Genomic DNA, 47,609 nt, shown 5'->3' on the forward strand with positions numbered 1-47,609 from the left:
AGTGACAAGCACAAAATACAAAAAACTTTTCGTTCGCTCACTTTTCAAACTTAACGCTTATTTAAGTCGCGAATCGCCCGTTAAATGTGCGATTTCCCGCGCAAAACTGGCTACCTGCGACCAGTCGGTATAAACCACTTCTTTACGCGTATCGGTTTCTCCCCCCGTCATCTTCATAATTAGACGGATCATAAAGCGGTCATACCAGCGGTAGCGAGGGTAGCGCAGCGCGCCGGCAAAAACGGCGCACAGGTCTGGCTGCCACGGCGAGCTGAGTAAAAACTTGCGCGTGTAGCTGTTGGTCTGTGGCGTGCGCTTCTCCGCTTTACGCGCAACCAGATTGACCGAGTAAAACGCGCCTGGCATTTTGTTGAGTACTGCCGTGTGCTTTTTCACAAAGCGATCCAGCGCCGGATGGAAATGCCCGTAACGAATAGATGCACCAATCACCACGCGGTCGTAATCCTGCCAGGCAATCTGTTCCGCACGGTTCAGGTTCACCACATCCGAGTAAATACCCAACTCTTTTAATTCCGATGCAAGGTATGCGGCAATCTCACGCGTTTGTCCGTCTCGCGTAGAAAAAAGAATCAGTGTTTTCATCAACGGCTCCTTACTCGCGCCAGAATGTAGGGGTGAACAGCACCAGCAGCGTAAAGACCTCAAGACGACCAAACAGCATATTGGCGATGAGGATCCATTTCGCGACCGGGTTCATACTGGCAAAGTTATCCGCCACCACGCCCAGGCCAGGCCCGAGGTTATTCAATGTTGCGACGACGGACGCAAAGGCGGAGAAATCATCCACTCCCGTCGCGATAATCGCCAGCATACTGACGATAAAGACCAGCGCATACGCCGAGAAGAATCCCCACACCGCTTCGAGGATACGTTCCGGCAGCGCGCGGTTCCCCAGCTTAATGCTGTAGACTGCATTGGGGTGGACCAGACGCTTCAGCTCACGGTTGCCCTGCTTGAACAGCAGCAGAATACGGATCACCTTCAGACCACCGCCCGTCGACCCCGCACAGCCGCCGATAAACGCGGAACAGAGCAGAAGCACCGGCAGGAACAGCGGCCAACGGGCGATGCTGTCCGTGGTAAACCCGGCGGTCGTCGCCATCGACACCACCTGGAAGAAGGCCTGGTTTAGCGTGGTCAACGCGGAGTTATAGACATCATGGAACCACAGCACCAGCGTACAGATGATCACCAGCGTCAGCTGGACCCCAATGAACATGCGGAACTCAGGGTCACGCCAGTACACCTTCAGGCTGCGCCCGCTCAGTAAAGAGAAATGCAGGCCGTAGTTACAGCCGGAGATCAGCAGGAAAATGGCGATGATAGTGTTAATCGTTGGGCTGTCGAAATAGCCCACGCTGGCATCGTGGGTGGAGAACCCGCCGATGGCTATCGTCGCAAAACTGTGTCCGATAGCGTCAAACGCAGGCATCCCGGCAAACCATAGCGCCAGCGCACAGGCTACCGTCAGCAAGACATAAATCAGCCACAGGGTTTTCGCCGTCTCGGCAATACGCGGCCGCATCTTGTTATCTTTCAGCGGTCCCGGCATTTCGGCGCGATAGAGCTGCATCCCCCCGACGCCCAGAATCGGCAGGATGGCCACCGCCAGGACGATGATCCCCATACCGCCGAACCACTGCAGCATCTGGCGATAAAAGAGAATCGCGTGCGGCAGCGAATCCAGCCCCACCAGCGTCGTGGCCCCGGTCGTCGTTAAGCCGGAGAAGGATTCAAAGAAGGCATCCGTGATGCTCAGGTTAGGCTGTTCAGAGAAGATAAAGGGCAGCGAACCGACGCTCCCCAGCACCGTCCAGAACAGGACCACAATCAGAAAGCCTTCGCGAGATTTCAGCTCACCTTTCTGACGACGGTTCGGCCACCACAGCAGGGAGCCGATCGCCAGCGCGACAAAGAAGGTCTGGGTAAATGCCCGCCCCGCCCCGTCCCGGTAGATAAGCGCCACCAGTCCAGGGATAATCATCGTCCCGGAAAAGAGTATGACCAGCAGTCCAACGATTCGGGTTATGGCACGAAAATGCATCTCTGCCGCTTCCTTTGGTATTCAAAAGTGAGGTGGGGATTATTCTTCAATCGGCAGCAATTGCAACGAACCACGACTAAAATCAGCCAGTTTTGCTGAAAAAGCAGCCAGTTCCGCCTGAGGAAGCGCCACGCGTAATTGCACCATCGCCTGATATTCACTGTGTGCGATGACACCGTTAAACTGCCTCAGCAGCGCTTCAATACCCGAGAGCTGGGCGTAATCGCATAACAAAGTATATTCGGTGAGAGGCGTTTTGCGGGTGGTCTTCAGGATATTCAGTGCCTGCTGAACGCCGCCGCCATACGCTTTTACCAGCCCACCCGTACCTAACAGGATGCCGCCGTAGTAGCGCACCACCACGGCGGTAATTTCACCCACGCCGCTACCCATCAGCTGCGAGAGCATGGGTTTACCGGCCGTGCCCGCCGGTTCACCGTCATCGGAAAACCCCAGCTGCTGCGAATCGTCCGGCGGCCCTGCTACCCACGCCACGCAGTGGTGACGGGCGTCAGGATGCTCAGCCCGGACGGACTCGACAAACGCTTTTGCCGCCTCTACGCCGTCGGTATGCGCCAGCAGCGTAATAAAGCGGCTTTTCTTGATTTCCTCAACAAAGGTGACCGGTTCAGCCGGTATCAGCCAGCTTTCCATCAGGCCAGCTTCAGGTCTCGCGTCATATTCTCGATACCGTTTTCGTGAATCACCACGTTATCTTCGATACGAATGCCGCCAAACGGCTTCAGCGCGTCAATTTTTGCCCAGTTGAAGTGCTTGCTGAACTGGCCTTCACGCCACGGCGCCAGCAGGGATTCGATAAAGTAGATCCCCGGTTCAATCGTCAACACCATGCGCGGCTCCAGAATACGGGTGCAGCGCAGGTAAGGATATTTAGACGGTGCCGCCAGGTGCGTACCGGTATCATCCTGCATAAAGCCCGCAACGTCGTGCACCTGCAGGCCCAGCGGGTGGCCGATACCGTGCGGCATAAATGGCCCGGTCAGATCGTTCTCGACCATCGCCTCTTCGCTCATGTCTTTCACAATCTGATGCTTACGCAGCAGTTTAGCAATGCGCTGATGGAACTGGATGTGGTAGTCCACATAGCTGGTTCCCGCCTTCATGGTGCCAATCAGCGCCAGCTGTTCATCGTTCACGTCTTTGATCAGCTGTGCAAAATCGGTATCCGCATTTGCCGCCCAGGTACGGGTCAGATCGGCCGCGTAGCCGTTGTACTCGGCCCCTGCGTCCAGCAGGAAGCTGCGCATTTCTGAAGGAACCTGGTGATCCAGTTTGGTGTAGTGCAGGACGGACGCGTGCTCGTTGAGCGCGACAATGTTGCTGTACGGCACGTCGGTATCGCGATGACCGGTGGCGGTCAGGTACGCCTGGTTGATATCGAACTCGCTCATGCCGGACTGGAAGGCTTCATGCGCCGCACGGTGACCGTTTACCGCGGTCTTTTGCGCTTCACGCATGCAGTAAAGTTCGTAGTCAGTTTTATACGCGCGGTAATAGTGGAGGTAATCCAGCACCCCTTTCGGGTTGAGCTTGTCTGCCGCAATATCCAGGCTTAATGCACGCTCCGGAACAGGGCCAATATAAGCGATGTTGCCACGCGCGGCAGGCAGCTGGCCGCCAATGCCGTCCGCTTTTGGCAGCGCAATGACCTCAATTTCCTCCGTCCAGAAAGAGGTCGGCAGCGGCTCAACGTTGTGCCAGTAATCGACCGGCAGGTAGAACCACAGTTTCGGCTTGTTCACACCATCCACCAGCAGCCAGCAGTTGGGAACCTGCGTCACTGGTACCCAGGCCTTAAACTGTGGGTTCACCTTAAACGGATAAGCGTGGTCATCCAGAAAGGTATTCATCAGCTCGCCGGAGTGGATCAGCAGCGCATCCAGCTTAAAGCGGGCCAGTACATCGCGGGTACGTTCCTGTAGGGTAACGATATGATTTTTATAAAGCGAAGCCAGTGAGTCCATCATTATTCCTTTCGTTTTTTGACCTCAAGTCATCGCATCTTAGCACACCTCACTCCGCCTGCGTGATTTCCACCGACCGTGATCAATGCAGCAATTTCTTAATGAGTAATTTGCATTTTATTAACATAAATCCCACACTCCGACTCATCTGGTATGACCAGATCCACTTGCTGGATTCAGGAGACTGACATGCTCTACAAAGGCGACACCCTGTACCTCAACTGGCTGGAAGATGGCATTGCCGAACTCGTGTTCGATGCCCCCGGCTCAGTCAATAAGCTCGATACCGCGACGGTGGCCAGTCTTGGCCAGGCGCTGGATGTTCTGGAAAAACAAACTGAATTAAAAGGGCTGCTGCTGCGCTCGAACAAAGCGGCCTTTATCGTCGGTGCCGATATCACCGAATTCCTTTCGCTCTTCCTGGTGCCGGAAGAACAGCTGAGCCAGTGGCTGCACTTTGCCAATAGCGTCTTTAATCGTCTGGAAGATCTGCCTGTCCCGACCATTTCCGCCGTTAACGGCTACGCGCTGGGCGGCGGCTGTGAGTGCGTGCTGGCGACCGACTACCGCCTGGCGACGCCGGATCTGCGCATCGGCCTGCCGGAAACCAAGCTGGGCATTATGCCGGGCTTTGGCGGCTCCGTCCGTATGCCGCGCATGCTGGGCGCCGACAGCGCGCTGGAGATCATTGCCGCGGGTAAAGACGTCAGCGCAGAACAGGCGCAGAAAATTGGCCTGGTCGACGGCGTTGTAAAACATGAGAAGCTTGTTGAAGGCGCACTCGCCATTCTGCGTCAGGCCATTAACGGCGAGCTCGACTGGAAGGCCAAACGCCAGCCGAAGCTGGAGCCGTTAAAACTCAGCAAGATTGAAGCCACCATGAGCTTCACCATCGCCAAAGGCATGGTGATGCAGACGGCGGGTAAACACTACCCGGCGCCGATCACGGCGGTGAAAACCATTGAAGCGGCTGCCCGTTTCGGGCGCGATGAAGCGCTGAAGCTCGAAAATCAGAGCTTTGTCCCGCTGGCGCACACCAATGAAGCGCGCGCGCTGGTCGGTATCTTCCTCAACGATCAGTTCGTGAAGGGTAAAGCCAAACAGCTGACCAAAAACGTTGAGACGCCAAAACATGCGGCGGTACTCGGCGCGGGCATTATGGGTGGCGGCATCGCCTACCAGTCTGCCTGGAAAGGCGTGCCGGTGGTGATGAAAGACATCAACGAGAAATCCCTGACGCTGGGCATGACCGAAGCGGCCAAGCTGCTGAATAAACAGCTTGAGCGCGGCAAAATTGACGGGCTGAAGCTCGCAGGCGTGATCTCCACCATTCAGCCCGTGCTGGAATACAGCGGTTTCGACCGTGTCGACGTGGTGGTCGAAGCCGTCGTCGAGAATCCGAAAGTGAAAAAAGCAGTGCTGGCGGAAACGGAAGACAAGGTTCGCCCGGATACCGTTCTGGCCTCTAACACCTCCACCATTCCCATCAGCGAACTGGCGAGCGTGCTGAAGCGTCCGGAAAACTTCTGCGGTATGCACTTCTTCAACCCGGTACACCGTATGCCGCTGGTCGAAGTGATCCGCGGGGAAAAAACCTCTGACGACACCATCGCTAAAGTGGTGGCATGGGCCAGCAAGATGGGCAAAACGCCGATCGTCGTTAACGACTGCCCGGGCTTCTTCGTCAACCGCGTGCTGTTCCCTTACTTCGCCGGTTTTAGCCAGCTGCTGCGCGACGGCGCTGACTTCCGCAAAATCGACAAAGTAATGGAAAAACAGTTCGGCTGGCCGATGGGCCCGGCGTATCTGCTGGACGTTGTGGGCATTGATACCGCCCACCACGCCCAGGCGGTGATGGCGGCAGGTTTCCCGCAGCGCATGCAGAAAGACTATCGCGACGCGATTGACGCGCTGTTCGACGCTAACCGCTTCGGTCAGAAAAACGGCCTGGGCTTCTGGCGCTATAAAGAAGACAGCAAAGGCAAACCGAAGAAAGAAGAAGATCCGGCGGTGGATGGCCTGCTGGCCGACGTCAGTCAGCCAAAACGCGACTTCACCGACGATGAAATCATCGCCCGGATGATGATCCCGATGATTAACGAAGTGGTGCGTTGCCTCGAAGAAGGCATTATCGCCAGCCCGGCAGAAGCCGACATGGCGCTGGTGTATGGCCTCGGCTTCCCTCCGTTCCACGGCGGTGCGTTCCGCTGGCTGGACACGCTCGGCAGCGCCCGCTATCTCGATATGGCTCAGCAGTATCAGCACCTCGGCCCGCTGTACGAAGTGCCGGAAGGGCTGCGTAACAAAGCGCGCCATAACGAACCCTACTATCCCGCAGTTGAGCCAGCCCGTCCGGTTGGCGAGCTGAAAACGGCTTAAGGAGTCACAATGGAAAAGGTTGTCATTGTTGATGCGATTCGCACCCCGATGGGCCGTTCAAAAGGCGGCGCGTTCCGTAACGTGCGTGCGGAAGACCTCTCCGCGCACCTGATGCGTAGCCTGCTGGCGCGTAACCCGGCGCTGGATCCGGCTGCGCTGGACGATATCTACTGGGGCTGCGTGCAGCAGACCCTGGAGCAAGGCTTCAACATCGCCCGTAACGCGTCGCTGCTGGCGGAGATCCCGCATTCGGTTCCGGCCGTCACCGTCAACCGCCTGTGCGGTTCGTCAATGCAGGCGCTGCACGACGCGGCGCGTATGATCATGACCGGCGATGCGCAGGCTTGCATGGTGGGCGGCGTCGAGCACATGGGTCACGTGCCGATGAGCCACGGGGTCGACTTCCATCCCGGCATGAGCCGCAACGTGGCGAAAGCTGCGGGGATGATGGGCCTGACCGCCGAGATGCTCTCCCGCCTGCACGGCATCAGCCGCGAAATGCAGGATGCCTTTGCCGCGCGCTCTCACGCTCGCGCCTGGGCCGCCACGCAGTCCGGTGCCTTTAAGAACGAGATCATCCCGACCGGCGGCCACGATGCAGACGGCGTTCTGAAGCAGTTCAGCTACGATGAAGTCATTCGCCCGGAAACCACCGTCGAAGCGCTTTCCAACCTGCGTCCGGCGTTTGACCCCGTCACCGGTACGGTCACGGCAGGGACCTCGTCGGCGTTGTCCGACGGCGCCGCCGCGATGCTGGTGATGAGCGAAAGTCGCGCCCGCGAGCTGGGGTTAACGCCTCGCGCCCGCGTGCGTTCGATGGCGGTCGTGGGCTGCGATCCGTCGATCATGGGCTACGGCCCGGTTCCGGCTTCAAAGCTGGCGCTGAAAAAAGCGGGCTTAACCGCCAGCGACATCGATCTGTTTGAGATGAACGAAGCGTTCGCCGCGCAGATCCTGCCGTGCATTAAAGATCTGGGGCTGATGGAGCAGATCGACGAGAAGATTAACCTCAACGGCGGCGCGATCGCCCTCGGACACCCGCTGGGCTGTTCCGGGGCGCGTATCAGCACGACGCTGATCAACCTGATGGAACGCAAAGATGCCCAGTTTGGTCTGGCAACGATGTGTATCGGTCTGGGTCAGGGTATCGCGACGGTGTTTGAGAGAGTGTAAGGCTATAACGTAGGCCCGATAAGCATCGCGCCATCGGGCTTTTGCCGGGAGGCGCTGCGCTTTCCCGGCCTACGAGAGGTACCTCGCCGCCGGTCGTGTCACTGGCGAAGAGAAACAGTTTAGTTGCCGTTCTTCCCGCCTGTCAGGGGCGGGTTTTTTTATTTAAATGAAGGCAAACGCATCGCCAAACAGGCGGTCTTCACGCGCATCACGTTCGTTACAGAACAGATCGCGGGCGATTTTCGCCATCTCGAAACGCCCTGCAATATAGATGTCATGTCCTGCCAGCGTACCGTGATCCTGCAGCACTGCCGTCAGTACCGTACCGCTACGCCCGCGCCAGCCCTCTTCCGGCTGCTCAACCACCGGCTCAATGCGCAGGTTAGGATGGGTGACGCTCAGCGCTTCGAGTTCGGACAGGTCATACAGGTGCTTCTCTTCGCGGCCGCCCCAGTAGATGGTGATATCACGTTCCGGGTTACGCGCCAGTGCGGTCAACAGAATAGAGCGCACGTAGGAGAAGCCTGTACCACCGGCAATCAGGATCAGCGGACGGTCTTCATCATCGCGCAGCCACGCATCACCGTGCGGAATATCCACCACGATCTCGCGCTCTTTCAGAATGCGGTCCATGACGGCCATCGCATACAGGTTAAGCTCTGACGCACCAATATGAAGCTCAATAAATTCCTGCTCCGCTGGCGTTGAGGCCATAGAGAAAGGACGCTTATCACGCTCATCCATCACGACCATCAGATACTGACCCGCGCGGAAAGAGAATGGCGCTTCTGGCACTAAACGGACGCGATATACGGTGTCGGTGATGGCATCTACCGAGGTCACTTTACAGCTTAAGGTTGTCATTCGCTCTCTCTGTCGGGAAGTCTATAGGGCTTAACGGTCAGTTCAGGGTTTACCGTTATTCATTATGGCCAGTTCGTCCCAGATCGCATCAATGCGCGCGGTCACAGCAGGATCTTTTTTGATCGGGCGACCCCATTCACGATCGGTTTCGCCAGGCCATTTATTTGTGGCATCCAGTCCCATTTTTGAGCCAAGGCCGGAAACCGGCGAGGCAAAATCCAGGTAATCTATCGGCGTGTTTTCGACTAACACCGTATCGCGCGCCGGGTCCATTCGCGTGGTAATAGCCCAGATTACGTCATTCCAGTCGCGGGCGTTAACGTCATCATCGCAGACAATAACAAATTTGGTATACATAAACTGGCGCAGGAAAGACCACACGCCCATCATCACGCGTTTCGCGTGACCAGGATACTGCTTCTTCATCGTGACCACTGCCAGGCGATACGAGCATCCTTCAGGCGGCAGGTAAAAATCAACAATTTCCGGGAACTGCTTTTGCAGGATCGGCACAAACACTTCATTTAGCGCCACGCCCAGTACTGCCGGTTCATCCGGTGGACGCCCGGTATACGTGGAGTGATAAATCGCATCTTCACGCTGCGTAATGTGCGTCACGGTAAACACCGGGAAGTTATCCACTTCGTTGTAATAGCCGGTGTGGTCGCCGTAAGGGCCTTCTGGCGCCAGTTCACCCTGCTCAATGTAACCTTCCAGCACAATTTCTGCACTGGCCGGAACTTCGAGATCGTTTGAGATACACTTCACGACTTCCGTTTTCGTTCCGCGCAGCAGGCCTGCAAAGGCATATTCCGAGAGCGTATCCGGTACGGGCGTGACGGCCCCGAGAATGGTGGCCGGATCGGCGCCGAGCGCGACAGACACCGGGAAACGTTCACCCGGACGCGCAGCACACCACTCCTGGAAATCGAGCGCGCCGCCGCGATGCGACAGCCAGCGCATGATGAGCTTATTCTTGCCAATCAACTGCTGGCGGTAAATACCAAGATTCTGGCGCTCTTTGTGCGGACCGCGCGTGACGGTCAGTCCCCAGGTGATCAGCGGCGCGGCATCTTCCGGCCAGCACTGCATGATAGGGATTTTAGTCAAATCAACCGCATCGCCTTCCAGCACCTTCTGCTGGCAGGGCGCGCCGCGCAGGCGTTTGGTGGGCATGTTTAGCACCTGCTTAAACTGCGGCAGCTTGTCGAACAGATCGCGGAAGCCTTTCGGCGGCTCCGGCTCTTTCAGGAAGGCCAGCAGCTTACCGACTTCGCGCAGGGCCGTGACGTCTTCCTGCCCCATCCCCAGTGCGACGCGACGCGGTGTACCAAACAGGTTGCACAGCACCGGCATGGCGTACCCTTTCGGATTTTCAAACAGTAATGCGGGGCCACCGGCACGCAGGGTGCGGTCAGCAATTTCTGTCATCTCCAGATAAGGATCGACAGGAAGGGTAATACGTTTGAGTTCACCCTGCTTTTCCAGCAGCGTCAGGAAGTCGCGGAGATCGTGGTATTTCATGCAGTTAATCATGGCCTCTCTGTAAGCGCTTCATTATACGGCGTAAGACTGCTTGATGCTGTAATTTTGTTAAATTAGCGTGAAGTTATGCGTTCTGTCCCATTTTCGCCCATTATAATCAACTTAGCGATCCCGCCAGGGTTTTGATATGCTTGCGCCCCGAACTAAGGGAAAGAGTGATTATGCAGGCCTGGTATTTACTGTATTGCAAACGCGGGCAACTTCAGCGCGCGCAGGAACATCTTGAACGTCAGTCAGTTAATTGCCTGACGCCCGTGATCACGCTTGAAAAAATGCAGCGCGGGAAGCGCACAACCGTTAGCGAGCCGTTGTTCCCAAACTACCTGTTCGTGGAGTTTGATCCGGAGGTCATCCACACCACCACCATCAGCGCCACGCGCGGCGTCAGCCATTTTGTTCGCTTTGGCGCCCACCCCGCGACGGTTCCCCCATCGGTCATCCACCAGCTGTCGATTTATCAGCAGCCCGAAGACCTTACCGACCCGGAAACGCCCTACACGGGCGATAGCGTCGTGATTACCGAAGGGGCTTTCGAAGGCCTTCAGGCGATTTTTGCCGAGCCGGACGGAGAAGCGCGCTCTATGCTGTTGCTTAATCTGCTGAACAAGCAGGTGCTGCAGAGCGTTAAAAACACCGACTTCCGCAAACTTTAAACGTTTATCCCAAACAGATTACGCACGTTGTCATCCGTCTGTGCGGAAAGCCAGTGCGGATCCTCTCCGCGCCACGTCGCGACGCGCTCAACTATGTGCCCCAGATAAGCGGGCTCATTGCGTCGCGATGCCGGTTTGGGTTGCATATCGCGCGGGAGCAGATAGGGCGCATCCGTTTCAAGGAGCAACCGGTCAGCCGGGATCGCGGGTAGCAGCTCCCGAAGCTCAAGCCCGCGGCGCTCATCGCAAACCCAGCCGGTAATCCCCAGATAAAGCCCGCGCTCCAGGCACTCCAGCGCCTCCTGCCGTGAGCCGGTAAAACAGTGCAGCACCGCGCCGGGCAGTTTCTCGAGCCACGGATCCAGCAGAGTCAGGAAACGCTCATGCGCGTCGCGGCAGTGCATAAATACGGGCATTTCAAGCTCTGCCGCCACCGCAAGCTGAGCAGTGAACGCCTTTTCCTGCTCTTCAGGCGTGGAAAAGTTACGGTTGAAATCGAGGCCGCATTCGCCAATCGCTACCACTTCTGGTGTCTTCGCCAGCCTGCGCAGGGTTTCCCCGCTTTCCGGGGTCCACTGGCTGCTGTCGTGAGGATGCACGCCAGCGGTAGACCAACAGCGTTCATAGCGTTGCGCCAGCTGCTGCGCCTGCTCGCTCTCATGCAGGTTGGTGCCCGTCAGCAGCAGTCCTTTCACCCCGGCGGCAAACGCGCGCGCAACCACCTCATCGCGATCTTTCGCAAACTGCGAGCTGGTCAGGTTGAGTCCGATATCAAACATGCGAATCCCCATATAACAACCGCCCTGACGGGCGGCTGGTTTTACTCTTCAGTGGTCTTATCGGACGTATCGTCTTCGTCATCCGACCGACGCCCTTTACCCACGTAGAACCGTGAGAAGAAGACGCCGACCTCAAACAGGCAGTACATCGGTATGGCCAGCAGCGTCTGGGAGAATACATCCGGCGGGGTCAACAGCATGCCGACAACGAAGGCGCCGACCAGGATATACGGACGCTTCTTACGCAGGTCATCCGGTGTGGTTACCCCTACCCAGCAGAGCAGCACAATGGCCACCGGCACTTCGAATGCCACCCCAAACGCCATAAACAGCGCCATCACAAAGCTAAGATAGCTGGCGATATCCGTCGACACCTGGACGCCTTCCGGCGCGGTATGCGTCAGGAAGCCGAAGGCCAGCGGGAAGACAACGAAATAGGCAAACGCCATGCCGATATAGAACAGCAGCGAACTGGATACCAGCAGCGGAATGACCAGCTTGCGTTCGTGCTTATACAGTGCCGGCGCCACAAAGGCCCACACCTGGTACAGAATGACGGGCGCAGAGGCAATCAACGACACCCAAAAGGTCAACTTGATGGGGGTAAAGAACGGAGAAGCAACGTCTGTTGCAATCATCGTTGCGCCCAGCGGCATTTGCTTGATCAGCGGCGCAGAAACCACCTGGTAGATATCGTTGGCGAAATAGACCAGGCATAGAAAAATAACGAGAACCGCAATAATGCAGTTTAACAGACGCTTACGCAGCTCTATGAGGTGCGTAATCAGCGGTTGAGTATCATCTACAGCCATGTTTACGCTTTATCACTCGACGAGGGGGATGATTCGGAAACGGGCGCGGCGGGCTTTGCCTCGGCAGCGTTAACCACGGGCTTTTCCGGCTGCACCTGTTTTTTCACTTTGGTTTCCTGCGGCGTCTGTTCAGGCGCAGCAGCCTGATGTTCAGCGCTGGCAGGCGTGACGCCCTCACGCTGTTCTTCGCTGCCCTTCACCACCGGGTTATGGATGGTGTTCGCTTCGTCGCTCGCTTTTTCAGGATCGTTGATGCTATAGGAGCGCTTCATGGATTCCGCCGCTTCGCGCAGCTCATCCATTGACGCTTTCAGTTCCGGCGTCAGGTTATCCATGCTCGCCTTCTCAACCTTTTTCAGGCTTTCCTGAAATTCCTGCAGCTTAAGCTCCTGGGCCAGTTCATTCTGAACGGTCGATGCCAGCGATCTCAGCGCACGAACCCAGCCCGCAACGGTTTTCACCGCCACCGGCAGACGCTGAGGCCCCAGCACGATCAGGCCAATCACAAAGACCAGCAGGAGCTCACTAAAACCAATGTCGAACACGACTTACACCTGCTCTTTATCGTGGCGTTTAGCGTCTTCCTTTTTGGCTTCTTCTTGCTTGTCGGTGATGGATTTAGCAGTAAAGTCAGCGTCCTGGCTGGTTTTATCCTGCTTGCTCTCATCATCGCTCATCGCTTTTTTGAAGCCTTTGATAGACGCGCCCAGATCGGAACCAATAGAACCGAGCTTTTTGGTGCCAAACAGCAGCACGACGATGACGGCAATGATCAACAATTGCCAGATACTGATACCACCCATACATGTTCCTCAGGGATAGATGATTAATAAGTCAGGTCGCATTATACGTATGCGACCTGTCGATAGCGACGCAAACTCAGCGCGTTTTTCGCCATCCGGCAAGCCAGACAACCACCCCGGCGGCCATCAGCCAGGCGGGCATCATCTGCCACTCCGGGCGGTTGATCAGCAGCAGCGTGCCGCTCAGCAGCAGCGTTGCGCCAATCCCAAAGAGATAGCGTGACTGGCCCTGGCGAACACGGCTGGACTGAAGTTCGCGAGCGATTTTATCCATGCTGTGCTGAAGGTTCTTGCTCTGACGCAAACTGTCATAAACCAGTTCAGGAATTTCAGGCATTTTTTCTATCCAGAACGGGCCTTTTTCTTTCAGCGAGCGCACCAGCGCCGGAATGCCAACCTGATCCTTGATCCAGGATTCCAGGAAGGGTTTCGCGGTCTTCCACAAGTCTAACTGAGGATAGAGCTGTCGGCCTACACCCTCAACGTAAAGTAGTGTTTTCTGAAGTAAAACTAGCTGTGGCTGAACTTCCATATTAAAGCGGCGAGCCGTGTTGAACAGGTTCAACAGCACATGTCCGAAGGAGATTTCCGCCAGCGGTTTTTCAAAAATCGGTTCGCAAACGGTCCGGATCGCAAACTCGAACTCTTCGACGTTGGTGTCCGGCGGCACCCAGCCGGAATCGACGTGCAGCTCGGCCACCTTACGGTAGTCGCGGTTGAAGAACGCGATGAAGTTCTCGGCCAGATACCGTTTATCTTCTTTATTCAGCGACCCCACAATCCCGCAGTCGATACCGATATACTTCGGATCCTCAGGGTGCTCGTAGCTCACGAAGATATTGCCCGGGTGCATGTCCGCATGGAAAAAGCTGTCGCGGAACACCTGGGTGAAGAAGACCTGCACGCCACGCTCGGCCAACAGCTTCATGTTCGTTCCCTGCTTCTCCAGGGCCACCACATCCGAAACCGGAATACCGTAGATACGCTCCATCACCATCATGTTCTGGCTGCAGTAGTCAGAATAGACTTCAGGGACATAAAGCATCGGGCTGTTTTCAAAGTTGCGACGCAGCTGAATAGCGTTTGCCGATTCGCGCAGCAGGTTAAGCTCATCAATCAGCGTTTTTTCATATTCCCGCACCACTTCCATCGGGCGCAGTCGGCGGCCATCAGGTAATAAACGCGGAACCCAACGGGCCAGACGGTAAATCAGCTTCATGTCGGCTTTAATGATCGGCAGAATATCCGGGCGGATCACCTTAATTACCACCTCTTTGCCGTTTTCTTTCAGACGCGCAGTGTGCACCTGAGCAATAGAAGCCGACGCCAGCGGTTCTATTTCGAAATCGTCAAACCAGGTTTCAACGGGAAGATTACCCATCGCCTCTTCGATCTGTTTCTTCGCCCTCACCCCGTCAAACGGGGCAACACGGTCCTGCAGCATCGCCAGTTCATCGGCAATGTGCGGCGGAAAGAGATCGCGGCGGGTCGACAGCATCTGCCCGAACTTAATCCATACCGGGCCAAGCTCCTGCAGCGCCAGGCGCAGGCGTTCGCCCAGCGGCTGACCTTTATGGCGGTTAGGCATCCAGAACAGCATCCGCCGCCAGATACGAAGCGGCAGCGTGATACGCATTTTAGGGATAAGCTCGTCGAGCCCGTAGCTCAAAAAGGTACGAATAATGAAGTAGAGGCGCCGAATTTCACCAGGCGTCATTTGCCCTCCAGTTTTTCCAGCCGTTTGGTTAACGCATCAACCGCACGTTCAACAGCAGCGGTTTCTTCCGCAAACCATGCCACTTCCAGCGGTCCGGGGGCCATTCGCCACTCTTCAGTCAGTACTTCCGCCGCATAGCGTTGCTGACGTAGCAGGCTTTTACGCGCAAAGGACGCGCCACCATGAAGAACCTTCCCGATGCCTTCCGCGGCAATGTCACCGATAAACGGCGCGAGCAGCTCTGCCGGATCAAACTCCGCCAGATCGGTAAGCGCAACGAAGTTCTGCACGACCTGAATGTCGCCTTCCACTTCCAGCTCACCGCTGCGGATAAGTGCCGTTAATTGCTGGCGATCGCGCAGTTTTGGCAGCACGCTCATGTGCGTGATGACCGAGCAGTCGGCGTCACCTTCCCACGCCCCCAGAACGTCAAGCTGGCGTTCGCTGAAGACCAGCACAAGCGGCGTCGAGAACTCTTTTAAAACAATGCGTAATACCTTCCCGTTTAGCCGCTGACGCGCAGCTTTCAGCGCTGGCGCACGATAGAGAAAGGCATTCAGTACGTTTTCGATACCTGCGGAGACTAAGGGTTTAAAGGGCACGGGACACCTCCACTCAGAACTTGTAACCGCGATGCAGCGCGACGACACCCGCCGTCAGGTTGAAATATTCAACGTTCTCGAATTCAGCATCCTGCATCATGGCTTTTAAGGTGTCTTGGTCCGGGTGCATACGGATAGATTCCGCCAGATAGCGATAGCTTTCCGCGTCGTTAGCCACCAGCTCACCGATGCGCGGCAGCACGTGGAAGGAATAGGCGTCGTAAGCTTTGCTCAGCGGCTCGATAATCGGTTTGGAGAATTCGAGCACCAGCAGGCGTCCACCCGGCTTCAGCACGCGATACATGGAGCGCAGCGCTTTTTCTTTATCGGTCACGTTACGCAGACCGAAGGAGATCGTGATGCAGTCAAAGGTATTATCCGGGAACGGCAGCGCTTCGGCATTTGCCTGCACATATTCCACATTCCCCACCACGCCGATGTTACGCAGCTTTTCGCGGCCCATTTTGAGCATGGAGTCATTAATATCGGCGAGGACAACGCGCCCGGTTTCGCCCACCAGACGAGAGAATTTCGCGGTTAAATCGCCCGTACCACCGGCTAAATCCAGCACTGTTTGTCCACGACGCACGCCGCTACAGTCGATAGTGAAGCGCTTCCACAAGCGATGAATGCCGAACGACATCAGGTCATTCATCACATCGTACTTCGCCGCCACGGAATGAAATACGTGGGCCACCATGTCAGCTTTCTGCGCTTTGGCGACAGTCTGAAAGCCAAAGTGCGTTGTGTCTTGTGAATCGTCAACCATCTCAGAGCCTGCTTATCAGTAAAATGTTCGTGAAGTGTAACAGATTGGGCGCAATTGCCCTACGTTTCAACCACCGCGAAAGAAACGCGCCGGAGTCTCGTCTGGTGATAAATCCACCGCTAACGTGTTGTCTTCACTGTTTGTCTTTTGTTCGTCCGCCCCTTCACGCAGGCGAAACTCGTCGTCCTGGGCGGTAGCCTGTTCAACCAATTCCGGATTAATCTCGCGTTTCACCTCAACCCCCAGGCTGCGGAATGATTCGGCCTGCGCCAGAAGATTGCCACGTCCTGAGGCGAGTTTTTTCATCGCCTGACGGTAGTTATCCTGCGCGCGGTCCAGGCTCTGCCCGACTGAGGACATGTCGTCCACGAAGAGGCGCATTTTGTCGTACAGCTTGCTGGCGCGGTCGGCAATCTGCTGCGCGTTGCGGCTCTGGTGCTCGTAGCGCCACAGGTTCGCAATCGTGCGTAAGGCCACCAGCAGCGTGGTGGGGCTGACCAGCATAATATTATTTTTGAGCGCTTCGGTGATGAGTTCAGGCTGCCTGTCGAGTGCCAGCAGAAACGCGGGCTCTACCGGAATAAACATCAGGACATAGTCCAGCGAGCGCAGCCCCGGTAGCTGCTGATAGTCTTTCCTGCCGAGCAGGCGAATATGATTGCGTACCGAGGCAATGTGCTCCTGCAGCGCCGATTCTCGGGTGTAGTCATCTTCCGCATTGAAGTAACGCTCATACGCCACCAGCGTCATTTTGGCGTCAATCACCACATCTTTGCCCTGCGGCAGCCGCACAATCACATCCGGCTGCATTCGCGAGCGGGCATCGTTTTCGATACTCACCTGGGTTTCGTATTCATACCCTTCCCGCAGGCCAGAGGCTTCCAGGACGCGGGTCAGCACCACTTCTCCCCAGTTGCCCTGGGTTTTGTTATCCCCTTTAAGCGCGCGGGTGAGGTTGACCGCCTCCTGCGCCATCTGGGCATTCAGCTGCTGGAGATTGCGGATTTCATGCGCCAGGGTGTGCCGCTCTCGGGCTTCCTGACCAAAGCTGTCCTGTACCTGGCGGCGGAAGCCGTCCAGCTGTTCACGCAGGGGCGTCAGCAGGCTGTTCAGGCTCTGGCGGTTCTGCTCGTCAACGCGGCGGTTGCTGTGCTCAAAAATACGGTTCGCGAGGTTTTCAAACTGTTCGCTGAGGCGCTGCTCGCTGTTGATCATCTGGCGGATTTTATCTTCCGCATGCAGTTGAGTGGATTCCAGACGGGTAGTCACTTCGCGGAGATCGGCCTCCAGCGAGGTGTTGATATCTCTCAGGTTGCGCAGCTCGTTGTTGAGTAACTCGCACTCCTCTCGCCAGTGATCACTCAGCGCAAGCTGCTGCTTTGCCGCGCTTAATTCGGCGACGATCTCTTCGCGTTCAGCCAGTTGATCGGCCTTCTGCTGTGCATGCTGATAGCTGGAAATGAGCCAGCCTATCGCCACGCCCGCCAGCGCAATCACCGCATAAATCAGGACTGAGATATCCACAATGCCCCCTGCATCAACGTATTACCCGCACAAAATAAGATTGTGCTGTATAAACGTCCAGTTTGAAAGGGTTTTCCTGCGAGGCGCTACGCAAAAAATAAAGGCCGAACGTGTCGGCCTTTGATTTCGAAAGGAGAGGATTAGATCAGGCGACGCGCGGCTTCAACCACGATTTTCACCGCATGACTTTCGGTCTGCTTCATGGTTTCAGCGTTCGGGATCTCCTGCTGAGTACGGTTGACGATAACGCCCGCCACCATACCGGCACGCAGGCCCTGGCTTGCGCACATGGTCAGCAGCGTGGCGGATTCCATTTCGTAGTTCATCACGCCCATGGACTGCCACTCTTCCATAGAGCCTTTGAAGCGGCTTACCACGCGGCCAGAGAAGGTGTCGTAACGCTCCTGACCGGGATAGAAGGTATCGGACGAAGCGGTTACACCCACGTGAGTGGTCGCGCCAACGGATTTCGCGGCTTCAACCAGCGCGGTGGTACATTCAAAGTCTGCTACTGCCGGGAATTCCATCGGCGCAAAGTGCAGGCTTGCGCCATCCAGACGCACGGACGCGGTCGTGACCAGCACGTCGCCCACGTTGATGTGCGGCTGAATAGCACCGGTCGTACCGATACGCAGGAAAGTACGAATGCCCAGCTGTGCCAGCTCTTCAACAGCAATAGACGTAGACGGGCCACCGATACCGGTAGAACACACGATCACGGCTTTACCATCCAGCTCTGCGCGCCAGGTGGTGAATTCACGATGGGCTGCCAGCTTAACCGGCTTATCCATCAGCGCGGCGATCTTTTCCACACGCTCCGGATCGCCAGGGACGATAGCGAGCGTAGCCCCTTGTAAATCTTTTTTAGTGAGGCCGAGATGAAAAACATCAGACTTAGACATAGGTGACTCCTCTGTGGGTCGGTTAGTCAGAAGAAGTAAAACGGTACTTTACAGAAGCGGAAAGCATAATTTCGTGACACATCTCACCATGAATGAAAATGATTGCATTGAATTTCCATAAAAAAGTGATTTACATCACATTAACAAGTTATATCGTCAGGTGCTGCACAAAAGATAGACCGTTTAAGGCACTGTGAGTTGTTAACCTGGTGACTATATTTACCTTTGCGCTAACTCATTGGTACGGAGAATGCCATGACTGAAAAAACCGGTTTTGCACCTGCTGCGGCCCCGTATGCCTCAACCATCGTCTCAACGTCTGAAGAGGCCATCACGGCGGGTGAGACCTCTATTCCCTCGCAGGGAGAGAATATGCCTGCTTACCACGCCCGACCAAAATCGGCAGACGGTCCGCTGCCCATCGTAATCGTGGTCCAGGAAATTTTCGGCGTTCACGAACACATTCGCGACCTCTGCCGCCGGCTGGCGCTGGAAGGCTATCTGGCCGTTGCGCCAGAGCTCTACTTTCGCCAGGGCGATCCGAACGATTACAGCGATATTCCCACCTTGCTCAGCAACCTGGTCAGCAAAGTCCCGGATGCGCAGGTGCTGGCCGATCTCGACCACGTCGCCAGCTGGGCGGCGCGCAACGGGGGCGATCCCCATCGTCTGCTGGTCACCGGTTTCTGCTGGGGCGGACGCATCAGCTGGCTGTATGCCGCGCATAACCCGCAGCTTAAAGCCGCTGTGGCCTGGTACGGTAAACTGGTAGGTGAAAAAACGCTCAATTCACCGAAACATCCCGTGGATATCGCCACGGAGCTGAATGCCCCCGTATTAGGGCTGTATGGCGGTCAGGACACCGGTATTTCGCTGGATTCGGTAGAGACCATGCGCCATGCGCTCCGTGCGGCCAATGCGAAGGCGGAGATCGTGGTGTATCCGGATGCCGGGCACGCGTTTAACGCGGATTATCGTCCGAGCTATCACGCGGAATCAGCCAAAGACGGCTGGCAGAGAATGCTGGCGTGGTTCAGCCAGTACGGCGGTAAAAAAGCGTAAAAAAAAGCCCGGTGGCGTCTACGCCTTACCGGGCCTACGCATCATCAAGCCTGACGCAAGTTTTGCGCCGCCTTCACCATGTTCGCCAGCGCGGCACGCGTCTCCGGCCAGCCGCGAGTTTTCAGGCCGCAGTCCGGGTTCACCCACAGACGCTCTGCCGGAATGCGCTGGGCCGCTTTTTTCAGCAGCGACTCAATCCACTCCACGCTCGGCACGTTCGGAGAGTGGATGTCGTACACTCCCGGACCGATTTCGTTCGGGTAGTCGAATTCTTCAAACGACTCCAGCAGCTCCATGTCTGAACGCGAGGTCTCGATGGTGATCACGTCAGCGTCCAGCGCGGCAATCGAATCCATGATGTCGTTGAATTCGCAGTAACACATGTGGGTGTGGATCTGGGTGTCGTCCTTCGCCACCGCGGCGTTGATGCGAAACGCCTCCACGCCCCACTTCAGGTAGGCATCCCAGTCGCTGCGGCGCAGCGGCAGACCTTCGCGCAGGGCCGGTTCGTCAATCTGGATGATGCCTATGCCTGCAGCTTCCAGATCCGCCACTTCATCACGCAGCGCCAGCGCGATTTGCTTCGCGATGGTCTCGCGGGTCACGTCCTCACGCGGGAAGGACCAGCAAAGGATGGTCACCGGACCGGTGAGCATGCCTTTTACCGGCTTGTCGGTCAGGGACTGGGCGTACTTCGCCCACTCAACCGTGATCGGCTCCGGACGGCTGACGTCACCGATGACCACCGGCGGCTTGACGCAGCGGGAGCCATAGCTTTGCACCCAGCCGTTCTGGGTAAAGACGAACCCGTCCAGGTGTTCACCGAAGTATTCCACCATGTCGTTACGCTCGGCCTCGCCGTGCACCAGCACGTCCAGCCCCAGCCGCTCCTGCTCGATAATCGCCTGCTTGATGTGTTCGGCAATCCCGGTGCGGTAGTGATTCGCATCCAGATTCCCCTTTTTGAAGTCCAGACGCAGGCCGCGGATTTCGGTGGTCTGCGGGAAGGAACCGATAGTGGTGGTTGGCCACGCGGGCAGGTTGAACCGGGCGCGCTGGGCTTCGGCACGGACTTCATACGGGCTCTGACGCTGGCTGTCCCGGGCGGTGATGGCCGCCAGGCGTTTTTCCACTGCCGGGTTATGCACGCGCGCCGAGTGACGACGTGCCTGGATCGGTGCACTCCATGCGTTAATCGCCGCCGTGTCGCCGCTGTTCAGCGCATCGCGCAGCAGCGCCAGCTCTTCACATTTTTGCAGGGCGAAGGCAAACCAGCTTTTTACTTCAGGGTCGAGACGGGTTTCCACGCTCAGATCGATCGGACTGTGCAGCAGCGAGCAGGATGAAGCCACCCAAAGCTCGCGTTTGCCGACGATGTCTTTAATTTGGGCGTATTTCTCGGTCAGATCGGCGCGCCAGACGTTACGGCCGTTGACCAGACCGGCGGAGAGCAGCCAGTCTGCTGGCAGGCGCTTGTGCAGTTCTGCGACGTCATCTTTGCCATGCACCAGGTCAACGTGCAGACCCTGCACCGGCAATCTGGTGATGGTGCTGAGGTTCGGCGTCACACCTTCAAAGTAGGTGGTAAGCAACAGCTTCACCTGCCCGTTGAGTGCATCGTAAGCCGGTTTGAAAGCATCAAGCCACTCCTGCGGCAGCTCGAGCACCAGCGCGGGCTCGTCGATTTGCACCCACTGAATGCCGCGCTTGCCCAGCTCAATCAGCACCTGCTTATAGACCGGCAGAATATCCTTCAGCAGGCTGAGCCGGTCAAACGGCTCGCCTTTGACTTTCCCCAACCACAGATAGGTCACCGGCCCCAACAGTACGGGTTTCACCTGGTGGCCCAGCGCCAGCGCTTCGTCCACTTCATCCAGAAGCTGCGTCCAGGTCAGCCTGAACTGCTGCCCTTTTACGAACTCCGGCACCATATAGTGATAGTTAGTGTTAAACCACTTGGTCATTTCCGCCGCTGCCGCTGGCTCACCCGTTGGCGCACGGCCACGGCCGATGCGGAACAGGGTATCGATATCTACCGATCCATCGTTGTTCTGATGACGAGCCGGCACGTTGCCAAGCAGCAGGCTGGTCGTCAGAACATGGTCGTACCAGGCGAAATCGCCCACCGGCAGCAGGTCAATCCCCGCCTGCTTCTGCTGCGCCCAGTGACGGGCGCGCAGCTCGCGCCCCACCGCCAGCAGTTCTTCACGGGTGGCGTTCCCCGCCCAGTAGCTTTCTTGCGCTTTTTTCAGCTCGCGACGCAGGCCAACGCGAGGGAAACCGAGAGTGTGATTGCGGATTGTCATGGTATGCCCCTTGTGAAATTCGTTATTTAGACGTCCAGATGTTTACACTTCTATAATTGGCAGGTACTGTATATTCCTCAAGCGCAAAATGTTCATGGCGAAGTGAAGGACTTTCATGATCGAGATAAAACACCTGAAAACGCTGCAAGCGTTGCGGAACTGCGGATCGCTCGCGGCAGCGGCGGCCACGCTGCACCAGACCCAGTCCGCCCTTTCTCACCAGTTCAGCGATCTGGAACAACGCCTCGGCTTCCGTCTTTTTGTGCGTAAGAGCCAGCCGCTGCGCTTTACGCCGCAGGGCGAAATTTTGCTTCAGCTGGCGAATCAGGTTCTGCCGCAGATCGCCAGCGCGCTGCAGGCGTGTAACGAACCGCAGCAGACCACGCTGCGTATCGCCATTGAGTGCCACAGCTGTATTCAGTGGCTGACCCCCGCGCTTGAGAACTTCCGCCAGAAGTGGCCGCAGGTGGAGATGGACTTTAAATCCGGCGTGACGTTCGACCCGCAGCCCTCGCTGCAGCAGGGCGAGCTGGATCTGGTGATGACGTCCGATATTCTGCCGCGCAGCGGCCTGCACTATTCGCCGATGTTTGATTATGAGGTGCGCCTGGTGCTGGCACCGGACCATCCGCTGGCGACCAAAACGCGCATCACGCCGGAAGACCTGGCAACGGAAACGCTGCTGATTTACCCGGTGCAGCGCAGTCGTCTGGATATCTGGCGCCACTTCCTGCAGCCCGCAGGCATTAGCCCGCAGTTGAAAAGCGTGGATAACACCCTACTGTTGATTCAGATGGTGGCGGCCAGCATGGGTATCGCGGCGCTGCCGCACTGGGTGGTGGAGAGTTTTGAACGCCAGGGCCTGGTGATCACCAAAACCCTGGGTGAAGGACTGTGGAGCCGGCTGTACGCCGCCGTGCGCGATGGCGAGCAGCGTCAGCCGATTACGGAGGCGTTTATTCGCTCAGCGCGGAACCACGCGTGCGACCATCTTCCGTTTGTGCGGAGCGCGGAGCGACCCAGCGTCGATGGACCCACAGCGAAGCCAGGATCACCGCTCCCCCAATAAGGAAGCTTGGCCAGTGCGGCTGTTGCTGCCAGATGGCAAGGTTGACCAGCAGCCCTGCAGGAACATGTACGTTGTTCATGATCCCGAGCGTACCGGCGTCGACCTGCGTCGCGCCGTAGTTCCACATGAAGTACCCCAACCCGGAAGCCACGACGCCCAGCCAGACCAGAACACCCCACTGTACGGTGGTGGTAGGCAGCTTTTGCGGGTTACCCAGCATAAACCACGCCGCCACCGCGACGATCGCGGCCCCCATGTAGAACCACGCAAACGCGTTATGCTGCGGCATCGGACGGGTTTCCATCAGGCGTTTGTAGCCCACCATGCCGATGGCGAAGCTGATGTTGGCGAGCTGGACGAACATCAGCCCGGTCCAGAAGTGATCGCTCACTTTGTCGTAGCGAATAATTGCTGCGCCAATCACCGCCAGCGCCGCACTCAGCAGATATCCCCAACGCAGGCGGCGCTTGCTAAGCAAATCGTAGATCAGCGTGATATAGAGCGGCGTTAGCACGGTGAACAGCAGGAATTCCGAGACGGACAGGTAGACGTAAGCCCGGAAGCTGAACAGGTACATGATGCCGAGCTGCATCGCCCCCACCAGCATATACAGCACAATCGTTTTCAGCGACTGCCCGCGCGTGCGCAGAAACGGCAGGAACACCAGCGCCGCCAGCCCCACGCGCATCAGCACCGAGAAGTAGCTGTCGACCGAACCGGCAAGGTATTCGCCAATCAGGCTAAAGGAGAAGGCCCACAGGATAGTGGTGATAATGAGTAGCGCCACAATGCTTGTCTCTCAGAAAGAAGGACAGGCATTGTAGCGAACTCTTTAGTTGACAACTGAGCAATAAACAACCGAATGAAGATTATTCAAGGAACAGCTTGCGCAGGTATTTCGGTACCGCGTTGTCAGCGTTAGAACCAATCACCTCCAGCTCCGGGTGCAGATCTTTCAGACGCTGATGCGCGTTCTGCATGATGCAGCCCTTACCCGCCATCGACAGCATTTCAGCATCGTTCATGCCGTCACCAAAGGCGATACAGTCTTTCAGCTCGAAGCCCAGACGTTTCGCGACCGCTTCCAGCGCGTGCCCTTTGGAGACGCCTCCCGCCATCACTTCCAGACAGGTCAGGGTTGAGAAGCTGACGTTGACGCGATCGCCCCAGCGGGCGTTGATCGCCTGTTCCAGCGGCAGCAGCTCTTCGTGGCTGTCGCAGGTGAAGAACACCTTGCTGATCCCCTCCGGCTCCAGCAGGCCTGGCTCGTACAGGGAGTAGTTGAATACGGCTTCCTTGAAGAAACGCATCTCATCCGGGCGGTGGCGGTTCATGAACCAGTCGTCGTCGCGGTAAACGTTCGTAACGATAGCCGGGTTGTTGTGCACCACGCCGAACAGATCGGCGGCAATATCGCGATCCAGGTTGTGGGTAAAGATCAGGTTGCCGTCGGTATCGTGCACACGCGCACCGTTGGAGGTGATCATGTACGATTTGATCTCAAGATTATCGCGGATCTGCCCCACGTCGACGTGGTGGCGGCCGGTGGCAAATACGAAGTTCACGCCACGGGCGGTCAGAAGCTTCAGGGTCTCTTTCGCGTAAGGCGACAAGGTGTGGTCAGGGGAAAGCAGCGTGCCATCTAAATCAGATGCAACAACCTGGTACATAGGGATTTCAACCTCTGGTGGAAAACAAAAATCAATTATGCCTGTTGAAAAATTCAACAATGGCGTTGAGCGCGACTGAGCGCATAGCGTCCTTTTCAAAAAGGATCTCATGGTACGCGCCGTTAATGACCAGCGGTTTTCCCCCTTCACAAGGGTGACCGGCGGCAGCGCGCAGTTCACAATAGCGGTCATGCATGCGGTTATCCACCACACGCTCTTCTTCCGCCTGAATCAGGAGTGTTGGCGTGTCGTCGTTGTCGACACCAGCCAGCACCTGCTCACCGGCAAGGATACCTTCCCGTACCCAGTGATATGTCGGGCCACCCACGCGCAGGCGGGGCTCATCGGCATAAAAACGCAGGTTACGACGATAGCGCTGGCGACTGTGCGTCAGCACGTTCATCGCAAACGGCAGCGCCCGCCAGCGTCCCGTGCCGATGGCATAGCCTTCCCGAATGCGCTGATGGCCCTCAGCCCAGTCGAGAATATGGCGTACCATCCAGTCAGGAAAACGCATGACGATGCCATACATCGGCGCGGTGAGCGCAATGGCGTCGCACTGGTGAGTGTGGCGCTGTAAAAACAGCGTTGAAATCGCACCGCCCATTGAGTGCGCCAGAATATAGCGCTTCCGCCAGGGGCCTGGCTCGACCTCCTGCTGCCAGAACGCGGCGAGATCGTCGACGTAATCGCTGAAGTTATCCACGTGGCCGCGATGGGTATCCGATAACAGGCGCCCTGAAAGCCCCTGCCCGCGGTGATCGATAATCAGCACATCGAAGCCCAGATGGAACAGGTCATAGGCCAGTTCGGCGTATTTGATGTAGCTCTCAATACGTCCGGGGCAGACCACAATGACCCGGTCATTTTTCTTGTCGTGAAAACGCACAAAGCGTACTGGAATATCGCCGACGCCCGTAAACTCATCTTCCTCACGCTGGCGCCAGAAATCGGTCAGCGGCCCCATGGAGAAAGCAGCAAATGCGTTTTCTCGTGTTTCCCAGTCCTTTTTCTGCTGAAACATTGGGTTTCTACTCACCTAAGCCAAGGAATATCGTTTTTTCGTAACCGGTCACAAAATGACTCAACAATAGCGTATTGTGGCATAAAAACAGACAATTCGGGAGTTTCAAATGACCTTCGAGTGGTGGTTCGCTTACCTGCTGACATCCATCATCCTTAGCCTTTCACCGGGCTCGGGCGCCATTAACACCATGACCACCTCCATCAACCACGGCTATCGCGGCGCGGCGGCGTCCATTGCCGGTTTGCAGACCGGGCTGGGCATTCATATCGTGCTGGTCGGGATTGGTCTGGGCACCCTGTTCTCCCGCTCCGTACTGGCCTTTGAAGTGCTGAAATGGGCCGGGGCGGCCTATCTGATTTGGCTCGGCATCCAGCAGTGGCGCGCGGCAGGCTCCATTAACCTGAATACGCTCGCTCAGACGCAAAACCGCGGTCATCTGTTTAAGCGTGCGGTTTTCGTCAACCTGACCAACCCGAAGAGCATCGTTTTCCTCGCCGCGCTGTTCCCGCAGTTTATCGTGCCGCATCAGCCGCAGGTGATGCAGTACGTAGTGCTGGGCGCGACCACCATTATCGTCGATATTATCGTCATGATTGGTTACGCGACGCTGGCGCAGCGGATTGCGGCGTGGATTAAAGGGCCTAAGCAGATGAAGGCCCTGAATAAAGTCTTTGGTTCGCTGTTTATGCTGGTTGGCGCGCTGCTTGCGTCAGCGCGTCATGCTTAGCGAGAAATGATGAGATGAATGCCGAAGCCGGCGAACAGCGCGCCGGCGAAGCCGTCGATCCACTTCGCAATACGCTGGTAGCCGCGGCGCATCGCCGGTAAGGCGAACAGACTGGCCACGATGGTAAACCAGGCAAAGGTTTCAACGACGATCAGCAGGAAGATGCCCCAGCGTGCGCCCGCACCGACGCTATCTCCCACAAACAGCGAGAACACGGAGCCGAAATAGATAATCGCTTTCGGGTTCGCCAGGTTGGTCAGCAGCCCTTTTACAAAGCTGCGGCCGCCCGTTGCCAGCTCGACCTTTGGCTCTTCCGGTTTTTTCTCTTCTTTTTTCAGCGCCCCGCGCAGCATCTGGTAGCCCATCCAGCACAGGTACAGCCCGCCGCCGACCATAATGATGTTATGCAGCCAGGCCATCTTCGCCAGGATCAGGTTCAGACCGAGCAGCGCAACCGCCGCCCAGACCATAACGCCCATGGTGATACCGAGCACACCCATCATCGCCTCCTTGCGGGAGCGGCTGACGGCCGTTTGCGACACGAAGAAAAAGTCAGGTCCCGGGCTCATCAGCGCAACGATGTGCACTAACGCCACGGTGAGAAATAGCATTAACATAATTAGCTCGCGGGGAAATAATTCAGTGAGTCATCATCCTGGCACTTTTTCGCCCGGCTGACTACTCCTCATCATCACCATCAACGTGGGAACGGATGAGCGCCATAAACTCTTTACCGAAGCGCTCCAGCTTGCGCGTACCGACGCCGTTGACGCTGAGCATTTCGCTGGCGCTGAGCGGCATCTGCTCGGCCATCTCAATGAGCGTCGCGTCGTTGAACACCACGTAAGGCGGGATGTTCTCTTCATCAGCGATGGCCTTACGCAGCTTGCGCAGTTTGGCGAACAGCTTGCGGTCGTAGTTGCCGCCGTAGGATTTCTGCATTACGCGCGGCTTGAGGGCGACCACGCGCGGCACGGCGAGCTTCAGTTCAACGTCACCGCGCAGCACCGGACGCGCCGCTTCGGTCAGCTGTAGCGCGGAGTGCTGAGCAATGTTCTGCGTGGCAAAGCCGAGGTGGATCAGCTGACGAATGATGCTGACCCAGTGCTCGTGGCTCTGGTCCTTGCCAATACCGTAGACAGGCAGCTTGTCGTGGCCCATGTCGCGGATACGCTGGTTATTGGCACCGCGCAGCACTTCCACCACGTAGCCCATCCCGAAGCGCTGGTTCACGCGGTAAATGGTCGAGAGCGCCTTACGCGCGTCCATCAGGCCATCGTACTGTTTCGGGGGGTCCAGGCAGATATCGCAGTTGCCGCACGGCTCCTGTCGCCCTTCGCCAAAGTAGTTGAGCAGCACCAGACGACGGCAGGTTTGCGCTTCGGCAAACGCGCCCATCGCGTTGAGCTTGTGGCGCTCGATATCCTGCAACTGGCCCTGCGGCTTCTCTTCCAGACAGCGACGCAGCCACGCCATATCGGCCGGATCGTAAAACAGCATCGCTTCTGCAGGCAGACCGTCACGCCCGGCGCGACCGGTTTCCTGATAGTAGGATTCGATATTGCGCGGAATGTCGAAGTGCACCACAAAGCGCACGTTGGGCTTGTTGATCCCCATCCCGAACGCCACCGTCGCGACGACGATTTGCAGGTCGTCGCGCTGGAATTTTTCCTGCACGTCGGCGCGGATGTGGTTCTCTAACCCGGCATGGTATGCCGCCGCGCTAAAGCCACGGTTTTGCAGACGCGCAGCGGTGTCTTCCACCTTTGCGCGGCTGTTGCAGTAGATGATGCCGGACTTGCCGCGCTGCTCCTGGACGTAGCGCAGGAGCTGATCCAGCGGCTTGAATTTTTCCATCAGCATGTAGCGGATGTTCGGACGGTCGAAGCTGCTGACCTGAATATACGGGTCGTTCAGCCCCAGCAGGCGAACGATATCCAGGCGCGTGGTGTCATCCGCCGTGGCGGTAAGTGCCATAAACGGCAGCTCGGGGAAGCGCTGACGCAGCTGGCCGAGGGCGGCGTATTCCGGGCGGAAATCGTGTCCCCACTGGGAGATACAGTGCGCTTCATCCACCGCCAGCAGAACCGGATTCCAGTGCGCGAGATGGTCGAGGAAGTTATCCAGCATCAGGCGTTCCGGCGCGATATACAGCAGGCGGATCTGCCCGGTGCGGCACCCGGCCATCACCTCTTGCTGCTGCTCCCGGGTTTGCGTCGAGTTCAGACAGGCCGCCGCGACGCCGTTGGCGAGCAGCTGGTCAACCTGGTCTTTCATTAGCGAAATGAGCGGGGATACCACGACCGTCAGGCCGTTGAGCACCAGCGCGGGCACCTGATAACAGAGGGACTTACCGCCGCCGGTCGGCATCACCACCAGGCAGTCACGGCCTTGCAGCACCGTTTCAATGATGGTTTCCTGGCCAGGGCGGAACTGCTGGTAGCCAAAGGTTTCATGCAAAACCTGTTTAGCCAGCGACTCCTGATTCAATACTTCCGCCTGCGCCACATTAACCCCATATGCGAAAAATAAAACAGGCGCTATTTTCAGCGCCTGAGAGAGAAACTTCAACGTTTAACGCAAAAACATTCGAGCAACCTAGAGAATATCGTTCAGCATCACGCCCACGCCGACGCGGGTCTGGTTGAAGTTGTAATCGATAAGCGACTCGCCGTAACCGCTGTAGACCTGCGTATAGATGCGAACGTGCTTCGTCATAGGATAGCTTAAGCCCACTTCCGCGCCGCCGTAACCGGTATTCCAGTTATACTGCCCCTTCGCGCTCAGTACGGCATCGCCCAGCTGATAGCCGACTTTGAGCTGGTAGTAGCCCATGTATTTGGTGATGTCCGGGTTGTCATCAGTGCTGCCGACCACATACCACGGCTTCACCTCCACCATCCAGTTACCGTTCTGCGCCATCAGGCGCGTATAGGCGCGGTTCCAGCTACGGGAAGTCGGATCGGAACGGCCGTTAGAATCATGGTTAAAGCCCACTTCGACGTCACGCAGCGTCCAGCCGGCGAATTCATAATCCGTTGCGAAGCCGAGGAACAGCTGCGGCTCGTAGTTGGTTTCGCGGAACGGCGAGGATTCCCCGCTGTTAGAGAGCTGCCACCAGGACTTCTGCGTGTAAGACGCACCGAGCACCGAGTTCGGCCCCAGAATGCCGCGCCAGAACGGGAACGCGAGGCTGAGCTGGAACTTCACCTCATCTTTACGCGCATTATCAGACCAGTTATAGGAGCTTATCGCCTCTTTGTTGAGGTCGCTGGTCTGGGTGTAAATCACGTAGTTGGTGTCGTACGGATAGAGCGTGAACGGATTGTCATGCTCCTGAAGAAGGTTCGCGATAATGCTACCGTGCACGGCAGGCTTATCATGCACCTCTTTAATTGTCGCTTCCTGCGCATAGGCTGTGAGGGGCAGCGAAATCGCCGCCAGTAACCAGGCCAGATACGTCCGCATCGGTGGTGTTCTCCTGCAAAAGAGTAAAATTACCTGAATAGTTATGTGGCGAACATTCTACAGACTTCTGAGACAACTGCTGCATCCTCGTTTCTGAAAGTAGCATTCCTTGTTGCTGAGGCATAAAATCAACATTTCGTTAACAATAAGGATGTGATGCCTCATGTCAGCCATGCTTACCGCCGAAGAAGTGTTAAAACTCGTGGGCGAGATATTTGTTTACCATATGCCGTTTAACCGTGCGCTGGGACTGGAGCTGGAGCGTTACGAGAAAGACTTTGCCCAGCTGAGTTTCAATAACCAGCCGATGATGGTCGGGAACTGGGCGCAAAGTATTTTACACGGCGGCGTGATTGCCTCCGCGCTGGACGTGGCGGCAGGACTGGTCTGCGTGGGCAGTACGCTGACGCGCCATGACACCATCAACGAAGACGAACTTCGCCAGCGTCTGGCGCGCATGGGCACCATTGATTTGCGCGTCGACTATCTTCGCCCGGGGCGCGGAAACCGCTTCACCTGTACCAGCAGCCTGCTGCGCGCCGGGAATAAAGTTGCCGTGGCGCGCGTGGAATTACACAACGAAGAACAGGTTTATATCGCCAGCGCAACCGCCACTTATATGGTGGGTTGAGGCGGCAAAATCGGGTAAAATTGATTCACTTTTTTGTAACGGATTTTCCCGATGGATGCTAAACAGACGCGGCAGGGCGTTTTACTCGCCCTTGCCGCTTATTTTATTTGGGGTATCGCCCCGGCGTACTTCAAGCTAATCGCCTACGTTCCGGCTGATGAGATCCTCACTCACCGCGTCATCTGGTCTTTCTTCTTTATGATTGCGCTGATGAGCCTCAGCCGTCAGTGGTCGGGCGTCAAAACGCTGCTGCAGACCCCGAAGAAGATCTTCCTGCTGGCGCTCTCTGCCGTGCTGATTGGCGGTAACTGGCTGCTGTTTATCTGGGCAGTGAATAACCATCACATGCTCGAAGCGAGTCTGGGGTACTTCATTAACCCGCTGGTGAACATCGTGCTGGGGATGATTTTCCTCGGTGAGCGCTTCCGCCGGATGCAGTGGGTGGCGGTGATTCTGGCCTTCTGCGGCGTGCTGGTACAGCTGTGGACGTTCGGCTCGCTGCCAATTATCGCCCTCGGTCTGGCGTTCAGCTTTGCCTTCTACGGCCTGGTGCGTAAGAAGATTGCGGTGGAAGCGCAGACGGGGATGCTGTTTGAAACCCTGTGGCTGCTGCCGGTGGCGGCGATTTATCTCTTTGGCATCGCCGACAGCCCAACGAGCCACATGGGCAGCAATCCGTGGTCGCTGAACCTGATGCTGATGGCGGCGGGCGTGGTAACCACCATTCCACTGCTGTGCTTCACCGGTGCAGCGACGCGCCTGCGTCTCTCCACGCTGGGCTTCTTCCAGTACATTGGCCCAACGCTGATGTTCCTGCTGGCAGTGGTCTTTTACGGCGAAGTGCCGGGTGCGGATAAGATGGTGACGTTCGCCTTTATCTGGGTGGCATTGGCGATCTTTGTTGCGGATGCGATTTATACCCAGCGCAGGGGGCGCAAAGGGCTGTAGGCCTTTTTGCCGGATGGCGGCTGCGCCTTATCCGGCCTACAAGATCTGTAGGCCCGGTAAGCGTAGCGCCACCGGGCGGATTCTCAAAGCCAGTTACGACGCTTAAAGTAGAGATACGGCGCCAGCCCGGCGAGGATCATAAAGATAATCGCCCCCGGGTAGCCAAAGCTCCACTTCAGCTCAGGCATAAACTCGAAGTTCATCCCGTAGCTGGACGCCACCAGCGTCGGCGGCAGGAACACCACGGACACCACCGAGAAGATCTTAATGATGCGGTTCTGCTCGATGTTGATAAAGCCCATCGCCGCCTGCATCAGGAAGTTGACCTTCTGGAACAGGGATTCGTTGTGCGGCAGCAGGGATTCGATATCGCGCAGGATCTCACGCGCCTGCTCCAGCTGACCGCCCGGCAGACGCGCCTTGCGCACCAGGAAGTTCAGCGCGCGCTGGGTATCCATCAGACACAAGCGCACCTTCCAGCCGATATCTTCCAGCTCCGCCAGCGTGGAGAGCGCTTCGTCGTACTCATCGCCCTGATGGCCTTCCATGATCACGCGGCTCAGCTTTTCCAGATCGCTGTAGATGTTTTCAATTTCATCCGCCAGCTGTTCAATTTTGGTCTCGAACAGATCGAGCAGCAGCTCATAGGCGTTGCCGTCCACCATCGCCTGGCTGCGGGCACGCATGCGGTAGAGGCGGAATGCCGGTAGCTCGCGCTCGCGCAGGGTAAACAGGCGGCCGTCGCGAATGGTAAATGCCACGGTTGAGTTGCCCGCGTGGTCTTCGGCATCTTCGAAGAAGAAGAAGGAGTGAATGTGCAGGCCGTCTTCGTCTTCAAAAAAACGGGCGGATGCTTCGATGTCTTCAAGTTCCGGGCGCGTTGCCAGGCTTTGCCCCAGCTCAGATTGTACGCGAAGGCGCTCATCGTCGTCCGGCTCGACCAGATCCACCCATACGGCATCAATGAGGGGCTGTGACTCTTCGGCTTCAAGCCGAGTCAGTCGGTTATTTTCGAGTTGAAATGCGCTCAACATGACCGGGACTCCCAATGCAAAAAATATCGGACAGTTCGGTGGGCACACAGAAACAAATTGGGTTTCAGACCATTAAACAGCCTGACTCAGCGCGACGGGAAAAATGCAGTCGCTGACAACCACTAAGGCCATCAGCAAGAGGAGATAGCCTTAGGAGTTGTTCCTGGATGACAGGGAATTGAGCCAGTATCTACTGGGTGTGTCCAAGGCGAATGTCCTCTTAGCGTAATCGTGCGCGCATGTTACGCCAGCTATAACTGTGGCGTCAACACGCAACGAAACGCTGAAGGGCATTAATTGACCTTCAACGTATAAGGCTAGCAGATTATTACAAAATAATGATATTTTTCTGAAAGTTAGACTGTTTCCAGCTTCGCGTAGGCGGCCACCAGCCATTTGATCCCCTGCCCCTGGAACGCCACCTGCAGGCGGCTGTGCTCGCCGCTGCCTTCCAGATTCACAATGGTGCCTTCGCCAAACTTCGAATGGCGCACGCGCTGGCCCAGCTTGTAGCCGGTGTCGGTTTCCGCAATCGGCGAGCCCATGCGCTGATGGCTGACCGGACGGCTGATGCTCGCCCGCAGACGTACCTCTTCGACACACTCTTCCGGCAGTTCACCGATAAAGCGCGACGGACGGTGGTAGACCTCTTTACCATAGAGACGTCGGGTTTCAGCGTAGGTCAGCGTCAGCTTCTGCATCGCACGCGTCACGCCCACGTAGGCCAGACGACGCTCCTCTTCCAGACGTCCGCCTTCATCCAGCGACATCTGGCTCGGGAACATCCCCTCTTCCATCCCGACGATAAACACCTGCGGGAACTCCAGACCTTTGGCGGAGTGCAGCGTCATGAGCTGAACCGCATCCTGCCAGGTGTCCGCCTGCCCTTCGCCCGCCTCCAGCGCGGCGTGGGAGAGGAACGCCTGCAGCGGCATCAGGTCCTCGTCTTCTTCGTTGTAGCTGAACTGGCGCGTTGCCGTGACCAGTTCCTCTAAGTTCTCAATACGGGTCTGGCCCTTCTCGCCTTTTTCCTGCTCGTACATGGTGCGCAGGCCCGAGTCTTTAATCACCCGGTCGGTCTGCACGTGCAGCGGCATGTCGGCGGTTTCCTGCGCCAGGGCGTCAATCAGCTCAAGGAAGCGCTGCAGGGCGCTGGCCGCGCGTCCGGCAAGGGCCTTTTCCTGCAGCAGCTCGCGGCACGCCTGCCACAGCGTCAGCTGGCGGTCGCGCGAGGCCTGACGCACCACGTCCAGCGTACGGTCGCCAATCCCGCGGGTCGGCGTGTTGACCACGCGTTCAAACGCCGCGTCGTCGTTACGGTTCGCAATGAGGCGCAGATACGAGAGCGCATCTTTAATTTCCTGACGTTCGAAGAAGCGCATACCGCCGTAAATGCGGTACGGCATCCCCACCTGCAGCAGCGCCTCTTCCAGCACGCGCGACTGGGCGTTGCTGCGATAGAGAATGGCACACTGCTCCAGCGCGCCGCCGTTGTCCTGCCAGGTTTTGATGCGGTTGACCACGAAGCGCGCTTCGTCGAGCTCGTTGAAGGCGCAGTAAATCGAAATCGGTTCGCCGTCGACGCCGTCGGTCCACAGTTTTTTACCCAGACGCCCGTTGTTGTTTTCAATCAGGGCGTTAGCCGCGCTCAGAATGTTGCTGGTCGAGCGGTAGTTCTGCTCCAGACGGATGGTTTCGGCGCCGGGGAAGTCGTTAAGGAAGCGCTGAATGTTCTCCACCTGCGCGCCTCGCCAGCCGTAGATGGACTGATCGTCATCGCCCACGATCATCACCTTGCCGGTATCACCGGCCAGCAGGCGGATCCACGCGTACTGGATGTTGTTGGTATCCTGGAATTCGTCCACCAGAATGTTGGTGAAGCGTTCACGGTAGTGCTGCAGGATGTGCGGCTTGTTGAGCCACAGCTCGTGAGCGCGCAGCAGCAGCTCGGCAAAATCCACCAGGCCGGCGCGATCGCACGCTTCCTGATAGGCCTTGTAGACGTTCTGCCAGGTCTGCTCGACCGGGTTGCCGAAGCTCTGAATGTGGTGCGGGCGCAGCCCTTCGTCTTTCTGGCCGTTGATGTACCACATCGCCTGACGCGGCGGCCACTGCTTCTCGTCGAGGTTCATCGCCTTGATCAGGCGCTTCAGCAGACGGAGCTGGTCTTCGCTGTCGAGGATCTGGAAATCCTGCGGCAGGTTGGCGTCCATGTGGTGCGCACGCAACAGGCGGTGCGCCAGACCGTGGAAGGTGCCAACCCACATGCCGCCCTGGCTGGTGCCCATCAGCTGCGCGATGCGGTGGCGCATCTCCGCCGCCGCCTTGTTGGTGAACGTGACCGCCATGATGGAGTACGGCGAGCAGTTTTCCACGCTCTGCAGCCAGGCGATACGGTGAACCAGCACGCGCGTCTTACCACTGCCCGCACCAGCCAGCACCAGCAGGTTGGTGCGCGAGGCGGCAACCGCATCACGCTGTTTGTCATTAAGGCTGTCGAGCAGGTAAGAAACGTCCATTGGCACCGTCACATAGTATTCAGGAACAGAGCAAAACGCCCGGTGGCGCTTCGCTTACCGGGCCTACAACAGCAAAACCCTGGTAATTTATACAATATTACTGGTGATTATATCAGCGTCGTGAGGGATGCCAACCGCGAAATTTCCACGTGCGGCAGAAGACGGCTATCGGAGGCGATCATCAGGTCAGCATTTTCCGGCTTGATCCAGCAGGCCTGCATGCCGCAGCGGATGGCGCCCGCCACGTCTGTGGTCAGGTCATCCCCCACGTGCAGGATCTTACCCAGCGGCAGGTTAAGCTTATCCGCCGCCAGATGGTACATGTCGCTGAACGGCTTCGCGCGCCCGTGAGGACCCGCACGCAGCACGAATTCAAAGTAATCGCTGAGGCCGAACAGCTCCGGCTGGGCATTGCCGTTGGTGATGGCCACCAGCGGCCACTTTTCGGCAAGCGTCGCCAGCGTGTCGTGGGTTTCCTGCGGCACGTCGATACGGCTGCGCCATTTGGCGAAGTTTTCCATGGCCGCTTCCGCCCCAATCGCGGCATCCTGCGCACTCAGGCCTACATTCAGCATCGCCTGCTCAACCGCGCGACGACGCCATTCGGTCACGTCGTGGTAAATGTCCGGCTCGGTCTCCCGCAGGGACTGACGCAGCTTCTGGAAGTCCTTGTTCTGCATCGTCTTCAGCGCGGGATGATAGTTCTGCACAAACGCCAGCGACTCCTGCTCGGTACGCAGGATCACCTCGCGGTTGTCATAAAGAGTGTCATCAAGGTCAAACGTCAGGGCTGAGATCTGACCGAGTGGGCGGTAAAAACGCATTATTTCCCCCGTTTGGCGCGTGGATGCGCCGCGTCATACACCGAGGCAAGGTGTTGGAAGTCTAAGTGGGTATAAATTTGTGTGGTCGACAGGTTCGCGTGGCCAAGCAGTTCCTGCACGCCGCGCAGATCGCCGCTTGACTCAAGCATGTGTGTTGCAAAGGAGTGGCGCAGCTTGTGCGGATGCACGTGGCTGTTTAGCCCCTGCTTAATGCCCCACTCCGCAAAGCGCTTCTGCACGTTACGCGCCGAGATCCGCTTGCCGAGTTTCGACAGGAACAGCGCATCTTCGTCGGAGCCAAACAGCCCGCGCAGGTCAAGCCAGTGCTCAATCCAGGAAACCGCATTGCGGCCAATCGGCAGGCGGCGCTCTTTGCTGCCCTTACCCATTACCCACACTTCGCCCGATTCCAGATCGAGATGCTTCAGGTCGAGGTTGACGAGTTCAGACAGACGCAGCCCGGCACCGTACATCACCTCCAGCATCGCGCGATCGCGGACGGCCAGCGGATCGTTCAGATCGATATCCAGCAGACGGTTTACGTCGTCAACGTCAATATTTTTAGGCAGATGGCGCGGCGCTTTCGGCGTGGCGATCCCTTTTGCCGGGTTGGCTTTTAAGCCCCCCTGGCTGACCAGCCAGTCGAAGAAGCTGCGCAGCGCAGAGAGCCTGAGCGCCAGGCTTGCCGGGCTGAGATTTTTTTTGCGGCTACGCACGACGAACGCGCGTACCGTCGCAGCATCACATTGTTGCCAGCTTTTCAGGCCGATCTCGTCGGCGATCTGCATGATGGCATCAAGCTGACGCTGATAGTTAAGCAGCGTAATGGGGCTAAGCTGACGTTCCACGCCGAGATAGCGCAGAAAGCGTGAGACGTCAGTGGCGAGCAGTCCGTCCGTCATACGCGCTCAATCCAGCGCTCCAGCAGCTCAGGCAGCATCAGGGCGATCTCCTGCAGCAGGTGCGTGGCTTGCCCCTGCTCATAGTGATGCGCGTCGCGGCTGGTAAATAAGATGACGCCCAGATCGCCATCGCGCCCCATCAGCGACATCGCCACCGAGCCAATCGCTTTGGCCTCCGGTAACACCACCAGCAGCTCAGGTCCGTTAAGCGGCCCCAGATAGTGGTGCTCATGGCCCAGACGCTGAATGCGCAGCGGTTCAAACGCCTGACGGCTCAGTGCCAGATGGGTAAATCCCGACGGTGCGCCGATGCGCCAGCGGTCAGGGAAAAGACGAATCGTTGCACCCGCCAGCCCCAGCTCGCGGGCCCAGCGGTGGAAGCGGCTGAGGAACTCGTCAAGACTGTGCGCCGACGCCAGACGCGCCTGCAGATGCAGCAGACGATAGAACAGGCTTTCATTGGTGCTGGCCTGCTCCATCAGCAGCGTCATGTTCTCTTCAAGCTGGCTGATGTGGTTGCGCGCGCGCGCCATGTGCCATTCCACCAGCGACACGGTTCCGCGAACCGGATGCGGCACGCGCATCTCTTCGACGACGCGTGCATTGCGAATAAAAAACTCAGGATTGCGCAGCAGATAATCAACAACAGCTCTGTCGTCCAGTTCCGTCACTGTTTCCTGCAGTTCTTCCCCTGGTTGTTTCATAGATGGATAAACCCGTCATAGACATGTGCCGCCGGGCCCGTCATATACAGTGGATGACCCGGTCCTTTCCAGGCGATATCAAGCCGACCGCCCGGTAATTCCACGCGAACCTCTTCAGCCAGTAACCCCTGGGAGATGCCCACGGCCACTGCCGCACAGGCTCCGCTTCCGCAGGCCTGCGTCTCGCCCGCACCACGCTCGTAAACCCGCAGACGAATGTGCTCGCGCTTCACCACCTGCATAAAACCGATGTTCGCGCGCTCCGGGAAACGTTCGTGGCTTTCCAGCACCGGGCCGAGCGTTTCGACCGCCGCGGTTTCCACATCATCAACCTGGATCACGCAGTGTGGGTTACCCATAGAGACGACGCCGCACAATACTGTCTGCTCGGCCGCCCGCATAATATAGGTCTTTTCCGCTTTGTTTGCGCGAAACGGCACGACGGAAGGCTCGAAGTTAGGCTCGCCCATGTTCACGCGCACCAGCTCATCATCCGTGACGCTGAGCACCATGCGACCATTGGCCGTGCTGACGCGAATATCACGCTTGTTAGTCAGCCCTTTCAGGCGGACAAAGCGGGCGAAACAGCGCGCGCCGTTGCCGCACTGGTTCACTTCGCTGCCGTCCGCGTTAAAAATACGGTAGTGGAAATCGAGGTCGGGATCGTACGGCGGCTCAACCACCAGCAGCTGATCGAACCCCACGCCCAGATGCCGATCCGCCAGACGACGGATCAGTTCCGGTGAGAAAAACACATTCTGCGTTACCGCGTCGACGACCATAAAATCGTTGCCAAGGCCATGCATTTTAGAGAACTGCATCATTTGCTCCATTGCGCGGGTACAGAACGTTGTCGTCAGAGATTAACCTGAGTCGGGCCGCCGTTGTCGCCACGGTCGTTAGTATCTGGCGTGGAAGACTCAATGCCGCTGTTAACCGGTTTCGTCGGCGGTGGTGCGGTTTTATCCGCAGGCGGAAAGTACAGTGGTCCCTTCAGTCCGCAGCCAGTCAGGCTAAACAGCGTGATGAGAACGGCAAGCGTTCGGAAAGCGTTTTTCATTATAAAGTTGCCCGTAAGTTCAAATCTGTTTCTATCATCGCAGGAGAAGACACAAAAGCAAGAGTTTGCCGCTTTCCTGCAACGGGAATTATTTAGGGTTATACTGCCGGCATCACGAAAAACAGGAACAAAACCATGAACGACAGTGAATTCCATCGCCTTGCCGACAACCTGTGGATGACCATCGAAGAGCGTCTTGACGACTGGGACGGCGACAGCGATATCGATTGTGAAATCAACGGCGGTATTCTGACCCTGAGCTTCGAAAATGGCAGCAAAATTATTATTAACCGTCAGGAGCCGCTTCACCAGGTGTGGCTGGCGGCCAAACAGGGCGGCTATCACTTCGATCTGAAGGGTGATGAGTGGGTGTGCGACCGTAGCGGCGTACCGTTCTGGGATCTGCTGGAACAGGCCGCGACCGCGCAGGCGGGTGAGGAAGTGCGTTTCAGGTAGTTTTGTTGCCCGGTGGCGGCTGCGCCTTACCGGGCCTACAACGGCTCGAACCGTAGGCCGGGTAAGCATTAGCCACCCGGCGAAAAGGCTCAGGAGAAATACTGCTGCAACAGCGGCGCGGTGTCCTGATTGGCAGGCGCGGCAGGCGTGACGGCCTGAGTGCGGAACGGGATCACCTGTGCACGGCCATCGACGTTCACAATCTGGTAGAACTGCGGCAGGTTAAAGTTGATAAAGCTTGAGCCGTAGGTAAAGCGGTCATGCGAAGAGGAGTAGAAGCGGCTGACGTCGCGCACCAGCTCCTCTTTACTGCCTTCACAATGGTGATACACCTCGGCGCGGTTGGTCTCATCCAGAATGTAGATGTTGAACCCGGCATCGTCGCCCGACTCTTCAAAGAAGAACTGAATAATCCCTTCACTGGCAAAGCCGTCCACCACCTGCGGGAGCTTAACGTGGTTGGTTTCCACCTGCACCGACAGGCCATGCAGCTTGTTATGCGAAATCGCGCCGTAGAATTCAATGGCGTTTTCCAGCTTCTGTACCGACACGTTGAGACGTTCAAAGAACAGGCCCCAGGTCTGGCCGGAGACGCGCAGCGCTTTAAAGCGCCCGGTTTCCTGACGGGTACTGGAGAGACGCAGCTCGATACACTCGGAGACCAGCTGCTGCACGCGGGTACGAATCAACCCGCGCAGGTGCTGGCTGTAGCAGAACACTTCCACGCTGTCCGGCGGCGCGGCATCCTGGTGCATCTTGCCAAGAATGGTTTTCAGCGCTTCGATCATCGCCTGCTCGCCGTTGAAGTGCAGGGTACGCACTTCGTTCCACGAGTTGCGGTACAGCAGGTCCACGCTGCCCACCAGGCAGTTTTGCTGCTCGCCAAAGCTAAAGACGTCCAGCTTGCGGAAGTCAAAATGGACCACCTGATTGCGGAAGGCCGCCGTCGGGTCGTATTCCAGGTTGACGATGATCGCCAGATGGCGAATCTCACACGGGCTGTAGAGCGCTTTTGGCGTCGGCGCAGGCAGACGCAGCGGGAAGTGGTGCGACACATCCGCCACCATCTCCTGCAGCTTAGCGAGATCGACCACTTCATTGCCTTTGATAAACAGGCGCGTGCGCGAGGTCAGCAGGCCGTTAAACCAGGCCCATGCCACCAGCTTGTTCAGATAGCGGTTATATTCCAGCGGCTGATGGCTGATGATGGAATCCATGCTTGGCGCACGGTTGTACAGATACCACCCGGTGCGGTTCGCGCGGCCCGGCGGCACGTAGATAAAGGTCAGGTTCGGTTCTGACAGGTCAGGCGAAATCTGCGGGTTAACCAGCGTGACTTTACCCGGCAGCGCTTCAAACGCGGCGTACAGCTTACGGGTCAATACCCCGATATCCTGCGGACTGGCGGAAACGCTGAGGTTGTTGCGGCGCGCAAAGCGGATCAGATTACGGTAGCTTTGCATCATTGCATCGAGCAGTTCGTTGTGCGCTTCACGCACCTGATCGATTTTCCAGTTGGCCCGGTTGTCGAGCATGGACAGACGCGCGTCGTCCCATCCCCACTCTTTGACTAACTGGCTGACCACTTCACGACGCCAGCCCACGCAGGCGCGTTCGCGGCTCAACTTCTCACAGACTTTGAGATAGAAACATCGACGTACCAGGTCCAGACGCGTGGTGTCATCAATGGCTTTCAGGTATTCGGTTACGCGCTCCAGCATCATGCAGTAGGCGTCGAGCCCGAAGGAGACGATCTCCCCGTCGTGCAGGCGCTGCTTGATGTCTTTCGCCAGCAGGCGCGGCGTCGGGTATTCCCAGGAGTAGGCTTCAAGCAGCAGCGTTTTGAGCACCGCTTTGTACGGTGAGTCGATACTCTTATAGAGCTGCCAGAGGCTTGCGCCGAAATACTCTTCCGCAGACAGTGAGCTGAGACCGCCGAGGTCCAGCCATTCGTTTGGCGTCAGTACGCCCTGCGCATAAAGCGACATGACGTAATCGTCGTAATGCTCTTCTTCTTCGCACGGGACCATATTCCACAGAATACGTTTCCCGGCCAGACGAACGGCAGTACGGTAGAATTCATCCAGCAATAAGATGTGCTGGGTCGAGCCGCAGTCCTCACCACCCAGACTGCCGCTTTCGTTATGGCGGAAACGGTTTTCATCAATCAGGAAGAAGCTCACTTCCACGCCGAGCGAGGCCGCCCAGCTCTCCAGCAGGCTGCATTTACGCTGAAGCAGCTGACGCTCTTCGTTATCGAGCCAGGACTGATGACAGACCCAGATGTCCAGGTCAGAAGAACAGCTTTGCCCTACCGATGAGGTGCTCCCCATAGAGTAAACGCCGGTAATCGGCAGTTCACCTTTCGGGGACTCCTGTGGCGGCATGCCCCGGTAGAGTTCCAGCTCGTTCAAATAATGCTGTTGGGTTTCATCAGGCGTGAAAAGGCAAATGCCCTGGGGAACGTTACCATCAAGGTAGCCAGGCATCAGCGGGTGGTGATAGTGCAATAATGTCGGCAGCAGACTGTATACCTGCTGGAAAGCAGGGCCCATAGCAGCAAGCGCGCGATCCACACGCAGTTGATTTATGGCATCCAGTCTCTGTTTCAGAGTCTCAATATAGAGGTACAAGACGTATCGCCTGATGTTTCCGGGTGTCGCAGCTATTCAAAACACGACTAACAGCGGACCCGCAGTATTTCAAAAAGATAACCGTTACCCTTTTTCGCCCTTATCATTTTTGGTGGTACCGACGAAAAAATGGTCTAAAACGTGATCAATTTAACACCTTGCCGATTGACCGTAAAGAAAGATGCGCTACATACAAGTGTAGCACCGTTCTGTACGTGTAAATTCCTGAATACGGCTCTGGCTGACGAATACGCCGCCTTGTCCCTCTCACTCTTCATCAACCGTAAAACTGCCATCCCAGAGTCAACAATGTTAGGATGGTTAGCGATTGATAATGACGGTAACAAGCATGTTAGACAATGTTTTGAGAATTGCCACACGCCAAAGCCCTCTCGCGCTCTGGCAGGCACATTATGTGAAGCAGCGCCTGGAAGCCTGCCACAGTGGATTGCGCGTCGAGCTGGTGCCGATGGTCACGCGCGGTGATGTGATCCTCGATACGCCGCTGGCGAAAGTGGGCGGCAAGGGCCTGTTTGTCAAAGAACTGGAACTGGCATTGCTTGAGAACCGCGCCGATATCGCCGTACATTCGATGAAAGATGTGCCCGTCGAGTTCCCGGAAGGGCTGGGGCTAGTGACCATCTGCGAGCGCGAAGACCCGCGCGATGCGTTTGTCTCTAACCGCTATGACTCGCTCGACGCGCTGCCAGCGGGTAGCGTGGTTGGTACGTCGAGTTTACGCCGTCAGTGTCAGCTGGCAGAGCGTCGTCCTGACCTGATCATCCGCTCGCTGCGCGGTAACGTCGGCACGCGTCTGGGCAAGCTGGATAACGGCGATTACGATGCCATTATTCTCGCCGTTGCCGGCCTGAAGCGTCTGGGGCTGGAAGAACGTATTCGCGTAGCGCTGCCGCCAGAGCTCTCACTGCCCGCTGTTGGCCAGGGTGCCGTCGGCATCGAGTGCCGTCTGGACGATGCGCGTACTCGCGAGCTGCTTGCCCCACTGAATCATGAAGAAACCGCTACGCGCGTAAAAGCGGAGCGGGCGATGAATACCCGCCTCGAAGGCGGGTGCCAGGTGCCAATTGGCAGCTATGCTGAATTGACGAATGGCGAACTGTGGCTGCGCGCGCTGGTAGGCGCCCCGGACGGTTCGCAGATGGTGCGCGGCGAACGTCGCGGTAACGCGCAAGATGCCGAGCAGCTTGGCGTGTCGCTGGCGGAAGAGTTACTGGATAACGGCGCCCGCGAGATCCTGGCTGACGTATATAATGGAGAGCCCCCTGCATGAGTATTCTCGTCACCCGCCCTTCTCCCGCAGGAGAGCAGTTAGTGAGCCGTCTGCGCGCACTGGGGCAGGTGGCCTGGAGTTTTCCGCTCATTGAATTCTCCCCCGGTCGCGAGCTCTCTGCGCTCGCCGACCAGATGAATACCCTTCAGGACGGTGACCTGCTGTTTGCGCTGTCGCAGCATGCCGTGGAATTTGCCCACGCACAGCTGCAGCAGCAGGACATGGCCTGGCCAACCGCCCCCGGCTATTTCGCGATTGGCCGCACAACGGCACTGGCGCTGCATACCGTAAGCGGCGCGGACGTTCGTTACCCGTTAGATCGGGAAATCACTGAAGTCTTGCTACAATTACCTGAATTACAAACTGTTGCCGGAAAGCGTGCGCTCATTTTGCGCGGCAATGGGGGGCGCGAGCTGCTGGGCGAAACGCTGCGTGAACGTGGTGCGAACGTGACGTTCGTTGAGTGCTATCAGCGCTGTGCAAAACACTACGATGGCGCGGAAGAGGCGATGCGCTGGCACGCGCGAGGCATCAATACACTGGTGGTCACCAGCGGTGAAATGTTACAACAGCTTTGGACGCTGATACCGCTTTGGTATCGCGAAAACTGGTTACTCCGCTGTCGGCTTCTGGTCGTCAGTGAGCGTCTGGCGAACCAGGCCCGGGAACTGGGCTGGCAGGATATTCGGATCGCTGATAACGCCGACAACGATGCGCTGCTGCGCGCATTACAATAACTCTCAAATGGGAAGCCATAATGACGGAACACGACAAATCCTCCGCCGTGGTTGAAGAGACCAGGGAGACTGTGGAGACGACGCCACAGCCAGAGACGACTGAGAAAACCGCTGAGAAGAAAAACGGCAGCAACAAAACAAGCCTCACGCTGAGCGCGATTGCCATCGCCATTGCGCTGGCAGCGGGGGTTGGCCTGTACGGGCTGGTGAAGCAACAGAGCGCTAACCAGACGTCCACCAGCGATGCGCTGGTGAATCAGCTCACTGCCCTGCAAAAAGAGCAGGAGACGCAGAAAACCGAGCTGGAAGCCGTGATTAAGCAGCAGGCCGCCGCGCTTGCCGAAGCGAACAGCAAACAGGAAGAGCTGACCAAACAGCTGGGTGAAGTACAGCAGAAAGTCGCCACGATTTCCGGCACCGATGCCAAAACCTGGCTGCTCTCGCAGGCTGACTTCCTGGTGAAGCTCGCCGGACGTAAGCTCTGGAGCGATCAGGACGTCACCACTGCCGCCGCGCTGCTGAAAAGCGCCGATGCAAGCCTGGCGGACATGAACGACCCAAGCCTCATTACCGCCCGTCGCGCGATTACCGAAGACATCGCCAGCCTCTCCGCCGTTTCGCAGGTGGATTACGACGGCATTATCCTTAAAGTGAATCAGCTGTCGAATCAGATTGATAACCTGCAGCTGGCGGATAACAACGACGACGACTCCCCGATGGATTCCGACGGTACCGAGCTTTCCAGCTCCCTGAGCGAATGGCGCATAAACCTGCAGAAAAGCTGGCAGAACTTTATGGACAGCTTTATCACTATCCGCCGTCGCGACGAAACGGCCGTACCGCTGCTCGCGCCGAACCAGGACATCTATCTGCGCGAGAACATTCGTTCCCGCCTGCTGGTGGCGGCCCAGGCCGTGCCGCGTCATCAGGAAGAGACCTATAAACAGGCGCTGGATAACGTCTCAACGTGGGTACGCGCTTACTACAACACCGATGATGCGACGACCACCGCCTTCCTCGAAGACATTGATAAGCTGAGCCAGCAGAACATCACCATGAACGTGCCGGACAAGCTGACCAGCCAGCCGATTCTGGAGAAACTGATGCAGACGCGCGTGCGTAACCTGCTGGCGCAGCCGGGCGTTCCGGCTGAGCAGGCGAGCGGAGCGGCACCTGCTCCGACTCCTGCGCCTGAAAGCGCACCGCAGGGAGAGTAACGATGCTAAAAGTCCTCTTACTCTTTATCCTGCTGATCGCCGGGATCGTCCTGGGGCCTATGCTTGCGGGTCATCAGGGTTATGTCCTGATCCAGACCGATAACTACAACATTGAAACCAGCGTAACGGGTCTGACGATCATTCTGATCCTTGGCGTGGTGGTGCTGTTTGCGATCGAGTGGATCCTGCGCCGTATTTTCCGTACCGGTGCCCATACCCGCGGCTGGTTCGTTGGCCGTAAGCGCCGTCGCGCCCGTAAACAGACCGAGCAGGCGCTGCTTAAGCTCGCAGAGGGTGACTATCAGCAGGTTGAAAAGCTGATGTCGAAAAACGCCGACCATGCCGAACAGCCGGTGGTGAACTATCTGCTGGCGGCCGAAGCGGCGCAGCAGCGCGGTGATGAAGCCCGCGCTAATCAGCATCTGGAGCGAGCGGCTGAGCTGGCTCACGGCGACCCGATTCCGGTGGAAATCACGCGCGTTCGTCTGCAGCTGGCACGCAATGAGAATCACGCGGCTCGCCACGGCATCGACCGTCTGCTGGAAGTCGCGCCGCGTCATCCGGAAGTGCTGCGCCTTGCCGAGCAGGCCTATATTCGTACCGGCGCCTGGGGCTCACTGCTGGACATCATTCCGTCGATGGCGAAGGCCGAGGTGGGCGACGATGAACATCGTGATGAGCTTCAGCGTCTGGCGTGGATTGGCCTGATGGATCAGGCGCGCGCAGACCTGGGCAGCGACGGTCTGAAAACGTGGTGGAAGAATCAGAGCCGTAAAACGCGTCAGCAGGTTCCTCTGCAGGTGGCGATGGCGGAACATCTCATTGAGTGTGACGATCACGACACGGCTCAGGCGATCCTCCTCGACGGTCTGAAGCGTCAGTACGACGATCGTCTGGTGATGGTGATCCCGCGCCTGAAAACCAACAATCCTGAGCAAATCGAAAAAGTGCTGCGTCAGCAGATTAAAACCGTCGGCGATCGACCGCTGCTGTGGAGCACGCTCGGCCAGTCGTTGATGAAGCACGGCGAATGGCAGGAGGCGAGCCTCGCCTTCCGTGCAGCGCTGAAGCAGCGTCCGGACGCCTTCGACTACGCCTGGCTTGCCGATACGCTGGACAAGCAGCATAAGCCGGAAGAGGCCGCCGCCATGCGCCGTGACGGGCTGTTGCTGACCCTGCAAAACAACGGTACCCAACAATAAACAAAAAGGAGGCCAAACGGCCTCCTTTTTTTATCGCCTTTCTGCTGCTACATTCTTTACACCTGCATCCGCAAACGAGCCCGCCAATGTAACGATCTCTTTTCATTAACTTTTTCTCACACACGCGCACATTCTGCAGCGTGGATTAAATCGTTTTTGAAAGGAAATCGTCATGAATTCGCTTCTGTATGCGCTGATTGAAGCGCTGCGCTGCCACCGATGGCTGCGCCTCCTTGCTTGTGCTTTTATCTTTTCTTCGCTGGGGAATGGCTTAACCCAGGTCGTGGTCTTCGGCTTGCTGTTAGCATGGTCAGCCCCGCCCGCACTGCTCACCCTCGCTTTTCTTTTCGCTACGGTACCGGGGTTTATCGGAAGTACGATCGGCGAAAAGCTGTGCTCCCGATGTTCTCCGATCGCCCTGCTGATACTGACCGAGGCGCTGGGATTGCTCGCCCTGCTCTTTCCCCTGGTTGGTGTGGGTTATCACAGCGTTACCGCGTTACTCGCCGTGCAATCCACCGAAGCGCTGCTCAGCGGGATGAGCTGGCCCGCGCTGACGTTGCTCTTCAAGCGCGGTCTCAGCGAAGCGGAGCTGCCTGCTGCGACCTGTCTGGAAAATGTGATTTTTGCTTCTCAGGTTTTGCTGGGGACCGGCCTGGGCGTGATGCTGTTTCAGAAGATATCCGTATTTACCCTGCTGGCCATTGATGCCGCCAGCTTTCTCGGGTCACTGCTCATGCTATGGCTGGCTGGACGCCGGTTTTCAGCGCCATCACTCCCGTCCCTCGAGGAAGAGGAAGCCCCTGCGGCATTACGCTGGCGGACGTTGACCGTTCGGCAGAAACGCAGTCTGCTCATCCTGCCTGCCGCGCGCCAATCAAAACGCGACACATTGACAACTAACATTGGATCGCGTTTGTGATCGTGATTTATATGTCAGATGCTGGGAATCGTTTGTACAGGGTTGAGATTCCGACGTCATAAATTAGGGCCACCCTCTGACGAGTTTCGCCAGCCGCTAACAATCTTCCAACCTGCGCCCACTGTTCAGGTGTTAACTTAGGTCTTCGACCTCCCACGCGCCCCTCAGCTCGCGCAGCAGCCAAACCTGCACGTGTACGTTCAACAATCAGTTCACGTTCCATCTCGGCCAATGCCCCCATAACATGAAAGAAGAAGCGCCCCATTGGCGATGAAGTATCTATGCTGTCAGTCAGACTTTTAAAGTTGATACCTCGCTCGCGTAGTTCTTCCACCAGTCCAACCAGATGACGCATGCTGCGTCCGAGGCGATCAAGCTTCCAGACCACGAGGGTGTCACCTTCAGATAGCGTTCTGAGTACTCGTTTAAGTCCAGGTCTGTCTGAGGTTCTGCCGCTTATCTTGTCTTCAAAAATCAGCTCACATCCTGCACATTCCAGCGCATTACGCTGTAATGCTGTGTTCTGGTCATTTGTTGATACACGTACATAGCCAATAAGCATGGTTAAACTCACTTTAAATGGCGGGAATAATGCCATTTGAGCGACTAAGGATCATTATCGGAAACG

Annotated in this window: 45 protein-coding genes and 1 pseudogene; 14 read left to right on the plus strand and 32 right to left on the minus strand. The window is 57.2% G+C overall.

Going from position 1 to position 47,609, the window contains the following annotated elements:
• Positions 1–57: 57 nt before the first annotated feature.
• Genes hemG through pepQ form a run of 4 tightly spaced genes read right to left on the minus strand, consistent with a single transcriptional unit; the run spans position 58 to position 4,050 of the window.
• Positions 58–603 carry a menaquinone-dependent protoporphyrinogen IX dehydrogenase gene (gene hemG, locus N6P30_RS20075; RefSeq protein ID WP_008501510.1) on the minus strand — a complete coding sequence of 182 codons (546 nt, stop codon included), beginning with the start codon at positions 601–603 and terminating at the stop codon, positions 58–60.
• Positions 604–613: 10 nt separating this feature from the next.
• The gene (gene trkH / locus N6P30_RS20080) at positions 614–2,065 is read right to left on the minus strand and encodes a Trk system potassium transporter TrkH (protein WP_008501511.1); all 1,452 of its coding nucleotides are present in this window, start codon (positions 2,063–2,065) and stop codon (positions 614–616) included.
• Positions 2,066–2,104: 39 nt separating this feature from the next.
• The gene (locus N6P30_RS20085) at positions 2,105–2,719 is read right to left on the minus strand and encodes an IMPACT family protein (protein WP_008501512.1); all 615 of its coding nucleotides are present in this window, start codon (positions 2,717–2,719) and stop codon (positions 2,105–2,107) included.
• The gene (pepQ, locus tag N6P30_RS20090) at positions 2,719–4,050 is read right to left on the minus strand and encodes a Xaa-Pro dipeptidase (RefSeq protein WP_008501513.1); all 1,332 of its coding nucleotides are present in this window, start codon (positions 4,048–4,050) and stop codon (positions 2,719–2,721) included. Before pepQ ends, N6P30_RS20085 begins: the two co-directional genes overlap by 1 nt.
• Before the next feature lie 189 nt (positions 4,051–4,239).
• Here pepQ and fadB point away from each other — a divergent pair, with 189 nt between their 5' ends.
• Complete coding sequence (gene fadB, locus N6P30_RS20095) at positions 4,240–6,429, plus strand: fatty acid oxidation complex subunit alpha FadB (RefSeq protein WP_023293556.1); 2,190 nt, start codon at positions 4,240–4,242, stop codon at positions 6,427–6,429.
• Between the two features lie 9 nt (positions 6,430–6,438).
• Positions 6,439–7,602: an acetyl-CoA C-acyltransferase FadA gene (fadA, locus tag N6P30_RS20100; RefSeq protein WP_023293557.1), complete on the plus strand. Its 1,164-nt coding sequence runs from the start codon at positions 6,439–6,441 to the stop codon at positions 7,600–7,602.
• A 162-nt stretch (positions 7,603–7,764) separates the two neighbouring features.
• Here fadA and fre read toward each other — a convergent pair whose 3' ends face one another.
• Complete coding sequence (gene fre / locus N6P30_RS20105) at positions 7,765–8,466, minus strand: NAD(P)H-flavin reductase (RefSeq protein WP_023293558.1); 702 nt, start codon at positions 8,464–8,466, stop codon at positions 7,765–7,767.
• A gap of 42 nt (positions 8,467–8,508) precedes the next feature.
• The gene (gene ubiD / locus N6P30_RS20110) at positions 8,509–10,002 is read right to left on the minus strand and encodes a 4-hydroxy-3-polyprenylbenzoate decarboxylase (protein WP_008501517.1); all 1,494 of its coding nucleotides are present in this window, start codon (positions 10,000–10,002) and stop codon (positions 8,509–8,511) included.
• A gap of 170 nt (positions 10,003–10,172) precedes the next feature.
• Here ubiD and rfaH point away from each other — a divergent pair, with 170 nt between their 5' ends.
• The gene (gene rfaH, locus N6P30_RS20115) at positions 10,173–10,664 is read left to right on the plus strand and encodes a transcription/translation regulatory transformer protein RfaH (protein ID WP_021242861.1); all 492 of its coding nucleotides are present in this window, start codon (positions 10,173–10,175) and stop codon (positions 10,662–10,664) included.
• On the opposite strand, the gene tatD is transcribed toward rfaH, so the two are convergent.
• The 9 genes from tatD to udp all read right to left on the minus strand — a co-directional run bounded on the left by tatD (position 10,661) and on the right by udp (position 18,572).
• Positions 10,661–11,443 carry a 3'-5' ssDNA/RNA exonuclease TatD gene (tatD, locus tag N6P30_RS20120; RefSeq protein WP_023293559.1) on the minus strand — a complete coding sequence of 261 codons (783 nt, stop codon included), beginning with the start codon at positions 11,441–11,443 and terminating at the stop codon, positions 10,661–10,663. The two genes, rfaH and tatD, sit on opposite strands and share 4 nt — an antisense overlap.
• Before the next feature lie 41 nt (positions 11,444–11,484).
• Complete coding sequence (gene tatC / locus N6P30_RS20125; protein ID WP_008501520.1) at positions 11,485–12,255, minus strand: Sec-independent protein translocase subunit TatC; 771 nt, start codon at positions 12,253–12,255, stop codon at positions 11,485–11,487.
• Positions 12,256–12,257: 2 nt separating this feature from the next.
• Positions 12,258–12,800 carry a Sec-independent protein translocase protein TatB gene (tatB, locus tag N6P30_RS20130; RefSeq protein ID WP_023293560.1) on the minus strand — a complete coding sequence of 181 codons (543 nt, stop codon included), beginning with the start codon at positions 12,798–12,800 and terminating at the stop codon, positions 12,258–12,260.
• Positions 12,801–12,803: 3 nt separating this feature from the next.
• Positions 12,804–13,058, minus strand: a complete 255-nt coding sequence (tatA, locus tag N6P30_RS20135) for a Sec-independent protein translocase subunit TatA (RefSeq protein ID WP_008501522.1) — start codon at positions 13,056–13,058, stop codon at positions 12,804–12,806.
• A 76-nt stretch (positions 13,059–13,134) separates the two neighbouring features.
• Positions 13,135–14,775, minus strand: a complete 1,641-nt coding sequence (gene ubiB, locus N6P30_RS20140) for a ubiquinone biosynthesis regulatory protein kinase UbiB (protein WP_008501523.1) — start codon at positions 14,773–14,775, stop codon at positions 13,135–13,137.
• Complete coding sequence (gene ubiJ / locus N6P30_RS20145) at positions 14,772–15,377, minus strand: ubiquinone biosynthesis protein UbiJ (protein ID WP_008501524.1); 606 nt, start codon at positions 15,375–15,377, stop codon at positions 14,772–14,774. Before ubiJ ends, ubiB begins: the two co-directional genes overlap by 4 nt.
• Positions 15,378–15,390: 13 nt before the next feature.
• Positions 15,391–16,146, minus strand: coding sequence for a bifunctional demethylmenaquinone methyltransferase/2-methoxy-6-polyprenyl-1,4-benzoquinol methylase UbiE (gene ubiE, locus N6P30_RS20150; protein ID WP_008501525.1), 756 nt, complete (start codon positions 16,144–16,146; stop codon positions 15,391–15,393).
• Between the two features lie 66 nt (positions 16,147–16,212).
• The gene (rmuC, locus tag N6P30_RS20155; RefSeq protein ID WP_021242858.1) at positions 16,213–17,670 is read right to left on the minus strand and encodes a DNA recombination protein RmuC; all 1,458 of its coding nucleotides are present in this window, start codon (positions 17,668–17,670) and stop codon (positions 16,213–16,215) included.
• 140 nt (positions 17,671–17,810) lie between these two features.
• Complete coding sequence (udp, locus tag N6P30_RS20160) at positions 17,811–18,572, minus strand: uridine phosphorylase (protein ID WP_023293561.1); 762 nt, start codon at positions 18,570–18,572, stop codon at positions 17,811–17,813.
• A gap of 255 nt (positions 18,573–18,827) precedes the next feature.
• Between udp and N6P30_RS20165 the strand changes: the two genes are divergently transcribed.
• Positions 18,828–19,634: a dienelactone hydrolase family protein gene (locus N6P30_RS20165; RefSeq protein WP_023293562.1), complete on the plus strand. Its 807-nt coding sequence runs from the start codon at positions 18,828–18,830 to the stop codon at positions 19,632–19,634.
• Between the two features lie 44 nt (positions 19,635–19,678).
• On the opposite strand, the gene metE is transcribed toward N6P30_RS20165, so the two are convergent.
• Positions 19,679–21,940: a 5-methyltetrahydropteroyltriglutamate--homocysteine S-methyltransferase gene (gene metE / locus N6P30_RS20170; RefSeq protein ID WP_021242856.1), complete on the minus strand. Its 2,262-nt coding sequence runs from the start codon at positions 21,938–21,940 to the stop codon at positions 19,679–19,681.
• 115 nt (positions 21,941–22,055) lie between these two features.
• Between metE and metR the strand changes: the two genes are divergently transcribed.
• Complete coding sequence (gene metR, locus N6P30_RS20175; RefSeq protein ID WP_021242855.1) at positions 22,056–23,009, plus strand: HTH-type transcriptional regulator MetR; 954 nt, start codon at positions 22,056–22,058, stop codon at positions 23,007–23,009.
• Here the strand turns inward: metR and N6P30_RS20180 are convergent.
• The 3 genes from N6P30_RS20180 to pldB all read right to left on the minus strand — a co-directional run bounded on the left by N6P30_RS20180 (position 22,897) and on the right by pldB (position 25,703).
• Complete coding sequence (locus N6P30_RS20180; protein ID WP_008501530.1) at positions 22,897–23,796, minus strand: carboxylate/amino acid/amine transporter; 900 nt, start codon at positions 23,794–23,796, stop codon at positions 22,897–22,899. The two genes, metR and N6P30_RS20180, sit on opposite strands and share 113 nt — an antisense overlap.
• An 82-nt stretch (positions 23,797–23,878) precedes the next feature.
• On the minus strand, positions 23,879–24,679 hold the full coding sequence (yigL, locus tag N6P30_RS20185) for a sugar/pyridoxal phosphate phosphatase YigL (RefSeq protein ID WP_021242854.1): 801 nt from the start codon (positions 24,677–24,679) through the stop codon (positions 23,879–23,881).
• A gap of 31 nt (positions 24,680–24,710) precedes the next feature.
• Positions 24,711–25,703 (minus strand): lysophospholipase L2, encoded by a 993-nt coding sequence (pldB, locus tag N6P30_RS20190; RefSeq protein ID WP_021242853.1) that lies wholly within the window; start codon positions 25,701–25,703, stop codon positions 24,711–24,713.
• Between the two features lie 109 nt (positions 25,704–25,812).
• On the opposite strand from pldB, the gene rhtB reads away from it, so the two are divergent.
• Positions 25,813–26,433 (plus strand): homoserine/homoserine lactone efflux protein, encoded by a 621-nt coding sequence (rhtB, locus tag N6P30_RS20195; protein WP_008501533.1) that lies wholly within the window; start codon positions 25,813–25,815, stop codon positions 26,431–26,433.
• Here rhtB and rhtC read toward each other — a convergent pair.
• The 3 genes from rhtC to pldA form a co-directional block, all read right to left on the minus strand.
• Entirely contained in the window at positions 26,430–27,050 is a 621-nt protein-coding gene (rhtC, locus tag N6P30_RS20200; protein ID WP_010426287.1) for a threonine export protein RhtC, read from the minus strand. The genes rhtB and rhtC overlap by 4 nt on opposite strands.
• A gap of 61 nt (positions 27,051–27,111) precedes the next feature.
• The gene (gene recQ, locus N6P30_RS20205; RefSeq protein WP_021242852.1) at positions 27,112–28,941 is read right to left on the minus strand and encodes an ATP-dependent DNA helicase RecQ; all 1,830 of its coding nucleotides are present in this window, start codon (positions 28,939–28,941) and stop codon (positions 27,112–27,114) included.
• A gap of 90 nt (positions 28,942–29,031) precedes the next feature.
• Positions 29,032–29,901, minus strand: a complete 870-nt coding sequence (gene pldA / locus N6P30_RS20210) for a phospholipase A (RefSeq protein ID WP_008501537.1) — start codon at positions 29,899–29,901, stop codon at positions 29,032–29,034.
• A 163-nt stretch (positions 29,902–30,064) separates the two neighbouring features.
• On the opposite strand from pldA, the gene yigI reads away from it, so the two are divergent.
• Positions 30,065–30,532: an acyl-CoA thioesterase YigI gene (gene yigI / locus N6P30_RS20215; protein ID WP_008501538.1), complete on the plus strand. Its 468-nt coding sequence runs from the start codon at positions 30,065–30,067 to the stop codon at positions 30,530–30,532.
• 51 nt (positions 30,533–30,583) lie between these two features.
• The gene (rarD, locus tag N6P30_RS20220; protein ID WP_008501539.1) at positions 30,584–31,480 is read left to right on the plus strand and encodes an EamA family transporter RarD; all 897 of its coding nucleotides are present in this window, start codon (positions 30,584–30,586) and stop codon (positions 31,478–31,480) included.
• A gap of 83 nt (positions 31,481–31,563) precedes the next feature.
• Here rarD and corA read toward each other — a convergent pair whose 3' ends face one another.
• From corA to lptM, 8 genes are all read right to left on the minus strand, one after another.
• Positions 31,564–32,514: a magnesium/cobalt transporter CorA gene (corA, locus tag N6P30_RS20225; RefSeq protein ID WP_008501540.1), complete on the minus strand. Its 951-nt coding sequence runs from the start codon at positions 32,512–32,514 to the stop codon at positions 31,564–31,566.
• Between the two features lie 150 nt (positions 32,515–32,664).
• Positions 32,665–32,721 carry a YsgD/CorL family protein gene (gene ysgD, locus N6P30_RS20230; protein ID WP_212743980.1) on the minus strand — a complete coding sequence of 19 codons (57 nt, stop codon included), beginning with the start codon at positions 32,719–32,721 and terminating at the stop codon, positions 32,665–32,667.
• A gap of 149 nt (positions 32,722–32,870) precedes the next feature.
• Entirely contained in the window at positions 32,871–35,033 is a 2,163-nt protein-coding gene (uvrD, locus tag N6P30_RS20235; RefSeq protein ID WP_021242849.1) for a DNA helicase II, read from the minus strand.
• A 107-nt stretch (positions 35,034–35,140) separates the two neighbouring features.
• A complete protein-coding gene (gene yigB / locus N6P30_RS20240; RefSeq protein WP_023293565.1) occupies positions 35,141–35,857 on the minus strand; it encodes a 5-amino-6-(5-phospho-D-ribitylamino)uracil phosphatase YigB in 717 nt (238 codons plus the stop codon).
• Entirely contained in the window at positions 35,857–36,759 is a 903-nt protein-coding gene (xerC, locus tag N6P30_RS20245; protein WP_023293566.1) for a tyrosine recombinase XerC, read from the minus strand. The genes yigB and xerC overlap by 1 nt, the downstream gene beginning before the upstream one ends.
• Positions 36,756–37,463 (minus strand): DUF484 domain-containing protein, encoded by a 708-nt coding sequence (locus N6P30_RS20250; RefSeq protein ID WP_008501544.1) that lies wholly within the window; start codon positions 37,461–37,463, stop codon positions 36,756–36,758. The genes xerC and N6P30_RS20250 overlap by 4 nt, the downstream gene beginning before the upstream one ends.
• Entirely contained in the window at positions 37,460–38,284 is an 825-nt protein-coding gene (gene dapF, locus N6P30_RS20255) for a diaminopimelate epimerase (RefSeq protein ID WP_008501545.1), read from the minus strand. The genes N6P30_RS20250 and dapF overlap by 4 nt, the downstream gene beginning before the upstream one ends.
• A gap of 35 nt (positions 38,285–38,319) precedes the next feature.
• On the minus strand, positions 38,320–38,523 hold the full coding sequence (gene lptM, locus N6P30_RS20260) for an LPS translocon maturation chaperone LptM (protein ID WP_021242847.1): 204 nt from the start codon (positions 38,521–38,523) through the stop codon (positions 38,320–38,322).
• A gap of 135 nt (positions 38,524–38,658) precedes the next feature.
• Here lptM and cyaY point away from each other — a divergent pair, with 135 nt between their 5' ends.
• A complete protein-coding gene (gene cyaY, locus N6P30_RS20265) occupies positions 38,659–38,979 on the plus strand; it encodes an iron donor protein CyaY (RefSeq protein WP_008501546.1) in 321 nt (106 codons plus the stop codon).
• 89 nt (positions 38,980–39,068) lie between these two features.
• Here cyaY and cyaA read toward each other — a convergent pair whose 3' ends face one another.
• A complete protein-coding gene (gene cyaA / locus N6P30_RS20270; RefSeq protein WP_008501547.1) occupies positions 39,069–41,612 on the minus strand; it encodes a class I adenylate cyclase in 2,544 nt (847 codons plus the stop codon).
• A 349-nt stretch (positions 41,613–41,961) separates the two neighbouring features.
• On the opposite strand from cyaA, the gene hemC reads away from it, so the two are divergent.
• From hemC to N6P30_RS20295, 5 genes and pseudogenes are all read left to right on the plus strand, one after another.
• Positions 41,962–42,903, plus strand: coding sequence for a hydroxymethylbilane synthase (hemC, locus tag N6P30_RS20275; protein ID WP_032622927.1), 942 nt, complete (start codon positions 41,962–41,964; stop codon positions 42,901–42,903).
• Positions 42,900–43,640 (plus strand): uroporphyrinogen-III synthase, encoded by a 741-nt coding sequence (gene hemD, locus N6P30_RS20280; RefSeq protein ID WP_021242845.1) that lies wholly within the window; start codon positions 42,900–42,902, stop codon positions 43,638–43,640. The genes hemC and hemD overlap by 4 nt, the downstream gene beginning before the upstream one ends.
• A 20-nt stretch (positions 43,641–43,660) precedes the next feature.
• Entirely contained in the window at positions 43,661–44,857 is a 1,197-nt protein-coding gene (hemX, locus tag N6P30_RS20285; RefSeq protein ID WP_023293567.1) for a uroporphyrinogen-III C-methyltransferase, read from the plus strand.
• A gap of 2 nt (positions 44,858–44,859) precedes the next feature.
• Positions 44,860–46,059, plus strand: a complete 1,200-nt coding sequence (gene hemY, locus N6P30_RS20290) for a protoheme IX biogenesis protein HemY (protein ID WP_023293568.1) — start codon at positions 44,860–44,862, stop codon at positions 46,057–46,059.
• 172 nt (positions 46,060–46,231) lie between these two features.
• Positions 46,232–46,927: pseudogene (locus tag N6P30_RS20295) on the plus strand (MFS transporter); the annotation flags it as partial.
• Between the two features lie 61 nt (positions 46,928–46,988).
• Here the strand turns inward: N6P30_RS20295 and N6P30_RS20300 are convergent.
• Positions 46,989–47,543, minus strand: coding sequence for a recombinase family protein (locus N6P30_RS20300; RefSeq protein WP_023277357.1), 555 nt, complete (start codon positions 47,541–47,543; stop codon positions 46,989–46,991).
• Between the last annotated feature and the right edge of the window lie 66 nt (positions 47,544–47,609).

Origin of the sequence: Enterobacter sp. PL1, assembly GCF_945957325.1 — a bacterium.
Taxonomy (GTDB): Bacteria; Pseudomonadota; Gammaproteobacteria; order Enterobacterales; family Enterobacteriaceae; genus Enterobacter; species Enterobacter roggenkampii.

Bases quoted from the DNA above. Each gene is read 5' to 3' on its own strand.
- hemG (WP_008501510.1), bottom strand. From the start codon at position 603: ATGAAAACACTGATTCTTTTTTCTACGCGAGACGGACAAACGCGTGAG.
- trkH (WP_008501511.1), bottom strand. From the start codon at position 2,065: ATGCATTTTCGTGCCATAACCCGAATCGTTGGACTGCTGGTCATACTC.
- N6P30_RS20085 (WP_008501512.1), bottom strand. From the start codon at position 2,719: ATGGAAAGCTGGCTGATACCGGCTGAACCGGTCACCTTTGTTGAGGAA.
- pepQ (WP_008501513.1), bottom strand. From the start codon at position 4,050: ATGGACTCACTGGCTTCGCTTTATAAAAATCATATCGTTACCCTACAG.
- fadB (WP_023293556.1), top strand. From the start codon at position 4,240: ATGCTCTACAAAGGCGACACCCTGTACCTCAACTGGCTGGAAGATGGC.
- fadA (WP_023293557.1), top strand. From the start codon at position 6,439: ATGGAAAAGGTTGTCATTGTTGATGCGATTCGCACCCCGATGGGCCGT.
- fre (WP_023293558.1), bottom strand. From the start codon at position 8,466: ATGACAACCTTAAGCTGTAAAGTGACCTCGGTAGATGCCATCACCGAC.
- ubiD (WP_008501517.1), bottom strand. From the start codon at position 10,002: ATGATTAACTGCATGAAATACCACGATCTCCGCGACTTCCTGACGCTG.
- rfaH (WP_021242861.1), top strand. From the start codon at position 10,173: ATGCAGGCCTGGTATTTACTGTATTGCAAACGCGGGCAACTTCAGCGC.
- tatD (WP_023293559.1), bottom strand. From the start codon at position 11,443: ATGTTTGATATCGGACTCAACCTGACCAGCTCGCAGTTTGCGAAAGAT.
- tatC (WP_008501520.1), bottom strand. From the start codon at position 12,255: ATGGCTGTAGATGATACTCAACCGCTGATTACGCACCTCATAGAGCTG.
- tatA (WP_008501522.1), bottom strand. From the start codon at position 13,058: ATGGGTGGTATCAGTATCTGGCAATTGTTGATCATTGCCGTCATCGTC.
- ubiB (WP_008501523.1), bottom strand. From the start codon at position 14,775: ATGACGCCTGGTGAAATTCGGCGCCTCTACTTCATTATTCGTACCTTT.
- ubiE (WP_008501525.1), bottom strand. From the start codon at position 16,146: ATGGTTGACGATTCACAAGACACAACGCACTTTGGCTTTCAGACTGTC.
- udp (WP_023293561.1), bottom strand. From the start codon at position 18,572: ATGTCTAAGTCTGATGTTTTTCATCTCGGCCTCACTAAAAAAGATTTA.
- N6P30_RS20165 (WP_023293562.1), top strand. From the start codon at position 18,828: ATGACTGAAAAAACCGGTTTTGCACCTGCTGCGGCCCCGTATGCCTCA.
- metE (WP_021242856.1), bottom strand. From the start codon at position 21,940: ATGACAATCCGCAATCACACTCTCGGTTTCCCTCGCGTTGGCCTGCGT.
- metR (WP_021242855.1), top strand. From the start codon at position 22,056: ATGATCGAGATAAAACACCTGAAAACGCTGCAAGCGTTGCGGAACTGC.
- yigL (WP_021242854.1), bottom strand. From the start codon at position 24,679: ATGTACCAGGTTGTTGCATCTGATTTAGATGGCACGCTGCTTTCCCCT.
- pldB (WP_021242853.1), bottom strand. From the start codon at position 25,703: ATGTTTCAGCAGAAAAAGGACTGGGAAACACGAGAAAACGCATTTGCT.
- rhtB (WP_008501533.1), top strand. From the start codon at position 25,813: ATGACCTTCGAGTGGTGGTTCGCTTACCTGCTGACATCCATCATCCTT.
- rhtC (WP_010426287.1), bottom strand. From the start codon at position 27,050: ATGTTAATGCTATTTCTCACCGTGGCGTTAGTGCACATCGTTGCGCTG.
- pldA (WP_008501537.1), bottom strand. From the start codon at position 29,901: ATGCGGACGTATCTGGCCTGGTTACTGGCGGCGATTTCGCTGCCCCTC.
- yigI (WP_008501538.1), top strand. From the start codon at position 30,065: ATGTCAGCCATGCTTACCGCCGAAGAAGTGTTAAAACTCGTGGGCGAG.
- rarD (WP_008501539.1), top strand. From the start codon at position 30,584: ATGGATGCTAAACAGACGCGGCAGGGCGTTTTACTCGCCCTTGCCGCT.
- corA (WP_008501540.1), bottom strand. From the start codon at position 32,514: ATGTTGAGCGCATTTCAACTCGAAAATAACCGACTGACTCGGCTTGAA.
- uvrD (WP_021242849.1), bottom strand. From the start codon at position 35,033: ATGGACGTTTCTTACCTGCTCGACAGCCTTAATGACAAACAGCGTGAT.
- yigB (WP_023293565.1), bottom strand. From the start codon at position 35,857: ATGCGTTTTTACCGCCCACTCGGTCAGATCTCAGCCCTGACGTTTGAC.
- xerC (WP_023293566.1), bottom strand. From the start codon at position 36,759: ATGACGGACGGACTGCTCGCCACTGACGTCTCACGCTTTCTGCGCTAT.
- N6P30_RS20250 (WP_008501544.1), bottom strand. From the start codon at position 37,463: ATGAAACAACCAGGGGAAGAACTGCAGGAAACAGTGACGGAACTGGAC.
- dapF (WP_008501545.1), bottom strand. From the start codon at position 38,284: ATGCAGTTCTCTAAAATGCATGGCCTTGGCAACGATTTTATGGTCGTC.
- lptM (WP_021242847.1), bottom strand. From the start codon at position 38,523: ATGAAAAACGCTTTCCGAACGCTTGCCGTTCTCATCACGCTGTTTAGC.
- cyaY (WP_008501546.1), top strand. From the start codon at position 38,659: ATGAACGACAGTGAATTCCATCGCCTTGCCGACAACCTGTGGATGACC.
- hemC (WP_032622927.1), top strand. From the start codon at position 41,962: ATGTTAGACAATGTTTTGAGAATTGCCACACGCCAAAGCCCTCTCGCG.
- hemD (WP_021242845.1), top strand. From the start codon at position 42,900: ATGAGTATTCTCGTCACCCGCCCTTCTCCCGCAGGAGAGCAGTTAGTG.
- hemX (WP_023293567.1), top strand. From the start codon at position 43,661: ATGACGGAACACGACAAATCCTCCGCCGTGGTTGAAGAGACCAGGGAG.
- hemY (WP_023293568.1), top strand. From the start codon at position 44,860: ATGCTAAAAGTCCTCTTACTCTTTATCCTGCTGATCGCCGGGATCGTC.
- N6P30_RS20300 (WP_023277357.1), bottom strand. From the start codon at position 47,543: ATGCTTATTGGCTATGTACGTGTATCAACAAATGACCAGAACACAGCA.